This is a genomic window from Paenibacillus sp. 11B, assembly GCF_030487755.1.
GTDB lineage: Bacteria > Bacillota > Bacilli > Paenibacillales > Paenibacillaceae > Paenibacillus > Paenibacillus vandeheii.
Genome location: NZ_JAUKNS010000004.1, coordinates 1,037,263 through 1,094,933 on the forward strand (window position 1 = coordinate 1,037,263; position 57,671 = coordinate 1,094,933).

The window sequence follows — 57,671 nt, forward strand, 5'->3', positions numbered from 1 at the left end:
ATACGTTATGCGCCTGATCATACGCCGCTTGCTTCAGGTCTGCATTTTCTGGATCATTCAGAGCACCTGCTGCCAGGGCCGTTGCGAGTACACGTCCACCCATGACATCTAGCGGAGAGTGCATTCCGGCTACAATCCGGTTGTTACCCATCTCCGATGCACGGGTTACCAACTCCTGGAACCGTTCAGGTGTAGCATAAGCTAATGCAAGTGCAGCAAGGTAGGACGCATTGGTGTGTCCGCTCGGGAAGCCGCCGTCAGAGGCTGCATCTTTCTCATCTTTGATTGCCGGTCTCAGCGTTGGCACGACAACCTCATTCGTATTCAGCCAGCGGAAAGGACGCATATAATTGAAGAAATTTTTTGATGGATTCGAAGATGCGGCGTTACCCCGCAAGGCTCCAACCAGATCTACCATTTTGCCCAGCTCGGAATTCGAATCTCCGGCTTTGTTCGTGTTATTGCCATCATCGTACTTCGTTGTCGTAGCGTCTTCCGGAATGCTTGTAATCGTCGTATAAGTGCCTGATTTTTCACGATACACATCAGCCAGCGAACCCAGTCCCTCGGTCGCACCGTAGGTTTGATTCGTACGGTCTGTATAGTAGGCAGCATCCTCTTCCGCTTGGGTACGTGTTGCTGCGATATCGGCTACATATTGAATGTTGTAGTCCAGTACCTTCTCGTTAAGCTTCGTACCATTGTTCCAAGAATCACCCGGTGTCCATAGGTCCAGAAACTTGGACAGTGTACCGATGGCCGAGTTGGTTTCTATTGTTGTGTTGGAGGAACTGTTGCTCTTATACGTATCTACAAAGTACCCCCAGGTCGGCTCGGCCGGCAACGGGATTGTGGTATCATCCGACGCTGCAAGCGCAATGCTTGATGCGAATGAATTGGAGATAAGTGCTACACCCACAGCAGCGGCTAACATTCTCTTTTTGTTTTTGTTGGCTTTCGTTTTCAATTCTTTTCGACTCCCATCGTTTTGTAGTTGGTCTCGAATCGGTCTCAATGTAGCATCAGGCCCCTTCAACCAGCAATAAAACAATTTCGCCATTGTATCAATTTAGGATCAATATCGCCTTTTTTCGACATTTAACATTCTCTTAATAAAAATCATGAACTGATGGTCAATCGTGTAGTGTATAATCGTCGCCGGGAGGTATGCATCATGAAAAAATGGAGCTCCGCATGGGCCGGGCTGGCGGCATCTTATGTATCCATCGTGCTCGTCATTGTCCTGCTCGTATGCTCTTTCTTCTATATCTATTTTTCGCGCAGTTACAATGAAGAATTGCAGAACAAGAATCAGCTGATTCTGGAAAATACAGTCCGTACAATTGAAAATACCGTGCTGAAAAGAGTACAGCAGATCTATCTGGATCTATCGCTCGACAAGTCTGCAGACATTCGCCTGTTCGCTGAGCCATCTTATCGGAATGGTCTGGACCACGTCATCGATCTTCAGGAATTGCTTAAGTCCAGGGTAGCCGGCAATAGTGATCTTATTCAGGCGATACACCTCTATTATCCAGGGCAGAACATTATGTTATCGTCTCTATACGGTCTGAAGTATAATGCCAATCAAGGGGAAAGTGCGACACATTATGGCGATTGGCTTAACGGCATGCGAAGCAATAAACAAAACAGCCTGTGGACGCCTACACGACAGGTGCCACAGGATATTTTCTCCAGCCTTGCAAGCGGCAGCGGCAATGCGCTGTTCACGTATGCACACAGCTATCCCTTTCAGTCCACAGGCGAGACTGGAGATGTCATTGTTGCAATTGACGTAAATGAAAGTGCCATAAGCAGCATCATAGAGAATATGATGCCCTCCCAATACAAGAGTACGTTTGTTGTGAACGCAGCAGGCAGCGCCATCAGCGATGCCAAAATAGACATTCACGAAACGCAGGGAGACTTCCAGTCCAGCATTACGATGGCACTAAAGTCCGGAAGCACTGTGGGAAGCTTTGACGATACGATTGGTGATACGTCCTATGTTGTGTCTTATCAGACACTCCCATCTACGGGCTGGACCATCTACAGCGCAATGCCGGCCAGCTTCTACTATGAGCAATCGATTATGGTCCAGAAGCTAATTCTCGGTATCTGCCTCTTCGCCATCCTAATCGGACTTGTGCTATCTGCTTTGCTGACCAAGGCCAACTATAGCCCGATTAAACGCCTCGTCAGCCGAATTAAGGATTTATCCGACCCTGAGCCGAAGCATATTACGAATGAATATCGGCTGATCGACCGAGCCTTCATGCAATTAAGTGATAAAGTGAATAATCTCGAAGAGACACTTCTGGCGAACAGCCCGGCTATTAAGCACAATGCTGTGCTGAATTTATTACGGGGTGGATATACCCGGGAGCAATGGATGGAGGAACTGGCTTCTCTGGGCATTTCACAGGAATACAAAGAGTACTGCTGTCTGCTTCTAAATACAGGAGAAGCCTCCGCAGGCCTCAGCTCTGAAAGCCTGTCAGTCATGGTATCCCGAATGATACACGGGCTGGAAACCCTGCCCCTGCCTGACAGCCAGCTCATTGCAGAAGAATTACCGGACAAAAAACTGGTGGTTATCCTGTGCAGCCATATCGCATCTGACCCGCTGCTGGACCAATTCTCCAATTTGCTGCTATCCAAAGCAAGGGAGCAATTCCAGCAGGATATCCAGCTATCGCTGGGCTCCTGGGTGCGGGAACTGGCAGACGTGCATCTAAGCTACAACGAAGCGCAGACACGAATGAAATATGCTTACTTCTTACCGGAACTAGCCATACTGAAGGACCATACCCTGCTCCTGCGGGAGCATAACCTGGATGAGATACCACAGGCCATGCTCGCAAAGTTTAGGGACAAGCTGCACGCGAGGCAGCCGGAAGAGAGCGCCGCAGCGATCGATCAGATCATTACCACGATGCGGGAGGGAGCGTACCCCGCTGACTATTGCCATTTTATGCTGGCGAATACGGTATTCATTTACTCGGATGTAGTGAAAAACGTTCGTTATAAGCATCCTCTTCAATTGGGCCATCCTGATCTGTACCATGAATACATCAGTATCCGCAATATCCACGCGTACCGCGACTGGCTGGTGGAGTCTGTTACCGTGTTCATCAGAGAGACGGAGAAGCGGAACAGCGAACGAGCAGTCTCCACAATTGAACTGGCGAAGCAATATATCGAGGATCATCTTCCGGAAGACTTATCGCTGGATATGGTAGCTGCACAGGTGTTCATCAGCCCCAAATATATGAGTAAGCTCTTCAAGGAAGAGCTCGGCGTCACCTATACCGATTATGTCACCTCCCGACGCATGGAACGGGCCAAAGAACTGATTGAGAACAACAACATGACCATTGAACGGATCGCAATCTCCGTCGGTTACGGAACCACTGCCTATTTCATTAAACGGTTCAAGGAAATGTACGGTTGTACGCCAGGCCATTACTTGCGCAATATCGCTTCTGCCGGGCTGACGGAAGCCGGATCTTAAGGTGAGGAAGGAATACAGGATGAAAAAAAAGGGATGGCTACGCGTTACTTCACTTCTCGCCATGCTGATTCCAGTCATCGTGGCCAGCACTCTGAGCGGTTGTGATCTTCAATCCGTTCAGCAGACCTCAACGGAAACACAACAGACCGAGTCGGGCTCCAGTACTCCACGTTACCGAATTTCATGGACCCTGCATCAGAATCTTTCGGTACCCGAAAATGCTGAAATGCTAAAGTACGTGGAGGATAAGTTCAACGTCGATCTGGATGTGTGGAACCTAGAGAACAACAAATATGAAGCACTGCTCGACATGAAGCTGGCCCAAGGCGAAATTCCCGATCTGTTCCGCATCCGTCAGCCGCAGGACCTGCTGAAATACCAGCAGCAAGGACTGCTGGCCGAGATTCCACTGGATACGCTTAACACGTATGCTCCAAACCTGATGCGAGCCATTCGAGAGAATGCACCCGCTTATCAAAACTCTGGGATAATCGACGGCATATCCTATGGCATCCCTGTCATTAATCCAACCAATATCTATCGGAGTCCAGTCGTTTTTCGGCAGGATTGGCTGGCGAAACTGGGCCTGTCGGTACCACAAACGTTAGCCGATTTCGAAAAAGTAATCTATGCCTTTACCAACGATGACCCCGACGGTAATGGTATTAAGGATACCTACGGTTTGTCCAGCGAAGGGATGAACGTTGTGTTTGGCGCCTTCGGTCAGATTGTCTTCGCAGATCAGCTCTATTTCAGTGATAAGAACGGGAAGAAGGTCATCGGCGCGCTGCAGCCGGAAATGAAGGAAGCTCTTCACTATTTGCGCAAATGGTATCAGGACGGCGTGATTGATCCCGAGTTCATCACCGGAGAGAATAAGGGTGGCTACAAGCACTTGTCCCACGCCTTTATTAACGGCAGGATTGGCATGACTTCCATGGGCAATTACTACCACTGGATTCAGGAGGCTGATTATCTGGAGTGGAGCTACGATGAATATGGACATGCCGTGGAGACTCCAGTTCAATCCACCTTTAACGTAAAGGAACTGGTAGCCAAGAATCCTAATGCTCGTGTTGTATTGAGCAGGCCTTTCACCGGACCATATGGTCAACGCGGCTCCAGAGCCTACGATATGTTAATGAGCTTCACCGCCATCGGTGCCGATGCCGTCAAGGAGCCGGGCAAGCTGGAAACCATACTGCAGATCCTAGATTACGTTAGCGCGAACCCTGACCCGGATGAAGCAGCCACAATGACCTTCGGCATACAGGGTAAGCATTGGACGAGAGCCAAAACTCATTCGCAGGACATCATCATCCTGCCTCCGTATGACACCATGTTTAGCTATCAGAATCTAATTGGCGCTAATCTCGGTATGACCATTCCGCTAAAACAGACCGCACAGCGCGAACAATGGGCCTCGACTCTTGGGCTGGACAAGGACGGTATCTACAACGAGCTTGAGGTGGCGACACCCTCCCTGATCAAGAGCGGCCCGGAATTGATCAAGCTGAAGAACAAGGCTTACATCGCCTTTATCACTGGGGAGAGGCCGTTGAGTGAATTTGATGATTTCGTCCAGGAATTTATGGAATCAGGCGGAGCAGAAGTGTTGAAAGAAGCGAATGAGTGAAGGGCACATGCTTGATTCATTCGCTAGACAGTTTAATTCCAGCATTCGCCACTCATAAACCCAAACAAGAGCAGCTCTCCGCTGCTCTTTTCTGTCTACGCATCCGTATTCACATGTGATCGACTCAAGCTAAATATTCCGCCATAATCTGCTCGATATCGAATGGGGTAATCCCTTGCTCCACCGAATAAATCGTATCCGCCTGTTCTATCGTGTCCACCAATTCACCTCGGGCCTTGGCATGAAGCGTGAACAAGTCGTACAGGTCCGGTTTACGCATCGTGGTCAGAGCTTTGCCCATCAGGACCATCCCTTTTTGATTGCCCTCAACATTATTGTAGTAATCCGGGTGTCTGGTGAGCGCCAGATCGGTCCAGATTACCGTACGCTCCACCAGATCCATAATGACGGGAATCGCAATCTGCGTATCCGCAGTAATATCGATTTTGTTAGCCACTGTGGACGGCTCGAAAATCTCCCCGGAACCCGGCTTCTTCCGCATCATCCAGCCCACAAAACACTCCGGCAAATCGCAATACGGATGACTCGTAAAGGAAAGCAGACTCGCCACCACATAACGTCCGCCATAAGCAACGATCGACGGAATGTGCAGGTCAATGAACTCACTTGCACCATGAGGCGCTGTCACGATATCCCCGCTGTGAACGGCCTTGTAGTTGGATGAACGCAGATTCGTATAGGAGATATGCTCCACATAGTTCCAGTTCTCATCGTACATCACCGCAGACAGATCGATATCCACGCGCCCCGTTGCTTGACCATTCACGGTCCCTTCCTTCCACCAGTTGAAGCAACGAATTGTATCTCCTTCCGCCATCGGCACCCGGCTTCCCCGTACAATCGTATGAAGAGCCTTGCTCGCCGATCTTTGGGAAAAGGGCACCAGATAATTATGGAGCTGCGGATCGACATACGTCTTCCCAAGCGAAGGAAGGGCTGCAAAGCGCTGCACCAGCGCCTGTTCACACGCCTGCACAACGTCGAGACAAGTGCCCTCGTCTATCTTCGGAAGCTGATTCGGAACAGCAAAAGCTTTCGCTACATTACCTTTGGGGAAAAATACACGCAGATCCTGCGGCTCATTACGCTGGGCAAAATGCTGTTTTACCTGCAGCAATACCGGGGTTGATACGTGCTCCAGAATTTCACTGAACGCCAGCAATACATATTCCTTATCCGTGGTAGAGCGCAACAGGTGATCCAGTCTTCTCGCAAACTCACCCGGGCGCTGCTTCAACAGCTCAATCAGACTCCACACATTCTGGTACTGGAAGGCAAGCTCCACACTCCCGTTAAAGGTCGTAAACGGCTTGTTATTCCGCAAAATATCAAAAGCTTCATCACATTGCGGGTACCGCAGCTTATATTCCGAAGGATGCAGAATTTCGCCCAGACGAATCCAGCGATCCTTGTAACGGAGCATATCTTCCGTAATCGAACCGCTTTGTTCCAGGAGACCAAGCAGCAGTCGTCTCTCACGCCGCTTGAATTTACGGAAAGGCGAAGCTACAGCCAGGCTGACATCACCATCCGACCAGGCCACAGCGAGACGAAGGACATCCGTTGCCGTTCTAAAATATGGACCGATCCGGTCGATATTGGCCTTTTCGTGCTTCAATAATGAAGCTACCACGAACCCCACATTTTCCTTGAAAGGAATCTCGGCTGGCAACAGCGGATCCACTTCATCCGGTTCCGCATGTTCCAGCACCGTATCGATATCTGCTTTGTCTGTCCCCGAGATGGAGCCCTTCGCTTCGATCAGTTGGCGGATGAGCGTCTGAAAGTCTGCCTTGTTGCCGAGGCCAATGACTTTCAGGTTTACTTTGTCCAGCAAAGGCACTCTTTCCACGGGTTCACGATTCGGATATACCAGGGTCAGATAATGAAGGATGGCGTTCAGGTAGAGCTCCACCTCATCTTCCTCCATCACCTGCGTTGGAAATCCAGGATACATCGGTTTGTAGTCCACATGCGCGCCGACCATAATTCTCAGATCAGCCACAACCTGGGCAACCAATGCTTCAAACTGTTCCTTGGATAACGTTCGCACGGCTTGCATCAACTCATTCGAGAATGTGTAGCCAAGCGTTTCTATATTTTTAAGGGCAGTCGCCAAATAAATCTTCGGCAGCTGTTTCTCCCCTTGTTCTTGCTCGATCATGAGTTTGTTCGCTCTGCGCAAATAGATGGTATTGTTCATGATAAAAGAGTCCAGGAAAGCCATATCCCTACAATTGGTGGTCTGCTGTAGAAGGAAGGAATATGATAGCCTGGACGCCTCCTCTCTGAATTGAGATCTTCAGGAAAGCGGCGACCCTAAGTTCGCCAATGAAGTTAGAAGGAAGGATCGCCATAGCCTGAAGGCCAAAGGTCCGAAGTTCGTGACCCGAACCTTTGATGAACCCATCATCTCAGATTCCACGATCTCCCAACAGGGCGAAAGTATTACGACTGGTTAAATTAAAAGAAATGCTCTGACTTGCGTGGAGTAGTTCTGAACAGAAGAGCAGCATACAACTGAAGGTCATTTTAAAAAAGAGCTAAGCGCGGTTTTTAGCCGGCTTAGCTCTTTATCACACCCACTATAGAAGAGGAAACATACAGCTCGTTACATCCGAACGACTGATTTCTCAGCCGTCAGCCCAAGCACTCGAGCGGTTGAAGCATGAACCTGGTTCAGAAGATCGAGGTTCTCTACAAGTGATTTACCATAGGAAGGAACCATTTCCTTAATCTTTGGCTCCCACGCATCCATATGCTGCGGGAAACACTTCTGGAGGATCTCCAGCATCACGTGAACAGCAGTCGATGCACCCGGTGAAGCACCAAGCAATGCTGCAATCGAGCCATCCGCCGCAGTGACTACCTCCGTGCCGAACTGAAGCGTTCCTTTGCCGCCTTGAGCCGTATCCTTAATCACCTGCACACGCTGGCCCGCCAGCACCATATCCCAATCATCGCTCTTGGCGTCAGGAACAAAGTCACGCAATTCGGCCATACGTTGTTCCTTGGATAACATGAGCTGTTGGATCAGGTATTTCGTTAATGAAATTTCTTTGACGCCTGCCGCGAGCATCGTGAGCAAGTTGTGCAGCTTCACGGACGTAATCAAGTCGGCATTGGAGCCCGTCTTTAAGAATTTTGGCGAGAATCCGGCAAACGGTCCAAATAATAGCGATTTTTGATTCTCGATAAATCGGGTGTCCAGATGCGGAACAGACATCGGTGGAGCACCCACCGAAGCTTTTCCATATACTTTGGCATGGTGCTGCTCCACGACTTTCGGGTTTTTGCACACCATGAAGATGCCGCTCACCGGGAAGCCGCCAATATGTTTGCCTTCTGGAATGCCGGATTTTTGCAGCAAGTGCAAGCTTCCGCCACCCGCACCGATAAAGACGAATTGCGCGGTGTGCCGTTCGACGGTTCCGCTCTTCAGATTTTTCACGGCTAATTCCCAAGATCCATTGCTTGTGCGTTTCATATTCTTCACGCTATGTTGGTAGTGGATATCCACGTTTTGTTTCTTCAAGTGTTCCATTAGCATACGCGTTAAAGCACCAAAGTTAACATCCGTACCGGAGTCAATTTTGGTGGCTGCAATCGGTTCATTGCCCGTGCGGTTTTTCATCATCAGCGGAATCCATTCCGCCAGTTTTTTCTTATTATCCGAGAATTCCATACCCACGAACAACGGATGTTTTGCTAACGCTTCAAAGCGTCTTTTTAGAAACAGGACATTCTGCTCTCCATGTACATAACTCAAATGAGGAAGCGGCATAATGAAGTCCCGCGGATTACGAATCAGATTGCTTTTGACGAGATAGGACCAAAATTGCCTTGAGATTTGAAAATGCTCATTCACCGTAATGGCTTTGCTAATATCTACGGATCCGTCTGGTCGTTCAACGGTATAGTTAAGTTCGCACAATGCAGAATGCCCGGTTCCGGCATTATTCCATTCGTTGGAGCTTTCCTCCCCCGCACTGGCGAGCTTCTCAAAAACCTTAATATTCCAGTCTGGTGCCAATTGTTTAAGCAAAGTTCCCAAAGTTGCACTCATAATTCCGGCACCAATCAAGATAACATCTGTACTCGTTTGTCCCTGGCTCATGTCTACCGTCCTTATATCCTATATTTGCCAAAAGGATGTAAGCGTTATCGATTTGGCATTGCAGCAAGCCCCATTCTTGAACAGGCCCGCCCCTTCTCTGAATGAATATAACCTTGATCTAGTGTATCAATAATATGGGTCAATTTAAATATGCAATTTGAAGATATTTGCTATTCCATCAGTATACGCTAGTTTATGTCAGATAGATAACCCGGTTATAGGGCTGAAAGATTAATTTGTTCAATAAAAAGTATCCTTCGGCATTGCATTTATCGAATTGGTACAACTCATATCTAAGGATCGGACTATTATCATAATTTTGGTCAGTTCATAGACCTGAAATATTTTTATTTCTTCTGTATAAATTAACAATCTTCCCAACGAAATTATATGTATCTTTATAATATAGTTCTTGTTCAGTTTTGGATGCCAACATGCTGCATCTTAAATATATTTTCTTAAAGGAACCCTTTAGCCCGAACGCTTTTAAAAGAGTGTTCTGACTAAGGGTATTGAATACCTCATTACGTAAGGGAACTTAATCATTGTACAGTTCTCCTTGCATAACAAACTCTAAAAATTCTGTTGTTATTTCTGCAAACGCATCTTCATCAGGTAAATAAATAAACTTACTCAAACGCTTAATATCATCTTCAAATAATTCAATCAATTTAATAATAGCTGTAGAATCCTGAGTTTTAGCTGCAACAATTAGTTCAACGAATTCATCCTCTGGGATAATTGTTTGAGCATCCTTTTCTTCCATTTGTTCACCGCCTGTTGACTCATATTTAAATGCTGTGCAACTTCTGCTTCAGTATGACCTTCAATGTAAACTTTGTGTAGGATAGTCTTGCCTTGGGGAGGTAACGATTGCAATAGTTGCTCTACCATAATTTTATTCTCCAAGTTTGTTATGAAACTCCCCCCAAGGAATTCAATATCATTAATAGAGCACTCACGTTGTTTTACTTTTTTAGCACGATATTGCACTCTCCAACCAATACGATAAACTTCTGTCTTATAGCGTTCGTATGTTGTTTGTGGTTGTGATTGTTTCATTCCTCATCCCCTTTTATTATTTTAATTTGTTCTACTTAATATATAGGGAAGTATGAAATTGAAATTACAACCAAAAACAGAACATTTGTTCTTATTTTATTATAGCATTTTTCATCATATTTAGAAAGCTATAGAATCCAATAACTAGAAGTTTATCTAGACTTCTAAACTGTAAAGCAAATAAATATACAATTTTAAATTGACAGGTGTATCCTTATCTCCCTGTAACCTAAATAATTTAATAATAAAAAATCACTGGTTGTATAAAATGTTTTTTGATTTCCCTTATATGTGAGAGGCAATCCTGAACAGGATGTCTTATCATAACAAAAGGTGGTTAATTATATGAGTTTAAGCGGAAAAAGTTTTATTATTGATCCAGGACATGGTGGCAAGTATGACGGTGTAACTTCTGGAAGTCGTAAAGAAAAAACAGTAACTCTAAATTTTAGTAATATCCTTAAGAACAAGCTTGAAGCAGAAGGTGCAAAGGTCTATATGACTCGAACTACCGATAAAGACTTTGGTGGAACTAATGCTGATGATGATATTAATAAACGCGTTAATTATATCAATCAAAATATGCCCGCTGTATCGGCATTGATAAGTATCCACGTTAACACTTACAAAGGAAGAATTGGTCCATTCTATCAAGAAGGTACAGTAGCGTCCAAAGCATTCGCCCAGGCCATTGCTAAGGAATATGGTACAGTGGCGCACGAAGGGAACTTTGCAATTCTACGAGATACAACACGCGCGAGCCAGAAAACATTGATTGAGATTGGACAAATCATTGAAGGTTGGTTGGATAATACCAAGGATCTCTCAAGTACTGCTGATTTTGTAGTTAAAGGAATCAAAAATCACTTTTAAGTATTAAGTACAAAAAAGCGAAGCTCCGGCTTCGCTTTTTCTATATTTTAAAACTTTAACTTATAATATAATGATTTAGATGGGTTTAATGTTATAGACTAAGAATAATCAAAAAAAATTATGAGGGAGAACGTTGATGATTATAATAAGTGTGGTATTGCTGGTCGTAGGCATTATTTTTATTATTCGTGGACGAGCTCTGGAAATTAGTAGTCAAAACAGAAAAACAATGCTCTGGATTGGGTCTGCTCTTATTGTAATGACCATATTTCTAGTCATTATGGGGATTTTACAAATTACAGACATATCAACCAACGAGCAAGGGCATTGAGTAAGCTTGACATTGAGGAAATTTTGTTTGCAATGCCTGTATAAAAATCTCTTATTTTTATAGCTTAATTTCAGTTTTTTTATCTAATCTTTCCACTTGTTAACAAGCGACAACAATCGATTAACTCTGAAAAGAGTTCAATCGGTCGTTGTCGCTTTTATTTATAGAAATCTTGATTTAAAATACTAGCACTTAATTTTAGTTCATCTATTATCATTCCTTATCAACTCTCTATATAGCGATGTCGCTAATATCTTGTACTGAAATATTTAGATGTCTCTAATACTTATGAGGATGCTGCACCACTTACAACCATTTCGCCTTGTCTTATGGTAAAACTCCCGCCTTGCTCAAAGAATTTTATTTTCGGTCGTAAAGATCGATGTATTGAATTGCTTCATCTAATCCTTGATCTATTAATTCAGCAACTTCTAAATAACCGCAGCAAATTACCTTCACATAAGAATTTCCTAGCGTGTCCAGTTTTGAACAGGCTCGATATAATTTTTATTAAACCTATTTAGAGTTACGTATACAAGGTAACGACTAAAAATACAGCCCTGGTAACTGCGTTATCGTTTGAAAGTATGTTCCTTGATTTCAATCAGTCGTATTCAATATACACGCTGCAACCGTTCGTTTTGGCTAGTTCTAAAAATGTTGATATCTGATGTGCTACTTCTGGGAGAGTAGGAACAATATTCTTAACATTCTCTATTTGCTCACCAGTTACTTTACTCACATTGAAGGAATTAAATAAATGAATAGCTGAATCAAGGTCCTGTATTTCCCATGGACTTTCCTCATACCAACCTTCATGGGCATAGTATCCTTGTAGAATACCATTGTCTGTAGACTCATACTGGCACATAAGATCTAATAATGTCTCAAAATATCCATTCCACATTTTCAGAATATTCCTTTCGATAGGGTTCTCAAAAAGAATTAATATCTCGGGTTGCCCTTCAAATCCAACATAAAAGGAATCATTAACTAGTTCTTCTTTCATCGTATTACTCCTTCCAATGTCCTTGATCTAAAATCCTGACTTGTTCCGGCGTAGCAGTACCTGCTTTTCGTGCAGCTATTGCATCATACCACTTATACCCCTCAACCCACTCGCTTTCTCCAATCTTGTAAAAAGACTGTGGCCTGTTGCCCCCATTACCCGGAATTGTTCTTTGAATTACCCACGTGTTCCCTTGGTCAATAGGGGCACCAGATGTTCTAGTGTGCCATCTAACTTCATACTTATATGTCTCGTCACTCCATTTATAGGTTATCTGTTCATAGCCATCATTCATTGATTTAGCTTTCATATTCGCACTTTCAGGAATCTCAATTGGAGCAGTTTGAGCATATCGTTTTGATATAGCTAATTGTTCATCTACATTCATATCAGAGAATTTTTTATTAGCTTCTATCTTTCCATTAGAACCTATGCCCTGGTCCTTACCTGTCTTCTCTTTAGCAGCCTCCATATTCTTCTTAATTTTCGTCACGGCTGGACTAGATGATGGTAAGCGAAATGGCCCCTTGCCGCCCGGCATGCTCCCGCGAACCATCTGGATCGCCATAAACACTTGGGCAAATTTTAGAGAGGTAACCATGGTTTGAGCATAAGAATCAGAGACAGATTCACCTGTATAGGGATGTATTCCATTCTGAAATGCCTTGATCTGTAGTGTAAATATATCTTCCCCAGGCGGTTCAACCTTCACAGCTTGCATGCGATTAAAGTCCAGATTTCCCTGATCCTTCTCATAAGCCTGAAGGGCAGCCTGATCCGTAACACCTTTCTCGTTCACAGGCATCCATCTTCCAAACATAGAGTTATATGCCATCCGATAGCCCTTATCACCCGAGCTTGAATCACCTGCTGATTTGGTCATCATAGCCGCGGCACCGACTGCTCCAGTTGCACCACCCAGACTTACCAACTGAGCATCTGCATCCTGGAAGCGCGTAGCGATGTCCTTCAATTCCTTGGATGTGTTCACCATACTCTCCAGCGCTTTATCCAGTATAGGGCGCGATTGCTCAAACTCATAGTAAAACCGCTCCTGCGTCGCACCCATCCACATCATCTGAATGAACATGATCTGTCTCGTCAGATCACCACGTATATGCTCCAACTGTTGTTTGGCCTGATCCACCTGATTCGATACGTGATGTAGTTGCTCAGGGGTTACTTTGATTGTACTCATACGTTTCTCCGCTCATTTAAAATAGGATTAACCAATGTTAGCAGAAGTTTGTATGACAGACCATCCGGCTAACATCCTGATTTGACCATTTCTAAAACATAAGCTGTACCACTCATCGGTGCTATGGTCCTATATGCATTTACCCATTTCAAAGCACTTATCACCAGCAAATCCCCCTTACCCTATCTCCTCCAAAAAAGCCCGATACCGCCCAATCTGCTCCACTGTCGCATCTTCCCGCAACGATTCTAGTAGTGCTGCGCATTTTTTGAAATACGGATTCATCTCAAGCTCATCCGCTAACCTGAGCGCCTGCAAAATGAACTCCACCGCTTTCTTTTGCCTCCCCATCCCTTGTTCGTATAAAGCCCGGTGAAAACAGTAATGGTACATATGATCGTTGTTTGAAGAATCTATTTCTCTGCCACTACCTTGAACCTGACTCGCAATCATATGTAAAACTCGATCAATCTGCCATCGATACCGGACCGCCGCCCCACAATCGTTCTCAGACCTGCTATACATTCATCTGGGTGCCCTAGCAGAAAATTCACATACTCCTCCAGCAGCTCTGCATGCCCCGCATTAATCTCCAGCGCATACCGATTCACCTGTGCTCGATGCCTAAACTCCTGAACTACCTGCATTCCCGCCTCATCCAGCTCTTCCATCCATCCTAGTTCTGCATACTGGTCGATACACGCCCGCGCCTGATCCACCTGTCCCATCTTCTGGTGAGCCATACCCCGCATCAAATGACTGAACCCGTAATAGTAGACCAAGGGACGCTCAATGTGTATATCTGGTGCATGCACTCCCTTTGACTGATACTCCTGCCGCTCTTCATGGATAGACTGCACACATTGATATAACATGTCCGCCCTCTCCATCACCTTTTTCCAATTTTCAAAAGCCACAGCCATGTCCAACATTTCAACAATGATGTCTGGTTTGAGTGATTTTAGGATAGATGCTCGCAAAATGTTTCCTCCTCTAATTTGGGATAGGATAAGAAGTATGCTAATTCCGTAATATCACAGCTTAATTAATTATTTTCCTTTTAGAAACTCCAAAGAAGTAGTACAATAAAATAAATATAGTACTTAATCGCAGCTTTTTCAATATATTTTACCGCCTTTATATCTCTGCTATTTACAACGATACTCTCCTAACCTTTAGGAGAGGTGGTTAATATGTCAACATTACGGAATTCAGTTGGAGAACGGATTAGAGAAATTCGAAAGGCGAAGGGTTGGACACAACAACAACTTGCAGAGCACTCGGGACTCGATGATGCATATATAGGTTCTGTGGAGCGTGGGGAAAGAAATTTTTCTATTGATACCTTGGAAAAAATTGTTACAGCTCTAAAAGTCTCAACTTCTGATGTATTCATTGCTATAGATGAGGATGAAGAAATCTCACTACGACGTAATGCAATTGATGAATACTCTGTAGTCATTAACGAGCTTAAGAAGAACCAAATTGAAATTATGAAAAAAATCATAAACGAGTTGAAGAATGCTTTTTGAAGCTAAGCTTTAGCTTATGGCTGTTCTCTTTCTAAGTAGATAAATGACCTAAATTAATCAGCCAGCTTTGCTGAAGAGGGTTATACACATCAGAGCCGATAATGCCTATAATAATGTATATTTAGATTTTCAGACTAAAATAAGCCCTTTCCAGGCTTTCAGGAAAGAGCTTAAAAATTCATGTAGATAAAATCGTTTCAATACAACCATCACAAACTTGATACGATTTTGGTTTTTTACTTACTAATTTAACATATCCCTCTTGAACTAAATAATCCATGACTTTGTTGATCATATGTCTGGACATATTAGACAGTTCCATTAAATTTTGCACAGACAAGATCATTTTATCCGCTACAAATACATTAATGCTAACGATTAAATATAATATGTTTCGTTCATCTTTATATTCTTCCCATCGATCGCTATTCATATATTCCTTAATTCTCTCCAGTTTCATTAGGTTTATTTCGAGATCTTCAATAATCCCACTCTGTCCACTGGAGAGTAATTCAAGCATATGGATTAAGAAAAACGTCATATCTCCTTGATTCAAAGGAAAAGCTATTTCCTCTAATGCCTTATAATACTTGGGTTTATCCCTATTTACGGCATAAGAAAATGTTATAGCTGTATACTTATCCAAATAATGGGATAGATAACTTCCCACTATTAAGCGGCCTGTTCGTCCATTACCATCATAAAATGGATGAATGTACTCATAATAATAATGAGCAACCATGTACCGATATAGTGGGGGATGTGATTCATCTTTTAGATAATTAACGAGTGCTCCCAAGGCTTCAACAATATTTTTCTCAGAACTTACACCAATATGTGTTGTAACAAAGCCATCATTTATTTCGACATGACCTTTACGGAACAAATCACCATCAGGAATGTCCTCGAGTTTAATTTCATCTGCCACTAGATCGTCATATAATGTCCTAAAATCGTGAACATGTTCAAAAGGCTTGATTTGATCCATATAGCGATATGTTTTCATGAGTCCCTGAAATCTCTTGTTTTTAGGCTCCGACTTTCCCACTTCATTTAAAGCGTCTTGTAATTCCTTCTTTGTGCTACGTATTCCTTCAATTTCGTTGTTACTCTGAGCCTCATTAATAATAAGCTTATCAAAATAAGGTTTTACTATAAAATCAGGCAGCTTACTAATAAGCAGAGAAATTTGGGAGCTATTTAATAAGACCTGATTATTCAGAGTCATTAATTGATGAGTATTTACATAAAACAGCTCGAAAGATTCTGGTAGTTGCTGTCCTTTTCTAAACCCTCTGATCATTAATCCTGTTAGGTAACTACCGTAGCTTTCTTTTCTTTTGTTTAATTCAATATGATACGACTCATGATCCAATTTATAATATAGCTTAGATAACTTCTCATACTTCATAAAATCACCTTTCTATTTTTAAAAATTGGACGTTTTTTAAATTATATAACCATTATATCCACAATTCAATTAAATATTCTCACAGAACAACCCGCTCAAACTCCCCAAACTCAATCCGATTACGGCCATTCTGCTTCGCCTGATACAACGCCTTGTCTACCGCAGCGAACAGCTGAATCAAATACCCCTCCGGATTGTCCGGTACATGCTCACATTCAAAATCCTCAATAGACAAAATCCCTATGCTAATCGTAATAGACACCTGTTCGATCTCATGATCCACCACAATGAGGTTCGACTCCACCGCTAATCTCACGCGTTCCGCTATTTGTTGGGCTAACTGGCGTTCGGTATGCGGAAGGTAGATCATAAATTCCTCCCCGCCATATCGCGTTAGAATATCGGTACTCCGAATGGATTCTTTGACGGCCTGAGCGGTGCGTTGCAGCACTTCATCCCCGATGACATGTCCGTAGCGATCATTGATCGCTTTGAAGTAATCAATATCCAGGAGTATGAGTGAAAACGGTGTTTTGTATTGAATGTTGGTGATGACCTCGTGATTCAGGTGTTGGGTCAGGTAACGGCGGTTGTAGCAGTTGGTTAGACTGTCCGTTAGAGCGAGTTCCTCCAGCTTGCGATTGGCCTCGGACAACTCCAGACGAATGCGATCCAGGGCATGATTGCGCTCCTGAAGCGTCTCATTCTGTCGATTCATTTCTTTGACATAGAAGCGCTCTTGAGAGACATCCTGGAACGTAACGATATGACCAATAGGTTTACGAGAAGAATCCACAATCGGAGACGATTGGAGAATATAATGACGCATAATGTCGCGCTGCGTGATAATTTCAATTTGAGACAGGATATTGTCCTTTTGTTTATACTGATCCAGAAACGTCTGACTGCTGCCCTCTACACGAACAGAATTCAGAAATGCTTCCATATCAAAAGAATCCCCCACATGCAGATCCATGAAGGATCGGGAGGCTTTGTTCAATTCAATAATCATCTCATTCTCATCCAATACAAGGATGCCGTAAGGAATGGTATTGATCACATCCTCATGGGCGATGGAAACGAGATCGAACACATTGTATCTTTTAATCACATAAACGAAGAAAAGGTCAGACAGGAAAATCCCCAGCGACGTCAGTCCGGGAATAATGAAGGGTAAATACGCTCTTAGAACTACATTAAGCAGAGCGTCGATGGTTGCAAAAACAGCCAGCACGAATATGCCCCATAGCGTAACTTTCACCTGGTTTTTAATCATGGTGGACGTTCGTGAAGAATAAAGTGCCCGGAACAAAATAAAGAGGGAAGTCACAAAGTAGCTCACGAGTACAGCCATGACAACCCAGAACCAGGGTCCATAGGCCCGCTCAACATAACCGCCTTCCAGCGGAGTTACAAACCAGCTCCACGGGTTCAGGACCACGCCTACAGCGCCAATAACCGCGGGAATAAATAGCAGGAAGGATCTTATTTTGCCTAATCGCTCCGCCTCACCAGTAATAAAGATGGTAAGCAGCAGCCAACCGCCCCCGAGCAAGGAAACCGCGACAAAAGATAACGTAACATAGAACAACTGCAAGCCGGGATCATCCGTCAACGTACTCGCAAACTGACAGAATGGCCACAGCATCATCAACCCATGAAACAAAAAGTAAACCTTATGTAAGTTCGTAATTCTAACTGTAGCAAAAACATATACGTATACACCAAACAATAGGACGAATAGAAAGAGATCATACCATACTAATGGGCTCACGAATCTTCTCCTTTTTGCATGCGACAACGAGGATAGTATTGAACTGGGGTATTTCATAACGCTGCTTACGCTAATGTGAACCTTCGATAAACCTATAAAAGATATTCCTACAATGTGCTATTGGTTAAATTAACCACATCTTATCATACCGCTACTGGACTGAGTAGCCCATACAATGGCAATCCAGCCAACCTCTGATTGAATTTTTCGCAATTTTTGCGTTTTCGTGAAAGAATTTGAACGTTTGGATGCAAACCGGGAGGGAAGAAGACCTTGTTAGCTGTCGTAGGAGGTACGGAAATGCGTATATAGAGCCCTCCGTCACCGGACGGCCCACTCCTCATTCGTACATCGCTTCCAAAGGTAAATTGTCCGAGAACAAATCCGGATTATCTTCCAGCATGTCCGTGATTACTTCTGTCAACATCGCCGCATCGCATACTCTGACGACTGCATCACCAAGCTGCCCCTTACGCATTGCTCCTTTACGCTCAAGAACGTCATCCACTTTCCAAAAGTGCTCCGACCACGACAATCCGCAATGTCTACGTGAAGGTACCGAAATCTCGGTTCCATCGGGTAAAACTGTGCTTAACATCTCAGGCTCATCCGTTAACCTGCCCGGGATGTCCACCCATTCTTCGATGCCATGGATAAACGTGTTCCTCCTCAGATCAACGCCGACCAAAAGGATGGTGGCCTTCCGATCAAGCAGCTTACCCCAGGCAGAGCCTCTGGCACATGGTGTATCAAAAAGATGATCGTCCTTCGTAAATGCTTCGGCATCCCGTCCCAGAGCAGCTACCGAATGTGTAGGGTGCCAAGAACGTACTACGTCAGGCCGTTTGCGAAACAGCTCAGGCAGAATACCGACGCAGCAGGGTGAAGATTCCACGTGGAACATCGGATTGTCCGCATTGATCGTGGACCATGTGTGCGTTGGCAGCACCAGCAGTCCTTCCTTCATATACTCGGTCAATGCATCCAACACCGTATCCGCGCCGCCTTCGACTTCGCCCATGCTTTTCATGGAAGAGTGAATGAGCAGCGTTCCTTGGTCGTCGATACCGAGCTTGCGCAGTTGGTGGAGTAAACTTTCTTGGGTATGCATCATTAATGGATAACCTCCTTTGGGCTATTATAGCAAAATAGAACGTAGACGACGGTACTAACATTATCCTTTGTCTTGGAGAGAGCACAAGATCCGTTTCTGACCAAATACCATGCGTCTCAGAGCAAGATAAAGGGCCGGGGAATCCCCCGGCCATAAGGAAAGAATTTGTATGAGTTCATGAATAACAAAACTTATTTAATCACAACGTACTCCAGGTTCACCAATTTAGCATAAGTAACAATCTGGTCTGTTGTCAGGTTCAAGGAAACTACGGTATGGTGACCGCCGCCATTCTCGATCCAATCTCTGACCCCATCCTGGAAGTTGGGCTTCACATTCCACAGTACACGGGCTACTGGCAGATTAGGCGCTGGAACCGTCGGTTCAAATGCGGATACTTCGTTGATTAACAGTTTGTAATGCGTACCGAAGTCTGCCATGGATACCACGACACCTTCTCCTGCTTTGCCGTCGAATACGAGACGTGCAGGATCTTCACGATCGCCAATACCCAGTGGGGACACGATGATTTTCGGTTTATTGCTGGCGAGTGTCGGGTCAACTTCAAGCATATGGGATTGAAGGATCGCCTCTTGACCAGCCGCCATTTCGTACGTGTAATCCTCCATGAAGCCCGTGTTTTCGTTATGGGCCATAACTTTAAGCAGGCGGTCGAGTGCAGCCGTTTTCCAATCGCCTTCACCTGCGAAACCATACCCTTGGGCCATCAGGCGTTGTACAGCCAGACCCGGAAGCTGCTTCATACCATGCAGATCTTCGAAGTTGGTGGTGAAGGCACTGTATCCACCTTCGTCCAGGAAACGTTTAATCGCAATTTCATAACTTGCTTGTACACGTACGCTAGCTTCCCAAGCTTCTTTGCTGTTTGTGCCATAATCGAATTCATACAGCTCCGCATACTGAGCGATCAGATCATCGATTTCTTGCTCTGTTACGACATTCACGTATTGCACAAGGTCGCCGATACCGAAATAATCAACTGTCCATCCGAATTGGATCTGTGCTTCCACTTTATCTCCTTCGGTCACGCCCACGTTGCGCATGTTGTCGCCAAAACGAGCAACCTTGATGTTGAAGCTTTCGTTATAGGCAACCGCTACGTCCATCCAATCCGCAACCTGCTGCTGCACTTCTGGGCGCTCCCAGTAGCCAACAACGATTTTGTTTTGTTTTCTCAGGCGTGCATTGATGAAACCATATTCGCGGTCACCGTGAGCCGCTTGATTCAGGTTCATAAAGTCCATGTCGATCGTCGCCCAAGGAATGCTTTCATTAAATTGTGTCGCCAGATGAAGCAACGGTTTTTGCAGCAATTTCGTACCCCGAATCCACATTTTTGCAGGTGAGAACGTATGCATCCAGGTGATCACACCCGCCACTTCGTCACGATAGTTCACTTCTTTCATGATGCTCGTGATTTTATCTGCGCTTACCGCCAAATCCTGCAATACGAGCGGGTATGGCAGCACGCCACTTGCATTGAGAGCATCCGTGATTTTCTGTGCGTTGGCTTTAACCTCGCCCAGTGCTTCTTCCCCGTACAGATGCTGTGAACCTACGACGAACCAAAACTGTTTAGCTGCTGTTGTTGACATGTAATCATCCTCATTTCATTTTTATAGTCGAACATATGGGTTTACACTTACTGCTCCGATTGCAGTACCATCTTCCGATCGCTGGTTATCCCCGGATTTTTTGAACCCTTTTTTAAAGGGAAAATCCTGTGATAAACGCGAGCGCTCCGCTTCTTCAGATTGGTTCTGCACTCTCCGTTACCGTGTAAAAATCAGGCACTACATAAGGTCAGTACTAATTACTTCTGCCCGTAGTACGCGTCTTTTCCGTGTTTACGCAAATAGTGTTTATCCAAAATGCCTTGTGGCAGTTCTTTGGCAAAGTTATTCAATTGCCGCGCATACAGGTTCATTTTGCACACTTCCTCCAGCACGACGCTGTTCACCACCGCCGACTTGGCGTCTTTGCCCCATGTGAACGGTGCATGACCATGAAGCAGAACAGCCGGGATCGCCATCACATCCAGTCCGCGCTGTTCAAACGTCTCGATAATGACATGGCCTGTCTCCGCTTCGTAGCCGCGATCGATCTCTCCCTGGTTCAAGAAACGGGCACAAGGTACGGCACCATAGAAGGTATCAGCATGCGTCGTTCCCATCACAGGTACGTCCAATCCGGCTTGCGCCCAGATGGTCGCCCAAGTGGAATGGGTGTGCACGATACCGCCGATTTCCGGGTAATGTTTGTACAGTACCGCGTGAGTGGCGGTATCAGAAGAAGGTCTCATTTCGCCCTCTACCACATTACCGTCCAGATCGACCACAACCATGTCGCTTGGTTTCATCTTGTCATAGCTGACACCGCTCGGTTTGATGACAAACAGACCGCTATCCCGATCCATCGCGCTGACATTACCCCATGTGAACTTCACCAGTCCGTGCTTAGGAAGCTCCAGATTCGCCTCATAGACCTCTTCTTTCAGTTGTTCTAACATGTGTTAGCCCCTCCCGTTCTCTACCAGATGATCTACCGCCGCCTGCTCAATCGCGAGGCCCTTCCGGTAACGTTCGATAAAAGCTTCAAATCCTTTGACATCCGATGCATCCGGTGCAACTTCCTCACCCTCAACATCATGGAAGACCTTCTGCTCAAGGAACACATCCAGGCTCTCCTGCTGATCCTTGTTGATCATGTACGAGGCCAGAAGCGCCATTCCCCATGCACCGCCTTCACCCGCTGTAGACATCACTGACACCGGCACGTTCATCGCTGCAGCTACGATCCGCTGTCCGACAACAGGGGTCTTGAACAGACCTCCATGAGCCAAAATGCTGTCAATTGCCACATGCTCGTTCTTCGTCAAAATATCCATGCCAAGCTTGAGTGCACCGAAAGCAGTGAATAAATGCGTGCGCATGAAATTCGCCAAATTAAAGTTGCTTTCCGGTGAGCGGACGAACAATGGACGGCCTTTGTCGAGACCCGTAATGTTTTCACCTGAGTAATATCCGTAGCTCAGCAAGCCGCCACCATCCGGGTCGGCTTCCAACGCCTTATTAAACATCACGCTGAACAATTTGCCGGTATCCACTTCGTATCCCATCGCCTCGGAAAATTCACGGAACAAGCCCAGCCAGGCGTTGATGTCGCTGGAGCAGTTATTGGCGTGAACCATGCCCACAGGGCTACCGTCCGGCGTCGTAACCATATCGATCTCGGGATACACTTTGGATAATTCCTTTTCCAATACGATCATCGCGAACACGGACGTGCCGACGGAGATGTTGCCCGTACGCTTTCTCACGCTATTCGTTGCCACCATGCCCGTTCCCGCATCACCTTCCGGCGGACAGAGCGGAATGCCTGACTGCAAATCATTCGAAGGGTCCAGTAGCTTGGCTCCCGCTTCGGTTAACTCACCAGCGTTCTCACCTGCGAGACACACCTTGGGAAGAAGTTCCTCGACTTTCCACGAATAGCCTTTGTCTGCGATCCGTTCATCGAACTGCTTGATCATAGATGGGTGATAATTATGCGTAGACTCATCGATTGGAAAAATGCCCGAAGCGTCGCCAATACCGATGGCTTTATTACCCGTCAGCAGCAAGTGTATGTAGCCAGCCAAGGTTGTCAGGTGGTCGATGCGAGGCACATGAGCCTCTTCGTTCAAGATCGCTTGGTATAAATGGGCGATGCTCCAGCGTTCCGGGATATTGAACTGAAGAAGATCCGTAAGCTCTCTCGCAGCCTTCCCCGTAGTCGCGTTACGCCACGTCCGGAACGGTACCAGCAGTTCTCCCGCACTATCCAATGCGATATATCCATGCATCATGGCGGAAAATCCGATGGAACCTACCGTTTGCAACGTGATTCCGTATTTCCGTTCCACGTCTTGCTTCATTTCACGATACGCGGTCTGAAGACCTGTGATAATATCCTCCTGGTTGTACGTCCAATATCCGTCTTTCAGGAGGTTTTCCCATTCAAAACTGCCTGACGCGATGGTCTCGAAACGTTCGTCGATCAGCACCGCCTTGATCCGTGTCGATCCAAATTCGATGCCTAGTGAAGTTGTTCCCTTGGTAATCGCTTCTTTCATATCCACATGACTCATGATCACGTAGTCCCCTCTCTGACCACAGTAGGTAAAAGTAAAAATAGTTTTGGCTTAGGATGATTGAAATGAATTCATATTCCGGTTTATTGAAAAGAATGCGCTTTCCTTTTCTGACAGCCTTAGTATATTTTTTGTACGTACATTTGTCAATAATTTATAATAGTTATACTTATATTAATTGAAATATACCGTCTAAATGATCTAATTTCTGTACTCAACAGGCTTTGTTGTAAGGTACATATCTCTGCTTTGTAATAGGAGTTGTACGTTTCAATTCAAAAAAACTGCTGTTGCATTTCCATTCCATTTGAATCATGATAAAATATGTACGTACAACTATGGATATGACGATGTTTTTTTATAGATAAGTAACGATGAAAGAAGTGGACTGTGTGAAGCCAAAGTATCAGGTCATCATTGATGATATTAAGAGCAATATCCTGTCGGGGACCTATAGTGTGGGCGAACAAATCCCTACCGAGTCCGCATTGCAGGACAGCTACAACGTGAGTCGCCAGACGGTGCGGAAGGCCATTTTGGAGCTGTCGAACGAGGGATTTTTGAGAAGCGAGAAAGGTTCCGGCACCTATGTGAGCAATCTGTATCGATCCAGAACCGGCGGGAACACGATGAAAAAAACAATCGGCGTCATCACGACGTATATCTCCGATTACATCTTCCCCTCCATCATCCGCGGCATTGAAGGCCGATTGAATGAAGATAATTACTCGTTGCTGTTAGCCAGCACGAATAACGACGTTGCCCAAGAGAAAAAAGCGCTCGAAATGATGCTGGCTTACGGTGTCGATGGGCTGATTGTTGAACCGACCAAAAGCAATCTGTACAATCCCAACATTGCTTATTATCTTTCCTTTAAAGAGCAGGACGTTCCGTTCACGATGATCAATGCCTTTTATGAAGAGCTGGAGGTGCCTTTCTTCTGTCTGGATGACGTGCAGTCCAGTTATCTTGCTACCCGGGAGCTGATCGCCAAAGGACATAGCCAGATCGGCATTATCGCGAAAATGGATGACTTGCAAGGAAAGTATCGGATGAAGGGATACATCAAAGCGCTGGGTGAAGCCAAGCTGCGTTTTCATCCCGAGCAGGTACTCTCGTTCGATACGGCATCGAAGCCGGATCTCTCCACCAATCTGGAAGTGTTCCTGGAGGAAAACAGAGATGCGCTGACATCCCTTGTCTGTTACAACGACGAAGTGGGGCTGGAGGTCGTACATGCATGTAGGAAGCTGGGGATTTCGATCCCGGACGAGTTATCCATTATTGGTCAGGACAATTCGTACATCGCCAAGAACGCCAACATCAAACTTACGACGTTAACCCACCCCCAAGAGCAAATGGGCCGTGATGCAGCGGATTGGGTCATCAAGAAACTGCAAGGCAAAAAGGATTTGCCTACCAACACCTATTACCAGCCCGTACTGGTTGAGGGTGAGACGGTGAAAGAAATTGAGTTGGAATAGTATATGGACCGAGATTTGGTTGATGTAGGTTGGTGTGTTTGCGGCATACAAAGGGACATCCCTGCCTGCATCACCCATCATTTGACCGTCATCGCGATGTTCATGCTGAAATATGAAAAGGCTGCCGTAATGGCAGCCTAAGATGTCTTGCAGATGCCTTGCTTTAGTCATTCTTTTTAGCTAGAAAGGGAACTACGTATACCCTCAAGGCGTGACTCTCCCATGGAGAATCCTCCATTATTTTGTGATGCCATTCCAGAACGTCAGCTCGTCAATCGGCAGTCGAGTGGTCGGATGTCCCGGCTGTGAGGCTTTGCCGATGGAAATGAGAATGGTTGGAACATAACGTTCGGGAATATCGAACGCTTCAATGAATTTATTTTTATCGTATCCAGCCATTGGAACAGTATCATAACCTCGCGCTTTGGCGGCAAGCATGAACTGCATTGATAATAAACCACAGTCAAATATGACGCCATCTTTGATATATTGAGCATCCATGCTTCCCAGCATACCCTTCATATTGGTAACCAATGATTCCTTAATTTCTTTAGTCATATAACCTGCTTCTACAGAAGCATCATAAACGGAGTCAACCTGTTTGATGTATTCCAAGTCCCCCAACACCGCAATAACGGCCGAGGAGTCTACCACCTGCTGTTGGTTGTTCGCGATGGGAAGTAATTGTTCTTTCAGAGCCTGATCATTAAAGACAATGAATTTCCATGGCTGCATATTCGCGCCAGATGGAGCAAGGGCTGCTTCAGTCAGGATATCTTTCAATTCCTGCTCTGACATCTTGAATGCAGGATCGTAATTCCGTACAGAACGTCTTTCCTTCACCACTTCCATAAAGCTTTGCTCTTGTTTTACGCTCTCCATCCCGTTTTGCCTCCCATATATTATACTGTGTATTTTTTAACACAGTTAAAGATAAAAAAATATACCACTAACTGTGCTAATATAAGCACAGTATATATGTGGGATAGGGATGTTGTCAATTCTCCATTATCGGACTCATCCTGTTAGCCATGTCGGCTATGGTGTATTTTCGCAGGATTTCCAAAACGCTATCATTGATTTCTTCCGTAATATCGTTGAACATATCATGCATCTGCATACCAAAGGCGTGTTCACCCGTGGAATCCAGCATTCCTTCGCACAGCGATGCCTCGGTCTGAAGCGACATATATATATCTGCCAGTGTCACCAATTCCGGCGGCTGCTTCATGCGATAACCTCCATCGCGTCCTTCACGAACCTCCAGAATATTCTCTTGAGCGAGTTTGGCTAATATTCGACGTATCAATGTGGCTTCTGAGCATAAATGATCGGCGATATTGTTACTTGGATAGCGGTTAGGACTATCCGACATGAATACAAGGGCCTGCAATGCCAAGCCAAATGCCTTGCTATTGGAGGGACAGGTATGTTTGGCCTTTTTCATCGTACCGGGCTCCCTTCTTCGTTGCGTCCTGTGTGCATTATAGCAAACCCCAAACAGTCGTTCAACACGGCATGGAGGTTTGCAAACTGTAGCTTGCTACTATATAAACCAGAAGGTACACGCCGATGAAATATAAGAAGAGGAACCTTCCAAAACAATATATCTTCGAACCCTTGGATAGTAAGCTAGTAATACAGCTATTCTGTTCAAAGAAACTTCAAAACATCATATAATAACCACTTAACAAACCATCGTAATTGGTATATTATACAATTGTAGCAAAAATTTATTATATTCAGAGGAGGTTTTAACCTTGAAAAAGACGCTGTCTATGGTTGTCGTCGTAAATCTGCTTTTCAGTTTTGCCTTTGGCTTTCAAGCGTTTGCTGACGATGACATGGCCGAATCGGGAGTTCACCCTGATGCCCATGTCGCAGAACAGGTACTGCAGCCAAGTGAAGAAATCATATTCGAACTTACCAAGGCTGCTTCTGAGCTCGATTCATCCAAACTAAAGAAGCATCGGGTAAAGGCATCTGTCAATTTGGAATCGGCTACCGCGTCTTCAGAATTACAAAAGGGACTCATTTCGGCTCCGCAATCGGTTATCGCTACAGCCACAGCAGAGACTAATACATACACGGGCTACATCCAACAAGAAGGTACCTCCAGCTTTTTATACCCTATCTATGTACAACCGGGAAGCATACTACAGGTACAAATGGATAATCCTGCATCAGCGCAGCTAGATTATGATCTATATCTCTACGAATTTGACATGGTCACTGGTGATTTGAACCCAACTCCAATTGATTATTCCATCTATGGCACGTATCTCAATAACTACGGAAATGGATCCAGAACCTTGTCTGAAAATGTCGGCACGAAAAATAGCACGGCCAGTTCCAAAGCCTATTTAATTGAAGCCTACGGCGCAGTTGGAGGCAGCATCAATGAACCATTCACTCTAACTGTCTCAACTAGCTCAACCTATGATTCGTACGAGACGGATGAGAATGCACTTCATGCTTATCCTTTCACGGTAGCAACTGGTGGCTCTACTCTTTCAAGCCGTTCCATTAATTCGGAGATCGATCAGGATTGGTATAAGATCACGGTTCCCGAAAGCAGAAATTACGATGCCATGCATATCGATCTGGATCAAGCCTCTGTAGGCAATGGCTATAAAGCGGAATTGTATAGTGCATTAAGCAATAATCGGATGGCACTGGTTCCCTCCACCAATGGCAATGTGTCGCTAGGGACGGGCACATATTATTTGCGGGTGTATACAACAAGCAATTATTCGGATAACAACTATTCATTACACCTCCAGCCCGTATTAAGAGCCGATAAAGTCGTGATCACAGGTTATAACTCCAATGGTGGTCCGAATGACTACCCCACATATACTTATGGACGCTACTACCGTATAACAGGAACCAGTTTTACGGTGACTGGCGTTGCCGCGACATCAGATAACTATGCGGTAGCCAATGCAGAAGTAGAAGTCATTTGGGAGAATGATTATTGGACCGAAGGCAGCAACAACAGATATCGGAGTGCAAAGGTTATGACAAACAGCAGCGGTCAATTCACTGCTACCTTATCCCTGCCTCCTTCAACCGGGAGCATAAGTCAATACTTGCCGGGAGCCATAAGCTTCACGCATTATTATGATATTTGTGGTGTGCTGGCGAAGGTAACGAGTCGTCCGAGTGCAAATGATACGGATATTGTGTATCACTTTGCCTACAGCATATACGGAGGTTAATCAGAGCGAGAAAAAGCAATGGGCGATTCCAACATGCCTGTTGCTTTTTTTGTCCAATCATATTAAAAATATGGAATAATATTCCGATAGTATGAAGAGAAGTGAATTTTTGGAATACATCAAACGAATAGGGGTGTTTTTATTATGAAGGTTCAAAGTACGACTCCGTTTGACCTCAATGCCTACATTCAATCGAAACAACGCGCGGATAAGCCGTCCTTAGTCACAGGCACGATACCCGAACTGTCACATAACAACGACACAGTGGAAATCAGTCCGGCTTCCAGACAGTTAGCAGCATCCGATATTGTGAATCATTCCGCTACATATTTTGGAACCGTTCAAATCAATGATTCCTTAAATCGCTTACTCACGGATCAACCCTCAGAGGTGAAGGAAGCTGTCTATGGCATCATTCAATCCAATCTCATTACTAACGTTACCGGAGAAGAGGAAAGATCTGCATTACTAGAATTGGGTCTCACTCAAGCAAAGTATATCGCGGACAACTATATGAAAGGGGATAAAGCGACGGAATTTATGAATACGATTCGTCAAATCGCCGCCATCTCCACAACCAGAACCGTAGATCCTGAGACGAAAGAAATCCATTACGAGACACCGCCTCAGAGACCTGTTGGGGCTCCAGATGATTATATCGATCTAACCTATATGATGAAGAAATTCGAACCGAAAACGCTGGACAAGCTCCAGGACGCAATTGTGAACGGAAAAGACTGGAACAGCATTCTGCAGAGCTTCGCCAAAAATGCATCGACTAATCAGGACTGGTTGAAGGAATACCAAGAGGACGTAGCCAAATCAACCGGAAATATCGCTCAGGAGAACAGATTCGTAAACGCCTCTACTACCAGCTTGTCTGAGTTTGTCGAGGATATTAAGAACATGATTGCCCATGCTGGATTAGAAAATAGCGATTTTCTGACAGACAATATAGAAGCATTTATGCGAACTTTGGCAATCCCGAAATCCAATGGGTAATAGATAAGATTTACCAAAACTCCTGATCAGCATGCCACTGAGAGTCAAAACAAAAAATACTATATATGCCTAAATTGACTCTCAGTGAAGTCATGCTCTACATCGCTTTTCTCCTATTTGAATTTAATGTCAGCTACTTGACCACTTTCAACAAAACCTATATTTTGATAAACCTTATTCGCATCAGGATTCTTCAAATCTGCATAAAGCATCGGATCTAACCCCTCTGATTTAAGGATAGAACATAATTCTGCCACAACTGCACTAGCGTATCCTTTCTTACGAAAGGCATACGGCGTATATACTGCATTAATTCTTGCATGTCTTGGAGAACGATGTGCAATATTAGCCATGGATACAGGGTGTCCATCTACTAGCCAGAGATACAAATTACCTGTCTCTATGATCGACTCCGCTGCTTGAATTTGACTAGATGGCTCAACCTTAACTCCATAAGCTCCTTCCGAGAAACCAGCTAAAAATTCCGCAACCGTCTCCAAATGATGTCTAGTAGCTAGGTGCAAATTACCTTCTACATGAACTGGCTTCCTTGCCTCTGAACAAACGTAGGATTCCATCATCATATAAGGAACGTATTGGAGCCCATTAGACTCTGAATATACGTCAGCAAAGTGATCAACAGTCGTTCGGTCACCTGATATACCAGGAAGCTCCGTTCCCTTGATAACTTCTAAAAGTTCTTGCAGGAGCTTGTTCTTTTCCTCAGCTGCAAGTTCCTTGGAAATCCATAACCAAGCGTTGTGCCCTTCTGACTGGGCAAAGATCATTGTTTCATTAGAAGCCTTTAGGCAGGTTGAACGCTCTGACTCGCAAATACGATGAATAAGATTGTACTGGACTTCGTCAGCCATAAACATATTCTGACGCAGTACTCGATCTTTTACACCAAACTTTTGCCACATACCCATTCCTCCTCGATCATTATAAAAACACAAAAAACTCCATCCCATTAGGGACGGAGTCTATTCCGCGTTACCACCCTGATTGGTGTATGATTGAATACACCCTCTTTGTCATCGTCCAACAACGATGCTTCTATATAACGGTAGAATACCGGGCCCGTCTACTATTATTTCGAAGGCCTGCTCTGAGGTGATTTTGGATTCGGATACCTACTGCCTCGCACCAACCGCCAGTTCTCTGAATGGTTTTTCCGCATCTACTTGTCCTCTTCGTAGCATTTAATTACAAAGTAATTAGATACACTATATTGGTAAAGGGATATTATGTCAATTATTTCAAGTCCTAATACCGCAATTCTCCATCATATTAGCTTGGTTATGAAGAAGCATATCCTTACATGGGGGCTATCCTTGCAAACCCCAATGCGGATCTGAAATGACTTCACTCCCCATCCGTCGCCAGGAAGCGAATCGTAACGGTTGTTCCCACACCTTTCATACTCTCATAATTAATTTCCCCGTCATATTTTTCTACAATATTAAAACAGATCATTAATCCTAGTCCCGTTCCATTACTTTTTAATGAATAAAACGGCGTCCCGAGTGACTTCACCTCATCCTCTGACATTCCGTTCCCTTCATCAATGATCCTGATCTCGATATAATGATGATTTCTTTTGGCAATCACAGTCACAGGTTTTCCCATATTTGAAGCTTCCAAAGCATTTTTAATTAAATTCATCAGCAACTGCTTAAACTCAATGGGATTAATAAAAATGAAGCAATTCTCCTCTGCCTCGATATTCATCTGATTATCAGATAACATCGCATAGGAACGGACCAGACCTGTTACGCTCTGTAGAGCATCTTTCACATCCACTTTTTCCGGCTTCTGATCTTTATTAGGCTTGGAGAGGGTTAGAAATTGGGAGGTAATCTGTTCAACGGTATTTAGCTCATCAATCATTAATTTGAACTTGTTTTTGATTGGATCATCAAATGCAGGATCTTCTCTGTATAGCTGCAAAAAACCTCGAACAACGGTGACTGGATTTCTAATCTCATGCGCTACAGCTGCCGTCAAATGGGCTATCATCTTTAGACGCTCCGATTGTTGTAATTGCTCATGGTAGAGCTGCTGCTTTTTCATACGACTAAAGGATAGATGGAAGATGAGAAATAATAATACCTGGCTCGCTATAATATTAATGAGGTTCCCTAGGATATCATGATGTAAATATGAATATACATTCCCTTGATCAATCAGAATGATATAACCAAACGTAATCAATATTAAAAATCCATTCACAATGATGGAGAAATAAAACAATTTTAAATCAAAAAACAGAATGGCAAGTGAAGGAATAAGACAAATGAGGATATAGGTAGTCCATGTCTCTGGATATAAGAAAAACAGGGTATAGAAATAAGCAAAGCCAAATAAAATGATGACCTTTCTGAAAAAATAGGTTTCATGCTTGGGGTAGACCAACAAACAAACCGCTAGAATGGCCACACATGAAAAATGGATCACATACCCCAAGGTAATCCCGTTTAATTCTGTCGTCGATAGTATTAATCCGGCTAGCATAAGAGCAATGAGCGTTAACATGGAAATATAATAGGTTTTTCGGTTGACCTGACTATACAATTCTTTCATCCACTCACCACTTTAAATTAATGTCGACACCTTCGGTGTTTATGTACCCTTTTCATTGCTATATTTAAAGGCATCCAAGTGGATGCCCTTACCTATAATAGCATTGTATCTCATTTAAGTAGCTATACAATATGAAAATCTGATAATAAAAAATTCCCTTTACCCGTGAGACTGATTACATCCAAAAATAAATGATCTTACCTTATTGACTTAAACCATGGTTTAAGTCGTATGCTATACCTGTCGACAGAGTTAACATCCATTTGGAGGTCTCCACCATGAAGTATTTTTCCATTAGTGAAGCTTCAGCCAAATTGAATATTCCAGATTCAACATTACGTTTTTATGAGAAAAAGGGACTTCTGCCCATGATTGAGCGTGATGATGCTGGCAGACGATTATTTTCAGAAGATCAGATGGCTTTATTGGAAACCCTTGTTCGCTTAAAAAACACGCATATGCCCATTAGTCAAATTAAGCAATATATGGACTGGATCATAGAAGGAAATTGTACCCTTGAGGCCAGGCTTGAAATGATGCAAAATCACAAGCAAGCGGTGCTGGATGAAATTTCATTGATGCAGGAATCCCTAAAGGGAATTGATTTTAAAATTAATCGTTATACCCATCAGATACAGGAAAGAAACGAAGAAAAAGAAACCTAAGAGGAGCAACTATAATGAAACTTTCAGGAAATACAGTACTCATTACCGGCGGAAGTGCTGGCATTGGATTAGCATTTGCAGAGCGCTTCTTAAAAGCCGGGAATACAGTCATTGTTACTGGACGACGCGAAGCTGCCCTTCAACATGCAAAAGAAACACACCCGGGCCTTATTACGTATGTGAATGATCTGAGTATTGAATCTGAGCGTGTGGCATTGTTTGATTGGGTAACCGTGAACTATCCGGAAGTAAATGTATTGGTCAATAATGCCGGAATTCAACAGCGTTTTAATGTGCTCAAGTCAGATGTGAAGAACGATTGGAGTTATTTCAATAAAGAAATTACAACGAATATTGAGGCACCTTTGCATCTATCCATGCTGTTCGCTCCTTATCTTGCAGCCAAAGAAGAGGCCACGATCATTAATGTCACTTCTGGTTTAGCTTTTACGCCGTTTGCGATTGCTCCGATATACTCAGCTACCAAAGCGGCCCTTCACTCCTTTACAATCAGCCTGAGACACCAGCTTTCGGATACGTCTGTAGAGGTCATTGAAGTTGCTCCTCCGGCAGTAAGTACAGATCTGGGTGGAGCAGGGCTGCATACGCATGGAGAACCATTGGATGCTTTCGCAGACGGAATTTTCAAGGGATTAGAAGAGGGGCACAAGGAAATTGGATACGGTACCTCTGTTGCTCGCTTACGCATGTCTCGGGATGAAATCGACAAGTATGCAGAGCAGATGTATAACACAACGAAAAATCTAATTGATTAACTCATCTGCGAGCCACGTGTGGCTATTCAATAGGTCCACCAAACACGCTCATATGCTTCAAATAAAACAGGCAGATGCAGGCTAACCGCCGCATCTGCCTCTTCTTCATTCTATCCCTAGCCAGAGCAGTCCATTATAATGTTGATTTCATAAATCTCAAGTCAACGTAAGAATGATCTGTTCCCCGGAACGGGTAATTTTGTAGATCCCTTCCTGCATGTCAATGCCATAGTGCTTTTTCAGCAACCACTTTGCGTTACGATCCGTCTCCACGACGACCAGATAATCGTAACCACTCAGAAGATTGTCCATATTATCCTCATAGAACAATACGATTCCGTCCACATGCGGAGCATACAAGAAATACTTCCCGACATACTGCATGTAATAATTCGTGACCTGTTGGTCCCTGTCCGAGGCGTAGAACAGATATCTGTTGTTATCCTCCTGCCCCCCTTTATACCAGCGATCACCGGTTACTGCATGGATCTTATAAGGGAGGGTCGTATCGTAGGTTTTGGCAATCGAGACGATCCCATTGTATTCCGATAAAAGGATGGTCGCCGCAATCGCTATACAACCGATAATTCCTTTTTGATAATGACCCTTGGTCTTGACCGTCTTGAAGGCTTGATAATCAGGCACTTCACCAATCCGATAGTGGAAAGAACGCTCCAGGTCAATCGCAGCGCACAGCACCAGTCCACCCGCGAACAGTACCACGATACTCGATGCATAACGTTCAAAACCTGCCAGTCTTATGGCCTCATCCAGCGGCATGGAGAAGAGATACAACGCCAGAATCCCTGCATAATACAGCAACAATACGACATCCAGCGCAATCAGTGCTTTCCACAAATTCCATTTCTTCTTGAGCACCACATAGGCAAATACCGAAGCCGCAATCGCTACAAGCTGGAAGATAATAATACCGATGACCGGCCGTGTCGTAATATCCGTACTCGATTTTATGAACAGCCACAGAATCTCATGCATCTGCTCTGCCGTTTTGCCGGATTGAATCCCGGAAGCAGCAACATCGAACTTGTTATCTACCCCTTGGAATACGGTCGCCATTCGCCAGCTCCAGCCGAAGTAAGGAATCAGCCCCCCGCAGATCGTTCCCACCACAGCGAGTACATTTTTCCAACCGGACTTTTGTCCTTGAGTCAGCCATGTGTACACCAGGAAGATCAGGCCGACGGCCGCAAAAATAATACCGGTGCTTTTGATGATTGTCAGCAAACCCGCAAGCGGAAGAACGACAATACATGCTCGCTTGATATTATGACGATACTGGTAGACCACCGCCAGGATGGCCAGCGCATAGATGGGGAGCAAGAAATCGACGAGCAGGTTGGTGATCCGAATCGTAAGGTTGAAGAAGGACAATGTAGATAACCCGAGTCCGAGAAACGCGTACAGCAGAAAACGTTTCTTCTCGGAAACGATGCCGAACATGGCGTAAAAACAGGAAAAGATCAGCAGACCTTGTGCCAGAAGCATCACGGACTGGGAATGTCCCATAAAGCGACAGACATAATAAATAAATGACGAGGTTCCTAGCGGATAATTTTTAAAATCAATCAGGTTCGAATCCGGTGTCGGAAAAGCATCGGTGCTGAGCATCTGCTTCAAAACAATCGCCCAATGGGAAAAATTATCATAGTGCGTCAATTGGTTTTGGAAGAGTACCAGCAAGAAAATAAAAGTCCCTGCCAAAAATGAAAATTGGAATAAGGAAAAAGAAATGCGAAAGGATGCCCCTCGGCGCATTCCGAGAAACACCATTCTTCCATACAATAGTAATCCGACGATAAGCAGGACAAGGCTGCCAATGAAGAGCTGCCCTGCCAAACCGCTAAGAAAAACAAGACATGCTATTGAGGAAAACACAAATACAGGGATGAACTCCCAACGTATGGATAGTGCCTTTCGAACAAACTGCATGTAACCAATAAAGGAGAATATCAATAAAACTCCCATCACAAGTTGAAACACAAACAGCATTTTTATCTCTCCTAACCCTCTCTGGTGAAGCTCTCAGCATGTGGATGGGTCAAATCACTCAGCAATTGATCAATCAAGCCACGCTCCACGATATCATCAATATTCTCCACCGAGAGAAGCACTTCGCGACGATTGGCTGTTGTTTTCCCGGTATGCTGCAAAATGACTTCAATATTACTCTTCGTGTGAAAAGTAACAATCGCCCCTGCCGCAATATCACCATGGAGACCCGTGGCGGAGAAGAAACGATAATTGAAGCTGCGCAGTGTACAGCCCGCGTGATTGGTGAAATGGACTGGAAGCTGCAAGGAAAGTCGCGGCATTTTCCGCTGATCCGATCTCGGCTGAACAATACGTTTTTTCACATTACGCAGCATATCGTCGTAAGCGGTATCCCACAGATTCATCTGCTCTGGCAATGAATGCTTACGGTCATAGATGATTTGCATATATTGGCGGTTATCCGTCTCGTCGATTGGCTGAACCGTTGCAGAATAGCGCCAGCCCTCTCCGTCCTGCTTTACATAGACAATGACTGCATTAAGATTCGCCTCATATCGCTCGGATTTTACGACCAAAGAGATCGTCTTCTTTTCAGGTAAATAGATGGGATACGGGACATAGAAGGCAATACCTTGTTCGGATACATCTACCGTCTTGGCCTGATAACGCAGATTCGTGTCCTGATCATGGATCATGACATCCTCTTGTGCCCGAATCCGCTCAGTCTCCCGATACGCACGACGGCCGATCATGAAGAACAGTGCATAACACAGTGCAATCATATTATGAATGAGCCAGAAAATAATGATACTGCTGAAGAACAGCGCGATGCCGTACTTGCCATTAACATACCGAATTACAGCCGCAATCGACAGCAGGAGCAGGAAGATATGCGGAAGTGCATATAACAGAGCAGACATCCATTTCCGACCGCTCGCTCTGCTTTTGTTCGTAACCTTGAATTTTTTCTCGCGAATACCCAGGGTTTCGAGGAGAACCGGCCAGATCAGATAAGGCATAAATATGGTATCTATGACCTGACTCCAGCGCTGATTCCGAATATTGCTGGACAGATAACGCATCGATACGCTGTAGAAGAAATAGGACGGAAGCCAGAATATTAAGATCTGCCAGAAGGTTGTATTTACAATTTTGAAATCGAATAAGGCAAACAAAATTGGCGCCAAAATGAAAATCAACCGGTTAAAGAAAGACCACCAGTATAAGAAACTGCTTAAATAGGTCACCCTCGTCCAGAAAGGAAGCTTCTCGGATAGGGGAGCACGCGTATTCTGAAGGCTCTGAATAATACCCCTGGCCCAGCGAATTCGCTGCTTAATCATGCTCGGAACTGTTGTTGTTGTCTGTCCGGCAGCTTGAACCTCTTGAGTCGCATAGGTAATATAGCCTTCCTGCTGTAAACGAATACTTGTCTCAAAGTCCTCGGTGATCGTATTCAGTGGAAAACCGCCGATGTCTTCCATACCTTGCCGGGAAATAATCGTGTTGCTTCCTGTATAGGCTACCGCATTGGAGGCATTACGCAGGATGTTAACTTCTCTGGAGAAGAAATCCTGTTCATTCGGAATTCCTTGCTCTGCATAGAGGTTGAACTGGAATAGATCCGGATTGTAGAAGCTCTGAGGGGTCTGTACCAGCCCCAGCTTGAACTTCTTATCCATTTCATCCTCACGGCGAAGCCGCCATTGCCCGTTCTCTTCTATAAATGTGGAGAGCAGGAAATACGGGACGGTTTTCATTAGAAAGGTGTGTTGCGGAATCATATCTGCATCAAAGGTTGCAATGAGTGGGGAAGAGGTTTTGCTCAGGGCATTATTCAGGTTACCTGATTTGGCATCCTTGTTGCCGGGGAACCCCAGATATCCAACGCCAAACTGCTTTGCAAGCTCCTCCACCTCAGGTCTTCCGCCATCGTCACATATATAGATATGGACCTTTTGCTTGTCCGGATAATCCATGAACGTACAGGCATTTACCGTTTTATACAACAGATCGACCGGCTCGTTATGCGTGGCAATGAACACATCCACATCCGGATAATATTCCGGAGGAACGATGGGAAAGTCGAGCTGCGTACGTTCCTTTTGCATCTTTTGAAAAAACAATTCAAAGGTGGTTAGTACGGTTACCGTCTCAGCCACAATGAGCAGAATGCCGAAGATAACGTTCAGTACACCTTCTCCCCATGGCAATGTAAAGAACATCCGCCATAACAAATAAATCGACATCAGGATCATGGTGATGACAAAGAAAATATGTTGCCTTTTTTCGTTTTGCACTACAGCTGCTTCCTCCTTGCTGCAAATACCCATCTTCGCTGCAATTGAAAACTGAGCAGGAACAGCAAGGCATCACAGACAAATTTCGCAATTTTCTCATCTACGAAGAAAATCGTATGGAACAAATATACCCCTGTACTGGAAAGCACAATCACCACTCCGCACAACGTCAAATAGCGCCATAGGCTGCCCTGACTATCTTCTTTGCGGAATACAAAGTGCCTGTTCAGTACATAGTTGACGACAATGGAAATAACTCTAGCAATCACGGTTGCGAGCAAAATTCTTAGATAATCCTGCTGACCCAAGATGGGCCGCAAAAAGTCGATCAAAAACCATGCAATTCCCAAATCGACAACAGAACTCACAACTGACGAGGAAATAAACCGCAGGAAGTTGGAGAACAAGACACCCATTACCCGAGCACTGTCTTGAATCGCTTTGAAGTGGGTTCCAGCATTTCCATTTTCATAAATAACTTGAATCGGCACCGTATGAATCGGAATACCGGATTGAATACACGAGATGAGTATCTGCAGCTCGTATTCGAACCGGGTGCCACGAACATCTTGCATAAAGGCAAGAAGCCCGGGGCCAAAGGCACGAAGCCCGGTCTGGGTATCTGATAGTTTTTTCCCGTAAAGCATAGCAAAAATAAAGGACGTCATCCGATTGCCCAGCAAAGACTTCGGCGGTATTCCTCCCTCGCTGAAGTTCCTTACTCCGAGAAACAACGCATCAGGATCGCGCCGGGCTTCTTTGGCGAGCCTATATACATCCTCTGCAGCGTGCTGTCCATCTGAATCAGCAGTGACAATGAAGGAAGAGGACGCATCGAACTGCTGCCCGATATATTGAAATCCCGTCTTGAGTGCGGCTCCCTTTCCCCGATTTTCCGTATGCCGCAGCAGGACACACCCGCTCTCACGCAGCTCATCGAAAATCGACTGATATGCCTCGCCAGATCCGTCGTCCACAATAACAATATGGGTCAAACCATATTTTCGCAATTGTCGTACATAGGACAGAAGTCTCTCATCTGGCTCAAGCGATGGAATGAGGATAATCGTTTCGCCGTCCTTTTGTTTATCCATAATCATCCTATTAAGCCTCAATTCGACATATTTTCACAAATTCTTTTTGAATATTGTGAGTATAACATCGAAATGGTAGACAGTAAACGAGCAACTTGTATATATTTTGGTAAAAAAGTTGTATTCGCATTTGTGCTAATTATAGGTGAATAATACTAGAAATAGGACTGAGGTATACACAACGAAAAAACTCGCCATAGTTATGACGAGTAAGTGTTCAAGAAGCCTATAGAATTGTTAATCTATTCTAATAGCCTCAATATAAAGCTCAATGCTTACTTCATTTCCGACGACAATTCCACCCGCTTCCAGAGGCGAGTTGAAGCTCAAGCCAAATTGATTGCGTTCGATACTGGCTGTTGAATGAAATCCCACACGTTCTCGGCCACGAGGGTCTTTGTTAAGTCCTTCAAAAACGGTATGAAAAATGACGGGTTTTGTTACTCCATGCAGAGTTAGATTGCCCGCAAGTTTATATTGCCGTTCGCCAGTATGGGCGCAGCTGATGCTCTGAAATGTAATGACTGGATACTTGGCCGTATGAAAGAAGTCTTCGCTCCTCAGATGTTCATCTCGTTGCCGCTGGCGAGTTGTGATACTATTTGTGTCGATAGAAGCCTGAACACCTAGGGTTGTTACATCGTTAGGGTCGAAACTTAAGATCGCTTCGAATTGCTCAAAGACTCCTTTGATTTGATTAATCATTAAATGCGTCACCGAAAACTCAACGGAGCTGTGATCCGGATCTACTTCCCATTTAACATTGCTCATGAAAATTCCACCTCAATAATAGATTTTGAAGAAAAGGTTTCCCTATCTCCAATGCACTGCGCTCTTCGCATGCTCCTAATATACAAAAACGCTACTGACAACGTAATGTCAGTAGCGTTTTGGGTTTCGCTAGACGTAGAATTAGCCCCTTCCATCCCAGCGATGGCAAGGGGTTTTTGCTGTTTCTCGGCAAAGCTTGGAGCAATCGGAAGGCGTCGCGGGGAATCCCCCTCCGCCACTTGGGGTTCGAGTATCTTTTCAGTAGACCTCTGCCAATGAGGAATGCTAAGGAGGGTAAGCAGAAGCATGGGCAGCAAAAACATATCGAGAGGCTACCGCTATTCTCCGCCACGGATACGAACGGCTCAATGACTATGCCACTCTTGCCAGGACGTCCTGTCGGACGTTCGGCTCCGCTGATGCCGTGGCGTGGCTGCACTGTGGGCGCAGACAGGCTCGGTGACGTTCACGCGTACTGCTCCGTATGGGGCCGGCTATAAATAGTTTTATAGGTAGATATTGATTAATCGATTACTTTGATTCAAAAATAAATAACCTCGAACGGTTATTTACTTTCGTTGAACTCAAATAGCTCGGGAAGATCCAAAAAGTACGAAATGTTGCACATCATGCCCATCGCGATAAAAATCGTTGCGTTTCTTTCTGCATCGGGCATGCCTGCTGCTTTAAACTCTTTCAGGACATAAGTTCTGATGCGGGATAACCCCTCTTTGGTTGCCACCTGAATTGCTTCTTCGGTGATGCCAATACCGATCACCAGCAAAGCAATCTCATGGGGATATTGGGCCGACAATTCTTCATAAGCTTTGAGCATGTCGTTGTCCAACTGATCCGGACTCGACTCGACATTTTTAAACGTTTGGAGTATCCGGTCGAACGCCCGATTCAAAACGGTGATGAACAGTTCCTCCTTCGTCGGAAAGAAACGAAACACATAAGGCTGAGAGATCCCGGCCTTCTCTGCGATATGGGCAGTCGTGGTGTTATAGTATCCCCGTTGGGCAAATAACTCCAAGCCTGCCTCAAGGATTTCCTGCTTGCGATCCTGTCCTTTTGACCTAATCATAGCAAACCTCTTTCGTTAGTAATTGATCAATCACATTATATCCGTCATTTATCCCCGACGCAAGGGGAAGCCCTATACCCAGAATCGGTACGATGTCTTCTCCCTTGGAATCTGGAATCTGGAAAAACTGCGTCTAATAATCTTCAATCAAATCCTCGGGTCGCTGAATTAATGCTCTTTTTTCTTTCCCATTAAAATAGAAATCACTGTAAATACAGTCGCAAGTATGACGATTAAACCACCAACCCAGCCGATCGATGACAAGGTTAACCGCTCTACAACGACTCCGCCCAAGCCTGCACCTAGGGCAACACCAAGGTGGAAGGCGGATGAGTTCAAGCTCAATATAATTTCGGCTGATTTAGGAGCCATAGTTACCAGATAGAACTGTTGTGCAGGAGCAGTTGTCCAAGCTCCAAGCATCCAGAGTGCAAGAATAAACATGGCACCTCCAAAGGTAACTGCAGCCAACGGGAGGAAGAACAAGGCAATAGCATGAATCAACAGACTGACAATCAGTGTTCGAGCAATCCCCCATTTATCAGCGCCGTAGCCTCCAACACGCGCCCCAACAACAGCCATTAAACCCATGCCAAGCAAGACGAGACTAATTGTATTGCTATTGAGGCCAGCGTTTTCGCGTAGTAACGGCGCAATGTACGTGGAAACAACAGAGTAGCCGGTAATAAAGAATAAGGAAGCTAATATACCGCTGATTACTTTGAAATCTTTGAGAATAGCCAATTGCTTGGATAAAGGAATCGTTTCTTGCCCAGACATTTTAGGTAGCGCTTTTACAATCGCAATAATAGGAATGATCGTGATAATTCCAAGAATTGCGAAGATCCAGCGCCACCCCATATATTCACCGATTAAGGTTCCTATAGGAAGGCCGACAACGAGCGCAAGACTCGTACCCATCAAGATCGTGCCAATCGCACTTCCTCTTTTCTCTGGAGGAGCAATTTGTGCTGCAATTCCCAGAGCCACTACTGCGAATACCCCAGCGCTCACACCCAAAATAACACGGGATATCATCAATATCGTAAAGTTAGGACTCAGAACAGCGATGATATTACCGATAATGAACGTAAGAAGTGCTATGAACAGCAGCTTTTTTCGATCTGTTTTTGAAGTGATCGCAATCAGAATTGGCGTTCCTACCGCGTAGGCTATAGAATACATGGACACCAATTGTCCAGCCAAGCCAATAGAGACATTTATATCCGTGGCAACCATGTCTAGAATACCTGTAATAATTGATTCGGCCGTACCGACCACGGTTGCACCTAATGCAAGCAAATATATAATCCATTTGTAGTTTTTCATGAAAAAATTGGTCCCCTAATCTATTGTTTTATTATTTGAAATAATACATTTTCTTCTTTTGGATCACTTCTAACCTATGGGAATCCATGCCTAAAACATTCGACGGCAAAAATAAAAATCACCCCCTTCTTGTATATTTATCGAACGATCGATCAAAGAACTCCAAAAAAATATATTGAACGATCGATCAATTTAGAGTAAAAAAAGAGCTGATTATACTTTGATAGCATCCCAGCTCATTTGAATCATTTTATCAATATTTGTTGGACTGAACTCATACGCCCCATTTAGATACTCTTTTCCCATTTCGACAAAAGGTAAACAGGAGTATGTAACCAATAGATTCGTTTCCAAATCCTTAAACAAACCTTCCTCAATTCCCCTTTCAAACAAAGGGTACATCGGCTTAAACACACCGCCATTTTGATCCTTACACTTTTTACGTATAAAGGGTGAGCCAATAAACTGTTCCATTAACAAAAAGCTGTCCTTATTATTCAAGATGTAATTTGAATAATTTCGCAGAATTTTCTCAAACCCCACTTTAACGGGTGTACTCTCTGTTACACCATGAAACATGAGCTGGTGCATTTGATCCTTGAGCAAAAAATACAACTTGATCAGCATATCCTCTTTGCTTTCAAAATAAAAATAAATGATCGAGGAAGAGATCTTCGCTCTTTTAGCAATTTTTGAGATGGATATTTCAGAAAGGCCATTTTCATTGAGAAGTTCAATCGTAGCCTGATAAATAAGGTCCACTTTGCTTTCGGATTTAGTTTTCATACCCAAAATATAATCGAACGATCGATCAAAGTCAATAAACTATCCGCATTCTGTTTTCTTCTCAGCCTAAAAACTTATGATCTGGATTTATTATATAACCTGTCTGCCGTCCTTAATGGATGGACTCCAGTTCCGCTAGAGATAATTTGCCATCTTCCATCCGGTATACCTTGTCGCAGTAGGTAAGCAGCCGCTCATCGTGTGTGACCATAATCGCCGCCTTGTGGCGTGTTCTCACCTCATGAGCAATCAAGGAGACAACTTCATGAGCGCGTTTGGTATCAAGCTTGCTGTAGGTTCATCCGCCAATATGACATTAGGATCGTTAATTAACGCGCGGGCAATGGCGGTACGCTGCTTCTCGCCCCCGGACAGCTCCTCCGGGTAGCTCTTCTGCTTAGCGCCTAGACCAAGCTCATCAAGCAACTTTATAGCCATTGCTTTGTCTGCTGCACGAACCTTACCCGACATCCGCTTCACGACAAGCAACTGATCAAGAACGTTCAGGTATGGAACCAAATTCGAGGCCTGCATGATGAAACCAATCTCATGCAATCGGATATCGGATAGTTCTTTGCCTGACAGCTTCGATATGTCCTTTCCATTTATTATAACCTCTCCCTCGGAAGCTTTAAGCAGTGCACCCGCGACGGATAGGAAAGTACTTTTTCCAGAACCGGACGGACCTACCACTGCGATGAACTCACCTGGCTCCACTTTTATGGACAATCGGTCTAATGCCGCAATACGATTCAATCCTTCATCGTAATGTTTTGAAGCTGATGTTATTTGCAACCCTTCAGTCATTACTCAACCCTCCCAAGTGCCTTAACCGGATCAATTTTCGAAATCGTGCGAACGGATACCAACGAACTAAGCAATGAGATTACCAGCAATACAGTGGAATACGTGAACACCAGCTTCGTATCCAGTATGAACGGCATGCTTTTGGGCATGATTGCCGCTGTCCCATATGTCAATAAGACGCCAACTATAATGCTTGAGAGCGACAAGACGAACACCTGTGAGACGACGGCTTTACCTAAGAATTTATTCTTGGCCCCGATCGCTTTCATAATCCCGAACTGGTTGGACTTCTGCATCGTGAATACATAGAAGAATACGCCAATGATAAAGGCAGAGATCGCAAGCAGAAACGCAAGCATCATCATGATTGTGCCATTCTCTTCTTTGTATCCAGGCATTCCCTGTACCGCTGCGGCACGGGTAACTGTATCGGTACCCGAAAGCTGTTCATTTATAGTACTCCGATCAATGTCTTTACCCTGAAGCATTATCGCATTGACGGGGTTTTTGACTCCCTTGTCCGAGCCTGGTGCAGCAAACGCAAGCTTACGCCACTCTTCAATAGGTGTAAATACAGCTGCTACGTGGTTATACGTCTGATTCTTGACAAAGCCGACAATCGTCAACGATTCCGTCGAACCATCTAATTGGAAGGTGTCCCCTAGTTTAAATCCTTCGTCTTTCATCGTCTCATTGACGATGACCTTTGTCATCTGATCGGATGTCAGCCCCTTGCCTTCAATAATTGCCGGCTCAAGAAAGCTCCCCGGGTTAATTCCAATAATCGCTATATCTAATTTATCCTCATTCAACTTGCTACTCCCTTTGATTGCCGATGCCATGATGGTTCCCATAGGTGAAACGGCACTTACATTCGGCATCTCTACTAATTTAGCTGACAAATCATCAGACAATAAAGACTTACTCATTGAAGCCTTCGACCCTTGTTCGAAAACCACATAATCAGCCTTCATCGTCTTAAACGTCGAAGCCGCAAGCGTAGATAACCCATTTCCCAAACCTGACAATATAAACACCAGCCAAGAAATAAGCACAAAAATGATAGCAATCATCAAAAACCTTGTCTTGCCGTGTCTCAATTCCTTCAATGCCAAAAACATATGCTACTTCTCCCCTCGACAAAAATAAATGACACGCGTGTCAAATTAAACACCTCTATTCCGGCTCGTTTTCATTATAGGTTTATGTGACACGCGTGTCAAATATATTTGTGCTCCTTATCGTCTTCCTGCCCCTCCTAGCCACATTTGATACAATAGTTTACTCCACTGAGGTGTAGGAATATTCATCATATTAGGAGTTTCAATCAGGTTAAAAAATACACCTATAATAGCGGGAAGTGGAATGCTTGTATTCAAGTGCCCCTCTTCCTGAGCACGAACAAACAATCGCTCCAGTTGATTTTTTAAAGTCACATGCGCTTGCTCAACAAATTCAAGATCATTGGTCGCAGCCTCAGAATTGGCTTTATTTATTTTATGAGCATATCCAAGCAATTGATGGAAATTAGCTTCCTCCAGATATACATCTAGCAGATGTTGAAGAGCATTCATGCAATCCGTTTCATCAATAGCCGACGCCTTCTGTAATACATTTTCCATGGATCGTTTCATACATGCAGCAACTATCTCTTCTTTGTTGGCATAATATTGGTAAATCGTACTTCTTGCTCCAACCAGACTCTTCGATAACAATTTAAGTTGAAACCCCTCATAACCATACTCGAGAAGCACTCTCTTGGTTTGGTCAAGCAACTCTGATTTGGTAAAAGCCTGCTTTCTTCCCATGTTAATCACCGTCCCTAAATGCTAGCATTAGTCTACATTGTAACAAAAATTTTGCCTTATTTGTGATATCGTTCATTCCGATTCCCCTTTCTACTCCACCAACCTCACAAAGTTAAATCAGATTACATCTCTAACATCTTTCATATCTGCTGCTATGCTCCTTCATAACGTCCATCATCCCTTCCGTTCGTATCTTAGCGCGGAATAGAAACCGGCGATATTCACAACAGTCATCCTCTTGACATGACAGTGTAATATGAAAGGCAAGACAAAACCCCCTTCTTGTGGAAAGGGGGAAATTATCGTTATATAAACCAATGGATGTTATTTCAAGTCAGTGCTCAGCAATTTTCCCCCACGATCTCAGGAGGTTTCAGTCCAGGACTACTCCTTGTTCGCTATTTGCTCCTGAGCGAGACGGACCAATTCCCTAACCATGGAACCGCCAATTTTGCCGCCGACATGGCCTGCTGATTCCGTTGTCAATTGACCATTGTTTCCTGGGTACAGAGGTATACCAAGCTCCTTCGCCACTTCGTATTTTACATCGTCTGGTTGATTCGGATCTACGGTATATCCTTCGCGCTTCATTACATCTGCTTTGAAAGCTTGCATTCCCTGTTCGACCCCTGGCACCGCATATTTTCTCCTTCTTCTTGCCATCATACAGCACTCCCCTCGATGTTATTTCCTAACATGCCCGGAAGCACAAAATTTTATCCCTATTCCTCTTCGGTGCGAGTTCACGATCACAGAGGAGAGAATCCTGATGGCTATCCGCCGTAAGGAATTAGACAATCTGTCTGGCGCAATCAATCACTGATGTCCGACCTTGGATGGGTGATGTCAGAAGCGTTCACCGAATACGAGCATCACATTCAACAAGAGCTAATCGAGAACAAATAATTAAATAAGGAGTTCTTCCCATCAAATTCCGCCCTATTTATGAGTTGAATCATCATCACCTCTTAATCTCCCGATCAAAGAACTTTTGATTATTTTACTAAAGACGAAGAAGCTGTTTATGCTCTCAATTTAGCCAGGTTCTCCCCATGAAATCCCTTCATAATTAACCAGACTGCCAAACTCATCTCGTAAACGCCCATGGATTGATATCCAATGAAATTGCCGAAGTTTATAAGAATTATATTACATTGTTCCAAGGATGTTTTTATAAAGGAGCCTTTGCAGCCGTTTGCCATATTTTCGCCCCAGTGCCTTCAGATGAAACTCAACCAATTGCTGGACCAACGCTTCCTAGCCCCTCCTAAAGAATAACATTTGATTTTGGGTAGAAAGCAAAGTAATATAGACATATCGCAAATTATCAATATCCTTTTGTTCGATTAATCTATACTCATTCCAAGCAAAATAGATTTTAATATGATCAGAAAGGGGCGGGCACCGTTGAATCGGGAATCAAATATGATAAATGACGAACAGGCAGTTGAAATTTTCAAGGCTCTGTCAAATCAAATAAGAGTAAATATTCTGCAAATGTTGAAAGAACCTGATAATAACTTTTCCCCGCAGGCCCATGTCATCAAAGAAAAAGGCTTTGATGGCGGGGTTTGTGTTAGTGATATTCAAAGCAAAGTAGTACTATCGCAGTCCACTACCTCCCAGTATTTATCTATCCTATTGCAAAGCGGGCTGGTGGAAATGAAACGAATCGGACAATGGACTTATTATCGACGCAATGAGGAAACCATTAAACAGTTTGAAAAGTATATAGGCTTAAAAATATGATCTTTTAAGGAGGACCACGGGTGGGTTTTCAAAATCATCGTGCCTATAACAGCATGTACCAGAAAGACAAAATGACACTCGGATTTGTCCTCCCAACTGCCAGGATGTCTAAAAATCCGCTGATGGAGAATCAGTTGGAGCTTGCCCGTAAAATGGAGAAATATGGTTTTGCTTCATTATGGCTCCGTGATATTACGATGCAGAATTTGAATATTGATGATAACGGCCAAATGTACGATTTATGGATTTATTTGACGTATCTTGCTGCCCATACGAAGCACATTGCGTTGGTGACTGGAAGTGTAGTTCTCCCTTTGCGCCACCCTGTCAGGGTAGCGAAGGAAGCTGCATCAATCGATCAATTGTTTCCAGGTCGGTTGATTATGGGAGTGGCATCCGGGGACAGGGAAAAAGACTTTACAGCTTTAGGGATATCTAAGCAAGAGAGCGGTCCGTTATTTAAAGAAAATTTCGAAATTCTCGACCGGCTGTTAAAAGAGGATCAGCCGACAATTCACAGCCACGCCGGGCTGATCGATGGTACAGATATGAGGTTAATCCCAAAGCCTGTATCTTCGATTCCGACCATGGTGACTGGATTTAGCAATCAGTCTATCGATTGGATATCCAGGAATGGGGACGGGTGGCTTCAATACCCAAGAAGCATTACTCAACAGGCGCAGCTTATTCAGGATTATCGTGCTTTAACGGAAGTTCATGCTCCAGGAGATTTCAAACCCTTCTCTCAAAGCTTGTTCATCGATTTATCTGAAAATCCAGATGAAATGCCTGTCCCCATACCCTTAGGCTATTCCGTGGGAAGAAACCGTTTAGTTGATCTGCTTCATCAATTTCAAGCGATTGGCGTCAATCATTTGGCGTTTGTTCTGTATTTTTCCAGGCGTCCTCCAGAGGAAGTAATCCAGGAACTTGGAGAATTTGTTGTACCTTACTTCCCAACCCATAAAGGTACCGGCCCGTTTTAAAAAATTGAATGGTTTAAAGGAGGAAGAATGATGACAAAGAAAATAGAACTTTCCGTACTAGATCCCTCCCCAATTGTCGAGGGAGGATCAGCCGAACTTTCCCTTCAAAACACGCTTGATCTAGCAAAGAAAACAGAGCAGTGGGGATATAAACGGTTTTGGCTTGCTGAACATCATAATTGGGCAGGAATGGCGAGTTCCGCATCCCCGATCGTAATTGGACGAGTTGCCTCTGTCACGGAAAAAATGCGTATTGGATCAGGCGCAATGCTTCTTTCCCATTATTCTCCTCTTTCCGTGGCTGAGCAATTTGGAACATTAGAAACCTTCTTCCCTGGCCGGATCGACCTTGGATTGGGGCGGGCACCTGGCACCGACCAATATACAGCAAATGTATTGCGGCAGCGGGTTGCCGGTGAACCTGAATTTGATGCCCGGCTTGAGGAGCTTATCGCCTATCTTTATGGTACAGGAACAGCCACTAAGAATGGTTCATTCAGCTTTCACGCCATTCCCGGCGAAAAAACAAATGTGCCCATTTGGCTGTTAGGTTCAGCGTTTTACAGTGCACAATTGGCTGGAATACTGGGGTTGCCGTTCTCTTTCGCTGGGCATTTTGCTCCAGGCAACATGATGGAGGCCATAAAACTGTACCGGGATTCTTTTCGTCCGTCTCAATTTTTGGAGGAGCCTTATGTACTGTTAGCCGTTCAAGTGGTGGCTGCTGATGAGAAACAGGAGGCACAAAGGCTTGCCACTTCGATGTATCAAAAATTTCTTTTGTTAACCCGCGGACAGCCTTCGCCCATTTTGCCTCCTGTTAATAATATGGACGAGCTTTGGAACGATAATGAACGCAGGGCGGTTGAAGAACAGCTGTTCACTTCCATCATCGGGGACCCTGCAGGTGTGAAGCAGCAGCTCCATGAGTTATTAGAAAAGACTGACGCAGATGAAATCATGGCTCATACAGAGATTTTTGATCATAAGGCACGGCTGCGCTCTTATGAAATTTTGGCTCAGGCTGCAATAAATTAACCGGGTGTTTGAAACGACGAACTTACTAAAGAAAGAAGATGAGCATATGCCTGAAAAGGATACCAAACAAATTACGGATATTCCATTCTCGGTCCTGGATCTCTCTCCAATTGCAGATGGAAGTACGCCGGCTGATTCTTTTCGCAATACTTTGGAGCTGGCCCAGCTCGCTGAAAAGCTGGGGTATAACCGATATTGGCTCGCTGAGCATCACAATATGCCATTTATCGCCAGCTCTGCAACATCGGTAGTCATTTCCCATGTTGCAGCAGGGACATCAAAAATCCGGGTAGGTTCAGGCGGCATTATGCTGCCGAATCATGCGCCTCTTGTTATTGCTGAGCAATTTGGCACTCTCGAATCCTTATATCCAGGACGTATTGATCTTGGCTTGGGCCGTGCACCAGGCACCGATCAGCTTACCGCACGTGCATTGAGACGTGACTTGAGAAGTTCAGGAGAAGATTTCCCTGAGCAGCTGGCTGAGCTCCGGAATTACTTTGACCCTTCCCTGGCACAAGGACATCGTCATGTTAAAGCAATTCCGGGTGAAGGATTGAACATACCTGTTTGGCTGTTGGGTTCAAGCGGATACAGTGCCCAGCTGGCAGGAGAGCTTGGACTGCCGTTTGCCTTTGCAAGCCATTTCTCGCCGCATAACACACTGCCGGCCATCCAGCTGTACCGCAGTTCGTTTAAGCCATCTAAAGTACTGGACAAGCCGCATGCAATGGTAGGGCTGAACATCATTGCGGCCGACACAGATCAAGAAGCTGAGCGGCTCGCTACAACCTTGCAGCAGCAGTTCTTGAATTTGATGCGCGGGAAGGAAGTGCCCTTGCAGCCGCCAGTGGATAATATTAATGATTTAGCCAGAGACTATGAACTAGCTGCCCTTGAGAATCAGTTAGGAACTTCGATTGTCGGCAGTCCTCAAACCGTAAAAGAAAAGCTGGAAAAGTTTCTGGATGAAAGTCAAGCCGATGAAATCATGGCAATCGCCCAGGTCTACGATCATAAGGCCCGCCTCCATTCCTATGAAATATTGGCAGAAATTACTCGGCTAAAGTAGGTCGACACCGGCCGATCCTTATGGCAAGCTTTCCATCTATATCTATAATTTTTTTGTATAGAATATAAAAATGCCTAGCAAAACCCTATTACAAACTTGATGTAAACAAAAGGAGAAAAAAAGATGAATCCGAAATATGAAGCTGCTTTTAAACCATTTACCTTCCGTTCTGGAGTTGAAATAAAGAACCATATTACAATGGCACCCATGACCAATACGGCGGCACATGAAAATGGTGAAGTATCAGACGAAGAAGTTGCGTATTATCAAGAACGTGCCGGTGGTGTAGGAGCGGTAATCACCGCATGCACATACGTCACCAGGAATGGAAAAGGATTCCCGGGTGAATTTGGTGCAGATTCCGATTCCCTAATTCCTAGTTTAAGACGTGTGGCGACAGCTATACAGGAAAAAGGTTCAAAGGCGATTCTACAAATTTTTCACGGTGGCAGAATGTGCCCGCCTGAAGAATTGCTCGATCGTCAACCAATTGCTCCGAGTGCGGTAGCAGCGGACCGGGACGATGCCGTGGTACCTCGGGAAATGACAGCAGACGAAATCGAAGAAATTATTAAAGCATTTGGTGAAGCAACCAGAAGAGCAATCGAAGCTGGCTACGATGGAGTTGAAATCCATGGTGCCAATACGTATTTGCTCCAGCAATTCTTTTCTCCACACTCAAATCGTAGAACTGACAAGTGGGGTGGAACGCTGGAAAAACGTATGTCCTTCCCGCTTGCTGTAGTTGACGTTGTTAAAAAAGCAGTTTCAGACCATGCAACAAAACCTTTTATCATCGGCTATCGGTTATCGCCTGAAGAAAGAGAGAATCCTGGCATCACCATGGAAGATACGCTGCAATTAGTGGACAAGTTAGCGGACCAGGACCTGGATTATCTCCACATTTCTGTCGGCGCCTTTTGGAACGGATCAATCCGTGATGATAACGATCAGACATCCCGAGTTGTTATGATCCATGAGCGTGTCGGCGATCGTGTTCCTGTAATGGGAGTTGGGATGCTGCGGACACCCGATGAAGTGATGAAAGCTTTTGAAACAGGAGTCCCTTTAATCGCTTTAGGAAGGGAATTGATAATGGAACCTCAGTGGATACAAAAAGTACAAGTCGGTGAAGAAGACAAAATCCGTACAACATTATCTAAAAAAGATCAAAAAGAACTAGCTATTTCTGATAAAATGTGGGAGTACTATACTAGCTTCCCTGGATGGCTTCCTATTGTATAAGGAGTTCACTTATCTCATACCATCTCTGCTTCCTTGAATTGTTCAACAAAAAATGGGAATCGTGATGATAATTGTCCTTGCTCAGCAAGTATAAGAATATAACCTACACAAAATAAGAAGGCACATTTTAAAGGGAAACCATCTTAGTGGTTTCCCTTCTTCATAGAAAGGATTGGATCTAAAGTGCTCAAATTTTTAAGTGGTGCCTCACAATGGGTATAATAGTAAGGAAAGGATGTGGTTTATCATGGCTACAATGAAGGCGGTAGGACTAACCCGATACCTTCCAATTGAAAATCCAGAAAGCTTGGTAGATTTAGTGGTGGAGAAACCAAGAGCGACGGGCCGTGACATTTTGGTCAAAGTTATGGCCATATCGGTCAATCCCGTTGACACTAAGGTACGTGCGCCTAAAGACAGAGTTGAAGAAGTTCCAAAAATTTTAGGTTGGGATGTTGCAGGAATTGTTGAAGAGGCGGGACCGAACTGCTCGTTGTTCCGTCCGGGGGATGAAGTTTTTTATGCGGGCAGCATTGCACGACAAGGCGGAAACAGCGAATACCATCTGGTTGATGAACGTATTGTAGGGCGCAAGCCAGCTTCCTTGAATTTCGCGGAAGCGGCAGCTCTTCCTTTAACCTCTATCACAGCTTGGGAAGCATTATTTACCCGAATGTCGATTTCTCAAGATCCGGGCGCCAACGAAAAAAAATCCCTGCTGATCATCGGGGCCGCTGGGGGTGTAGGGTCCATTGCCATCCAGCTTGCAAAACAAGCTGGGCTCATTGTAATCGGGACTGCTTCCCGCCCGGAAACCGTCGATTGGGTTAAATCAATGGGTGCCGACTATACCATTAATCACCATGACCCGCTCCTTCCGCAGCTTGAAGCAATCGGGTTTTCAAGCGTTCCGTATATTTTCTGCCTGAACGCTTTGGAAAAACACTGGGCCGGCATAAGTGAAGCCGTTTCTCCCCAAGGAGTCGTTTGCGCAATTGATGATCCTACCTCTCCGCTCAACCTCAAATTGCTTAAGCAAAAAAGCGCCACCTTCGTGTGGGAGTTTATGTTTACGCGCTCGCTTTATGAAACGGATGATATGATCGAGCAACACTTACTGCTCAATCGGATAGCTGATGCTGTGGATCATCAAAAATTGAAGACAACGCTCTCCGAAGTACTTGGACCGATCTCAGCAGAGCATCTTCGCCAAGCCCACAAGCTATTGGAGAGCAATAGGACGATTGGCAAGGTTGTTCTAGAGAATTTTGTTTAAACACCTGTTCTTGGAAAACACACTTTAGAATTCACTTAAAAAAAACAGGGGATGCGTTTATTCGAACCCAGCGAAGAAGGACCTGAGAGCCTTCTTCGTCATTGGGGAAAGAGCGGATTGCCAAATGCGATCCTGCGGAAGTTCGAATCACACAGATGTTGTGCAAAATGATATAGAAGTATTCGCCTCTCCCTATTATTTGCTTTTTTCCTTTAACCAACTTTCAAATTCGGAGGCCACAATGCGTTCCCCCGTAATGCCCTCCGCTTCCGGTGAAGCCAAAAAGACAATAGGCTCCGCCATAACCTCCGGCTGCATCAGCTGGAATCCCGCCTCGATCTCCCTGCGCAGATCATCCGGAATCATCCCCGTCGCCGTTGCTCCGCCCGGAAGCAACATGTTGACCGAAATTCCAGATTCCTTCAGATCCTCCGCCATGATCGCCGACAGCGATTCTGTTGCTGCGCGCGACGGACCGTATGGAACAAAACCCTTTCTTTTCATGGTCTCATGATTCATGGAAATATTGATGATTCGTCCTTTTCCTTGTTCGATCATGAGTGGGGCAAATCCTCGCGCTACCAGAAAATAACCGGTGAGATTGGTTTCGATAAGATCGCGGAAGCCTCCCGGCGTCACCTTGTAAAAGGGCTGCGGCTCCGTCAGAAAACGCGGGTTAACCGTTCGCATCCCGATGCCGGCATTGTTGACAAGGACATCAATTTTACCCCATTCCGCTTTCACCCATTTCACCGCATCTTCTACCGATCCCTCTGACCTCACATCCAGTGGAAGCTCAAAAACAGTCGTATATCCCTTTTCTTCAAGTTTTTTTACGGCTTCAGTTAATTTTGACCCTGGACGGGATGCCACTGCTACTTTTGCCCCTTCATCAAGAAGGGCTTCTGCCATGGCATAACCTAAGCCGTCGGAGGCACCGGTAATGACAACATGTACATTTTCTAATGCTTTTACCATTCTTCACCTCATTCAATTTGTTAGAGTGCTCTCCACTTGATTATAAACCATTATGTGAGGAGATCGGCTAAACACATGGGGCTGTCCCTCAGGGTACAATACCCTGTGGAACAGCCCCTCTTCTTCATGCCATCATTTAAGGCTTCAGGACGAATTTAATGCATTCGTCCGCATGGTTGTAAAAGGTGTTGTACGCGTTATGCGCCTGATCGAGCGGCACTTTATGCGTGACGATCTCCGTCGGATCGAACTCGCCTGCCATAATTTTTTGATACAGCATCGGCATGTAATGGATCACGGGCGCCTGTCCCATGGTCAGCTTCACGTTTCGTTCCCAAATGTTTCCGAACATGAACTGGTTGTATTTAGAACCGTATACCCCCGTAATCTGAATCGTGCCGAATTTCCGCACCGCATTCATCGCGATGTTGATCGCGCTGAGCGTTCCGCCAACCAGCTTGGCCTTCTGCTCTTCCTCCTCCAATGGGGTCTTCTTGCCGTCCATTCCGACGCAATCGATGACGACATCCGCACCCCCGCGTGTTATTTCTTTTATATGCAGCCCCATGTCTTGGTAATCTTCAAAGTTGAAGATTTCGACGTTATTCATTTTTTTGGCATGGTTCAGCCGGTACGGGATATTGTCGATCGCGATGACCCGTTTGGCCCCTTTCATCCAGGCGAATTTTTGCGCCATCAAACCGACGGGGCCGCAGCCGAGCACCACCACCGTATCCCCCTGCTTTACGCCGCCGTTGTCCACGCTCCAATAGGCTGTCGGCAGCACGTCGGACAGGAACAGGAGCTTCTCATCCTCCAATTCGCATGACTCCGGAATAACGAACGGCATGAAATTGCCGTACGGCACGTAAAGCAATTCGGCTTGTCCGCCCGGATAATTCCCGTAACGTTCGGTAAACCCAAAATAACCTCCCGTATCCACTTGGGGATTGGGGTTTGAGTTGTCGCATTGGCTCTCCATATCATGCTGGCAGTAATGACAGCTGCCGCACGAGACATTGAACGGGAGCACGACCCGGTCCCCTTTTTTGACCCTTGTCACCTCAGGGCCCACATCTTCGACGATGCCCATCGGTTCGTGTCCGACCACGTATCCGGTTTGGGCTTGAATCGCCCCCTGGTATATATGGAGATCGGAACCGCATATGGCGGTCGAGGTGATCCTGACGATAATCCCGTCTTTTCTCTGAATCGTCGGATCAGCGACCTGCTTCACTTGCATGTCCTTCATGCCATTGAAAGTTACAGCCTTCATAATCACCCTCCTGTTATGACATGCTTTGAATTTGCATGCATGCTTCTATTATGGAATTGGAGAGTGAGGTTCATACATTCAACGAAATTCTCAACATACCAGAGCTACAAGTGAACCAGATTCTGTTTGTGAAGAATTTCATATCGAAGCCGTTCCGGTCGCTTATCGGCAAAATCGCAAAGGAACAAATGGGATGCGAACCGTACGCCATCTCCCTGCCCTTTGAAAGGAAATCCTATGCCCGAGATAAGCGAACAAGTCCAAACAAAAGCTTGGGCACTGATTTTAAGGTTGAGCCGCTTTTAGAGTCTTATTTTTACGCAATAGGAGTACCATTAGGTATTTCAGTATCCGGCTTTAATAGAATAACATCTCCCTTTCCCGGGACTCCTCCCAAAACTAATACCTCCGATTTGAATCCCGCAATGCGCCGAGGAGGAAAATTGACGATTCCTATAATTTGTTTGCCTACAATTTCATCAACCTTGTAACGCTTAGTTATTTGTGCACTTGAGGATTTCATCCCGATCTCCGGTCCAAAATCAATCTTAAGCTTTATCGCAGGGACTTTTGCTTCTTCAAAAAACTCCGCTTCCTTAATCGTTCCAACACGGATATCTAGTGCTGCAAAATCATCGATCGTTGCCAATGTTTTACCTCCTCCTCTAAAGTCTTTAACCGCTCCCGAAAATACCTCTCACGCTTTCCCGACAGAACATAATGAGTTCCGCTCGGTGTTGCATTTTACTGCGCTGGGCGAAACGGCTTCAGGAGTCGAATCCCTTCCTCAATGGATCCCTCCATCAATTCTAAGAGCTGGGGTACCAGTTCCTGCATCCGGGGGGCGTTCAGGTGCCGATCGAGAGCATCCTGGTTTTCCCAGCGTTCGTAGATGATGAATGTGCCAGGCTGGCCTTCTACCTCGTGAGCCTCGTAGTCAATGTTGCCCAGGTCGTTGCGCGACGGGGTGACAGCAGCCGTCATGAATGCCTTCATCTCGGCTTCTCTCCCTGCCTTAGCTCTCGCCTCCCAGAGTACAGTAACGTAACGTTTCTTTGTATCGTTCATGCTAATTCCTCCTAATTTATAAATACTTCGTATTTTTTTACTTTACCGTTTTCTCAAATGGGGGAATTCCCCGTTTATGCTTGAAATTCCAGTGTATCAATGGCTTAGTTTAATGCTGTTATAATCGTCCAAAAGAACGATTAAAGCCTTGGCCCGCAAGAACATCTTGACGAACCACATCTAAACGACGTGTTTGGTATTCACCCAAAGCTTTTGTTATCGAATTCGGATATCGTTTAATGGAGTCCATAATGGCAACCGTATCGTCAAGTGAGTCATTAAAGCCTGCGCCAGTCATTGGCGACATGGTATGAGCTGCGTCGCCGATCATGGCTATTCTTCCTTTTGACAATATATTAGGGATGTATTCATTAACAGGTGCCCCGATTAAACTGCGATCCTTAATCGCGATTTGCAGAATGGCATCCTCTTCTTTGCTCCAATTGGCTTGGCTGGTTTGTGATAGTTCTTCCAGTAGCGAATCCGGAATAGCTTCACCGTATAAGGAATGCTGGGCAATCCCGTCCTTTAACACGCCTAATTCAGACATCAATTGATTATGCGAATGATCAAACCAGCAAAAGCCTATCCATCGCTGGCCAGGATTGGTCCGCCCCTCTATCCCTGGCATCACCGCAGTTGTCAATGTACCGGCAGCACTATTGTTGAAATAAGCGTTCGAAAGTTGCCGTTTTTTCCAGTCTTTCTTTGGCAGCAGTTCTTCGTCCACCTTCCCTACCCAAACCAGATAGCCAGCATAATCTGCAAATGGTCTGTCAGGGTTTAAATAACGACGGACAATACTGCGATATCCATCTGCGCCAATCAAAAAGTCACCTTTAAACGTCTGCTCCTCTTCACTGGTAGCCCAAGCAGATGATTCATTTTGCCCAACACTAACAATTCGTGTATGGTGCTGAAGAGTAATACCAGGTTCTTTAGCGACCGCATTGCGCAAACGTTCTTGAATGGCTGACCAGGCTTCAACATTGTTGTTACCATTGGATGCCAAGTGTCTTAATTCTCGTTCAATTTCACTATTACGATAAGGCTTTGTTTGTAAACGAATAAAAGCACCATTTCTTAATGATGAATCTGCACGTTCAAGAATGGTAACTGTATAACCAGAACGAGATAACGCAAGCCCCATCATTAGACCACCTAAAGATCCACCTACAATAATGGCATGTTCAAATTTGTTTTGTGGCATATTTCATTCCTCCATTTTAGCTTTCTGTCCAAGAGGATTCGTGAAACTGCCCGTTACTGCAGTTTCATCTGGCTGCGGAGCATCCGGTCGAGGAGTTTGTCTGGGAGAATACGGACCAGTCGGGTCAGCAGTGCCGAATCGCGACCGACCGTATAGCGGGTGCGTGGCTTTCTTTCGTGGATTGCGCGTGAAACCACTGCTGCCACTTTCTCAGGGCGGATACCGTCCTTTGCCCACGTTTCAGCCTGAGCCTTCACGGCGTCAAAAAGACGATCATGGCGACGGTGCTGATCCGGCGTCAT

At 44.8% G+C, this 57,671-nt stretch carries 50 protein-coding genes, 1 pseudogene and 1 other annotated feature (2 of these 52 only partly in view); of the genes and pseudogenes, 15 read left to right on the plus strand and 36 right to left on the minus strand.

Translation table 11 applies throughout. The features are described 5' to 3' along the window. On the minus strand, nt 1-934 hold the 5' portion of the coding sequence (locus Q0V21_RS21560; RefSeq protein ID WP_301880647.1) for an S-layer homology domain-containing protein. It extends 1,658 nt beyond the left edge of the window; 934 of the gene's 2,592 nt are visible here — the first part of the coding sequence; the start codon lies at nt 932-934; its stop codon lies off the left edge, out of view. Between the two features lie 240 nt (nt 935-1,174). On the opposite strand from Q0V21_RS21560, the gene Q0V21_RS21565 reads away from it, so the two are divergent. Further along, on the plus strand, nt 1,175-3,514 hold the full coding sequence (locus Q0V21_RS21565) for an AraC family transcriptional regulator (protein ID WP_301880566.1): 2,340 nt from the start codon (nt 1,175-1,177) through the stop codon (nt 3,512-3,514). Nucleotides 3,515-3,533: 19 nt separating this feature from the next. Beyond that, nucleotides 3,534-5,150, plus strand: a complete 1,617-nt coding sequence (locus Q0V21_RS21570) for a type 2 periplasmic-binding domain-containing protein (RefSeq protein WP_301246255.1) — start codon at nt 3,534-3,536, stop codon at nt 5,148-5,150. A gap of 124 nt (nt 5,151-5,274) precedes the next feature. Here the strand turns inward: Q0V21_RS21570 and Q0V21_RS21575 are convergent, their stop codons facing one another. The 4 genes from Q0V21_RS21575 to Q0V21_RS21590 all read right to left on the minus strand — a co-directional run bounded on the left by Q0V21_RS21575 (nt 5,275) and on the right by Q0V21_RS21590 (nt 10,350). Then, nucleotides 5,275-7,374 carry a TerD family protein gene (locus Q0V21_RS21575; protein ID WP_301880567.1) on the minus strand — a complete coding sequence of 700 codons (2,100 nt, stop codon included), beginning with the start codon at nt 7,372-7,374 and terminating at the stop codon, nt 5,275-5,277. 408 nt (nt 7,375-7,782) lie between these two features. Then, nucleotides 7,783-9,288: a malate:quinone oxidoreductase gene (locus tag Q0V21_RS21580; RefSeq protein WP_079348323.1), complete on the minus strand. Its 1,506-nt coding sequence runs from the start codon at nt 9,286-9,288 to the stop codon at nt 7,783-7,785. A 538-nt stretch (nt 9,289-9,826) separates the two neighbouring features. Beyond that, the gene (locus Q0V21_RS21585; protein WP_024629609.1) at nt 9,827-10,054 is read right to left on the minus strand and encodes a helix-turn-helix domain-containing protein; all 228 of its coding nucleotides are present in this window, start codon (nt 10,052-10,054) and stop codon (nt 9,827-9,829) included. Then, nucleotides 10,000-10,350, minus strand: a complete 351-nt coding sequence (locus tag Q0V21_RS21590) for an RNA polymerase sigma factor (RefSeq protein WP_301880568.1) — start codon at nt 10,348-10,350, stop codon at nt 10,000-10,002. Before Q0V21_RS21590 ends, Q0V21_RS21585 begins: the two co-directional genes overlap by 55 nt. A gap of 345 nt (nt 10,351-10,695) precedes the next feature. On the opposite strand from Q0V21_RS21590, the gene Q0V21_RS21595 reads away from it, so the two are divergent. Then, complete coding sequence (locus Q0V21_RS21595) at nt 10,696-11,223, plus strand: N-acetylmuramoyl-L-alanine amidase family protein (protein ID WP_024629607.1); 528 nt, start codon at nt 10,696-10,698, stop codon at nt 11,221-11,223. Nucleotides 11,224-12,158: 935 nt separating this feature from the next. Here the strand turns inward: Q0V21_RS21595 and Q0V21_RS21600 are convergent. The 4 genes from Q0V21_RS21600 to Q0V21_RS21615 all read right to left on the minus strand — a co-directional run bounded on the left by Q0V21_RS21600 (nt 12,159) and on the right by Q0V21_RS21615 (nt 14,741). After that, complete coding sequence (locus tag Q0V21_RS21600) at nt 12,159-12,563, minus strand: hypothetical protein (protein ID WP_079348329.1); 405 nt, start codon at nt 12,561-12,563, stop codon at nt 12,159-12,161. A gap of 4 nt (nt 12,564-12,567) precedes the next feature. After that, nucleotides 12,568-13,761: a WXG100 family type VII secretion target gene (locus Q0V21_RS21605; protein WP_301880569.1), complete on the minus strand. Its 1,194-nt coding sequence runs from the start codon at nt 13,759-13,761 to the stop codon at nt 12,568-12,570. Between the two features lie 177 nt (nt 13,762-13,938). Beyond that, on the minus strand, nt 13,939-14,091 hold the full coding sequence (locus tag Q0V21_RS21610) for a hypothetical protein (protein ID WP_301880570.1): 153 nt from the start codon (nt 14,089-14,091) through the stop codon (nt 13,939-13,941). A gap of 119 nt (nt 14,092-14,210) precedes the next feature. Further along, entirely contained in the window at nt 14,211-14,741 is a 531-nt protein-coding gene (locus tag Q0V21_RS21615) for a hypothetical protein (RefSeq protein WP_301880571.1), read from the minus strand. 213 nt (nt 14,742-14,954) lie between these two features. Between Q0V21_RS21615 and Q0V21_RS21620 the strand changes: the two genes are divergently transcribed. Beyond that, nucleotides 14,955-15,293, plus strand: a complete 339-nt coding sequence (locus Q0V21_RS21620; RefSeq protein WP_079348333.1) for a helix-turn-helix domain-containing protein — start codon at nt 14,955-14,957, stop codon at nt 15,291-15,293. Between the two features lie 178 nt (nt 15,294-15,471). Here Q0V21_RS21620 and Q0V21_RS21625 read toward each other — a convergent pair whose 3' ends face one another. From Q0V21_RS21625 to Q0V21_RS21650, 6 genes are all read right to left on the minus strand, one after another. Then, nucleotides 15,472-16,704 carry a Fic family protein gene (locus Q0V21_RS21625; RefSeq protein WP_079348334.1) on the minus strand — a complete coding sequence of 411 codons (1,233 nt, stop codon included), beginning with the start codon at nt 16,702-16,704 and terminating at the stop codon, nt 15,472-15,474. A 79-nt stretch (nt 16,705-16,783) separates the two neighbouring features. Then, nucleotides 16,784-18,478, minus strand: a complete 1,695-nt coding sequence (locus Q0V21_RS21630; RefSeq protein WP_079348335.1) for a histidine kinase N-terminal 7TM domain-containing diguanylate cyclase — start codon at nt 18,476-18,478, stop codon at nt 16,784-16,786. 340 nt (nt 18,479-18,818) lie between these two features. Beyond that, complete coding sequence (locus Q0V21_RS21635; protein WP_079348512.1) at nt 18,819-19,589, minus strand: AAC(3) family N-acetyltransferase; 771 nt, start codon at nt 19,587-19,589, stop codon at nt 18,819-18,821. 194 nt (nt 19,590-19,783) lie between these two features. After that, nucleotides 19,784-21,208: an L-arabinose isomerase gene (gene araA / locus Q0V21_RS21640; protein ID WP_301880572.1), complete on the minus strand. Its 1,425-nt coding sequence runs from the start codon at nt 21,206-21,208 to the stop codon at nt 19,784-19,786. 218 nt (nt 21,209-21,426) lie between these two features. After that, entirely contained in the window at nt 21,427-22,122 is a 696-nt protein-coding gene (locus Q0V21_RS21645; protein ID WP_024629599.1) for an L-ribulose-5-phosphate 4-epimerase, read from the minus strand. Between the two features lie 3 nt (nt 22,123-22,125). Further along, nucleotides 22,126-23,742: a xylulokinase gene (locus Q0V21_RS21650; RefSeq protein WP_079348337.1), complete on the minus strand. Its 1,617-nt coding sequence runs from the start codon at nt 23,740-23,742 to the stop codon at nt 22,126-22,128. Between the two features lie 395 nt (nt 23,743-24,137). Between Q0V21_RS21650 and Q0V21_RS21655 the strand changes: the two genes are divergently transcribed. Then, the gene (locus Q0V21_RS21655) at nt 24,138-25,229 is read left to right on the plus strand and encodes a GntR family transcriptional regulator (RefSeq protein WP_079348514.1); all 1,092 of its coding nucleotides are present in this window, start codon (nt 24,138-24,140) and stop codon (nt 25,227-25,229) included. Between the two features lie 237 nt (nt 25,230-25,466). Here Q0V21_RS21655 and Q0V21_RS21660 read toward each other — a convergent pair whose 3' ends face one another. Both Q0V21_RS21660 and Q0V21_RS21665 read right to left on the minus strand, forming a co-directional pair. Then, nucleotides 25,467-26,111: a nitroreductase family protein gene (locus Q0V21_RS21660; RefSeq protein ID WP_079348339.1), complete on the minus strand. Its 645-nt coding sequence runs from the start codon at nt 26,109-26,111 to the stop codon at nt 25,467-25,469. 115 nt (nt 26,112-26,226) lie between these two features. Further along, the gene (locus Q0V21_RS21665; protein WP_079348341.1) at nt 26,227-26,676 is read right to left on the minus strand and encodes an RrF2 family transcriptional regulator; all 450 of its coding nucleotides are present in this window, start codon (nt 26,674-26,676) and stop codon (nt 26,227-26,229) included. Between the two features lie 313 nt (nt 26,677-26,989). Here Q0V21_RS21665 and Q0V21_RS21670 point away from each other — a divergent pair, with 313 nt between their 5' ends. Together Q0V21_RS21670 and Q0V21_RS21675 are read left to right on the plus strand one after the other, a co-directional pair. Beyond that, the gene (locus Q0V21_RS21670) at nt 26,990-28,450 is read left to right on the plus strand and encodes a hypothetical protein (RefSeq protein WP_301880573.1); all 1,461 of its coding nucleotides are present in this window, start codon (nt 26,990-26,992) and stop codon (nt 28,448-28,450) included. Between the two features lie 144 nt (nt 28,451-28,594). After that, nucleotides 28,595-29,452 (plus strand): hypothetical protein, encoded by an 858-nt coding sequence (locus Q0V21_RS21675; protein ID WP_301880574.1) that lies wholly within the window; start codon nt 28,595-28,597, stop codon nt 29,450-29,452. Between the two features lie 113 nt (nt 29,453-29,565). Here Q0V21_RS21675 and Q0V21_RS21680 read toward each other — a convergent pair whose 3' ends face one another. Continuing rightward, nucleotides 29,566-30,375: a GNAT family N-acetyltransferase gene (locus Q0V21_RS21680; RefSeq protein WP_301880575.1), complete on the minus strand. Its 810-nt coding sequence runs from the start codon at nt 30,373-30,375 to the stop codon at nt 29,566-29,568. A 46-nt stretch (nt 30,376-30,421) separates the two neighbouring features. Then, nucleotides 30,422-30,658 (minus strand) — a binding site (T-box leader). Nucleotides 30,659-30,817: 159 nt separating this feature from the next. Then, nucleotides 30,818-32,035: a sensor histidine kinase gene (locus Q0V21_RS21685; protein WP_301880576.1), complete on the minus strand. Its 1,218-nt coding sequence runs from the start codon at nt 32,033-32,035 to the stop codon at nt 30,818-30,820. Between the two features lie 278 nt (nt 32,036-32,313). Here Q0V21_RS21685 and Q0V21_RS21690 point away from each other — a divergent pair, with 278 nt between their 5' ends. Both Q0V21_RS21690 and Q0V21_RS21695 read left to right on the plus strand, forming a co-directional pair. Beyond that, on the plus strand, nt 32,314-32,700 hold the full coding sequence (locus Q0V21_RS21690) for a MerR family transcriptional regulator (protein WP_079348351.1): 387 nt from the start codon (nt 32,314-32,316) through the stop codon (nt 32,698-32,700). A 14-nt stretch (nt 32,701-32,714) separates the two neighbouring features. Next, the gene (locus Q0V21_RS21695; protein ID WP_079348353.1) at nt 32,715-33,476 is read left to right on the plus strand and encodes an SDR family oxidoreductase; all 762 of its coding nucleotides are present in this window, start codon (nt 32,715-32,717) and stop codon (nt 33,474-33,476) included. A 156-nt stretch (nt 33,477-33,632) separates the two neighbouring features. Here the strand turns inward: Q0V21_RS21695 and Q0V21_RS21700 are convergent, their stop codons facing one another. From Q0V21_RS21700 to Q0V21_RS21750, 11 genes and pseudogenes are all read right to left on the minus strand, one after another. Continuing rightward, on the minus strand, nt 33,633-35,486 hold the full coding sequence (locus Q0V21_RS21700; protein WP_301880577.1) for a hypothetical protein: 1,854 nt from the start codon (nt 35,484-35,486) through the stop codon (nt 33,633-33,635). A gap of 11 nt (nt 35,487-35,497) precedes the next feature. Next, entirely contained in the window at nt 35,498-37,789 is a 2,292-nt protein-coding gene (locus Q0V21_RS21705) for a glycosyltransferase family 2 protein (RefSeq protein WP_301880578.1), read from the minus strand. After that, a complete protein-coding gene (locus Q0V21_RS21710; protein WP_301880579.1) occupies nt 37,789-38,889 on the minus strand; it encodes a bifunctional glycosyltransferase family 2/GtrA family protein in 1,101 nt (366 codons plus the stop codon). The genes Q0V21_RS21705 and Q0V21_RS21710 overlap by 1 nt, the downstream gene beginning before the upstream one ends. A 231-nt stretch (nt 38,890-39,120) precedes the next feature. After that, the gene (locus Q0V21_RS21715; RefSeq protein WP_301880580.1) at nt 39,121-39,654 is read right to left on the minus strand and encodes a YceI family protein; all 534 of its coding nucleotides are present in this window, start codon (nt 39,652-39,654) and stop codon (nt 39,121-39,123) included. A gap of 565 nt (nt 39,655-40,219) precedes the next feature. Beyond that, nucleotides 40,220-40,741, minus strand: a complete 522-nt coding sequence (locus tag Q0V21_RS21720; protein WP_079348365.1) for a TetR/AcrR family transcriptional regulator — start codon at nt 40,739-40,741, stop codon at nt 40,220-40,222. Nucleotides 40,742-40,909: 168 nt separating this feature from the next. Beyond that, nucleotides 40,910-42,070, minus strand: a complete 1,161-nt coding sequence (locus Q0V21_RS21725) for an MFS transporter (RefSeq protein WP_301880581.1) — start codon at nt 42,068-42,070, stop codon at nt 40,910-40,912. Nucleotides 42,071-42,283: 213 nt separating this feature from the next. Beyond that, a complete protein-coding gene (locus Q0V21_RS21730; RefSeq protein WP_024629583.1) occupies nt 42,284-42,856 on the minus strand; it encodes a TetR/AcrR family transcriptional regulator in 573 nt (190 codons plus the stop codon). 112 nt (nt 42,857-42,968) lie between these two features. Beyond that, nucleotides 42,969-43,663: pseudogene (locus tag Q0V21_RS21735) on the minus strand (ABC transporter ATP-binding protein). After that, entirely contained in the window at nt 43,663-44,784 is a 1,122-nt protein-coding gene (locus Q0V21_RS21740; protein WP_301880582.1) for an ABC transporter permease, read from the minus strand. Before Q0V21_RS21740 ends, Q0V21_RS21735 begins: the two are co-directional and overlap by 1 nt. Nucleotides 44,785-44,901: 117 nt before the next feature. Beyond that, entirely contained in the window at nt 44,902-45,471 is a 570-nt protein-coding gene (locus tag Q0V21_RS21745; RefSeq protein ID WP_301880583.1) for a TetR/AcrR family transcriptional regulator, read from the minus strand. A gap of 384 nt (nt 45,472-45,855) precedes the next feature. Continuing rightward, a complete protein-coding gene (locus Q0V21_RS21750) occupies nt 45,856-46,137 on the minus strand; it encodes an alpha/beta-type small acid-soluble spore protein (protein WP_301880584.1) in 282 nt (93 codons plus the stop codon). 759 nt (nt 46,138-46,896) lie between these two features. Between Q0V21_RS21750 and Q0V21_RS21755 the strand changes: the two genes are divergently transcribed. From Q0V21_RS21755 to Q0V21_RS21780, 6 genes are all read left to right on the plus strand, one after another. Then, nucleotides 46,897-47,220, plus strand: coding sequence for an ArsR/SmtB family transcription factor (locus tag Q0V21_RS21755; protein WP_029880819.1), 324 nt, complete (start codon nt 46,897-46,899; stop codon nt 47,218-47,220). A 20-nt stretch (nt 47,221-47,240) separates the two neighbouring features. After that, nucleotides 47,241-48,206, plus strand: coding sequence for a TIGR03571 family LLM class oxidoreductase (locus tag Q0V21_RS21760; RefSeq protein WP_301880585.1), 966 nt, complete (start codon nt 47,241-47,243; stop codon nt 48,204-48,206). Between the two features lie 30 nt (nt 48,207-48,236). Continuing rightward, nucleotides 48,237-49,244, plus strand: a complete 1,008-nt coding sequence (locus tag Q0V21_RS21765; RefSeq protein ID WP_079348369.1) for an LLM class flavin-dependent oxidoreductase — start codon at nt 48,237-48,239, stop codon at nt 49,242-49,244. A 46-nt stretch (nt 49,245-49,290) separates the two neighbouring features. After that, the gene (locus Q0V21_RS21770; RefSeq protein WP_301880586.1) at nt 49,291-50,316 is read left to right on the plus strand and encodes an LLM class flavin-dependent oxidoreductase; all 1,026 of its coding nucleotides are present in this window, start codon (nt 49,291-49,293) and stop codon (nt 50,314-50,316) included. A gap of 123 nt (nt 50,317-50,439) precedes the next feature. Further along, the gene (locus tag Q0V21_RS21775; protein ID WP_301880587.1) at nt 50,440-51,561 is read left to right on the plus strand and encodes an NADH-dependent flavin oxidoreductase; all 1,122 of its coding nucleotides are present in this window, start codon (nt 50,440-50,442) and stop codon (nt 51,559-51,561) included. Nucleotides 51,562-51,808: 247 nt separating this feature from the next. Next, nucleotides 51,809-52,837: a zinc-binding alcohol dehydrogenase family protein gene (locus tag Q0V21_RS21780; RefSeq protein ID WP_301880588.1), complete on the plus strand. Its 1,029-nt coding sequence runs from the start codon at nt 51,809-51,811 to the stop codon at nt 52,835-52,837. A gap of 195 nt (nt 52,838-53,032) precedes the next feature. On the opposite strand, the gene Q0V21_RS21785 is transcribed toward Q0V21_RS21780, so the two are convergent. From Q0V21_RS21785 to Q0V21_RS21810, 6 genes are all read right to left on the minus strand, one after another. Then, on the minus strand, nt 53,033-53,815 hold the full coding sequence (locus Q0V21_RS21785; protein ID WP_301880589.1) for an SDR family NAD(P)-dependent oxidoreductase: 783 nt from the start codon (nt 53,813-53,815) through the stop codon (nt 53,033-53,035). A gap of 136 nt (nt 53,816-53,951) precedes the next feature. Next, the gene (locus Q0V21_RS21790; RefSeq protein ID WP_079348377.1) at nt 53,952-55,091 is read right to left on the minus strand and encodes a zinc-dependent alcohol dehydrogenase; all 1,140 of its coding nucleotides are present in this window, start codon (nt 55,089-55,091) and stop codon (nt 53,952-53,954) included. A gap of 316 nt (nt 55,092-55,407) precedes the next feature. Further along, on the minus strand, nt 55,408-55,740 hold the full coding sequence (csaA, locus tag Q0V21_RS21795; protein WP_301880590.1) for a chaperone CsaA: 333 nt from the start codon (nt 55,738-55,740) through the stop codon (nt 55,408-55,410). Nucleotides 55,741-55,835: 95 nt separating this feature from the next. Further along, complete coding sequence (locus Q0V21_RS21800) at nt 55,836-56,159, minus strand: putative quinol monooxygenase (RefSeq protein ID WP_301880591.1); 324 nt, start codon at nt 56,157-56,159, stop codon at nt 55,836-55,838. A 118-nt stretch (nt 56,160-56,277) separates the two neighbouring features. After that, entirely contained in the window at nt 56,278-57,369 is a 1,092-nt protein-coding gene (locus Q0V21_RS21805; protein WP_301880592.1) for an FAD-dependent monooxygenase, read from the minus strand. A gap of 53 nt (nt 57,370-57,422) precedes the next feature. Further along, nucleotides 57,423-57,671: the final stretch of an SDR family oxidoreductase gene (locus Q0V21_RS21810; protein WP_301880593.1), read on the minus strand. 603 nt of this gene lie beyond the right edge of the window; only the last 249 of its 852 coding nucleotides appear in the window; its start codon lies beyond the right edge, outside the window; its stop codon occupies nt 57,423-57,425.

Bases quoted from the DNA above. Each gene is read 5' to 3' on its own strand.
- Q0V21_RS21565 (WP_301880566.1), top strand. From the start codon at position 1,175: ATGAAAAAATGGAGCTCCGCATGGGCCGGGCTGGCGGCATCTTATGTA.
- Q0V21_RS21570 (WP_301246255.1), top strand. From the start codon at position 3,534: ATGAAAAAAAAGGGATGGCTACGCGTTACTTCACTTCTCGCCATGCTG.
- Q0V21_RS21575 (WP_301880567.1), bottom strand. From the start codon at position 7,374: ATGAACAATACCATCTATTTGCGCAGAGCGAACAAACTCATGATCGAG.
- Q0V21_RS21580 (WP_079348323.1), bottom strand. From the start codon at position 9,288: ATGAGCCAGGGACAAACGAGTACAGATGTTATCTTGATTGGTGCCGGA.
- Q0V21_RS21585 (WP_024629609.1), bottom strand. From the start codon at position 10,054: ATGGAAGAAAAGGATGCTCAAACAATTATCCCAGAGGATGAATTCGTT.
- Q0V21_RS21590 (WP_301880568.1), bottom strand. From the start codon at position 10,350: ATGAAACAATCACAACCACAAACAACATACGAACGCTATAAGACAGAA.
- Q0V21_RS21595 (WP_024629607.1), top strand. From the start codon at position 10,696: ATGAGTTTAAGCGGAAAAAGTTTTATTATTGATCCAGGACATGGTGGC.
- Q0V21_RS21600 (WP_079348329.1), bottom strand. From the start codon at position 12,563: ATGAAAGAAGAACTAGTTAATGATTCCTTTTATGTTGGATTTGAAGGG.
- Q0V21_RS21605 (WP_301880569.1), bottom strand. From the start codon at position 13,761: ATGAGTACAATCAAAGTAACCCCTGAGCAACTACATCACGTATCGAAT.
- Q0V21_RS21620 (WP_079348333.1), top strand. From the start codon at position 14,955: ATGTCAACATTACGGAATTCAGTTGGAGAACGGATTAGAGAAATTCGA.
- Q0V21_RS21625 (WP_079348334.1), bottom strand. From the start codon at position 16,704: ATGAAGTATGAGAAGTTATCTAAGCTATATTATAAATTGGATCATGAG.
- Q0V21_RS21635 (WP_079348512.1), bottom strand. From the start codon at position 19,589: ATGCATACCCAAGAAAGTTTACTCCACCAACTGCGCAAGCTCGGTATC.
- araA (WP_301880572.1), bottom strand. From the start codon at position 21,208: ATGTCAACAACAGCAGCTAAACAGTTTTGGTTCGTCGTAGGTTCACAG.
- Q0V21_RS21645 (WP_024629599.1), bottom strand. From the start codon at position 22,122: ATGTTAGAACAACTGAAAGAAGAGGTCTATGAGGCGAATCTGGAGCTT.
- Q0V21_RS21650 (WP_079348337.1), bottom strand. From the start codon at position 23,742: ATGAGTCATGTGGATATGAAAGAAGCGATTACCAAGGGAACAACTTCA.
- Q0V21_RS21660 (WP_079348339.1), bottom strand. From the start codon at position 26,111: ATGGAGAGCGTAAAACAAGAGCAAAGCTTTATGGAAGTGGTGAAGGAA.
- Q0V21_RS21665 (WP_079348341.1), bottom strand. From the start codon at position 26,676: ATGAAAAAGGCCAAACATACCTGTCCCTCCAATAGCAAGGCATTTGGC.
- Q0V21_RS21675 (WP_301880574.1), top strand. From the start codon at position 28,595: ATGAAGGTTCAAAGTACGACTCCGTTTGACCTCAATGCCTACATTCAA.
- Q0V21_RS21680 (WP_301880575.1), bottom strand. From the start codon at position 30,375: ATGTGGCAAAAGTTTGGTGTAAAAGATCGAGTACTGCGTCAGAATATG.
- Q0V21_RS21685 (WP_301880576.1), bottom strand. From the start codon at position 32,035: ATGAAAGAATTGTATAGTCAGGTCAACCGAAAAACCTATTATATTTCC.
- Q0V21_RS21690 (WP_079348351.1), top strand. From the start codon at position 32,314: ATGAAGTATTTTTCCATTAGTGAAGCTTCAGCCAAATTGAATATTCCA.
- Q0V21_RS21695 (WP_079348353.1), top strand. From the start codon at position 32,715: ATGAAACTTTCAGGAAATACAGTACTCATTACCGGCGGAAGTGCTGGC.
- Q0V21_RS21700 (WP_301880577.1), bottom strand. From the start codon at position 35,486: ATGCTGTTTGTGTTTCAACTTGTGATGGGAGTTTTATTGATATTCTCC.
- Q0V21_RS21710 (WP_301880579.1), bottom strand. From the start codon at position 38,889: ATGATTATGGATAAACAAAAGGACGGCGAAACGATTATCCTCATTCCA.
- Q0V21_RS21715 (WP_301880580.1), bottom strand. From the start codon at position 39,654: ATGAGCAATGTTAAATGGGAAGTAGATCCGGATCACAGCTCCGTTGAG.
- Q0V21_RS21720 (WP_079348365.1), bottom strand. From the start codon at position 40,741: ATGATTAGGTCAAAAGGACAGGATCGCAAGCAGGAAATCCTTGAGGCA.
- Q0V21_RS21725 (WP_301880581.1), bottom strand. From the start codon at position 42,070: ATGAAAAACTACAAATGGATTATATATTTGCTTGCATTAGGTGCAACC.
- Q0V21_RS21730 (WP_024629583.1), bottom strand. From the start codon at position 42,856: ATGAAAACTAAATCCGAAAGCAAAGTGGACCTTATTTATCAGGCTACG.
- Q0V21_RS21740 (WP_301880582.1), bottom strand. From the start codon at position 44,784: ATGTTTTTGGCATTGAAGGAATTGAGACACGGCAAGACAAGGTTTTTG.
- Q0V21_RS21745 (WP_301880583.1), bottom strand. From the start codon at position 45,471: ATGGGAAGAAAGCAGGCTTTTACCAAATCAGAGTTGCTTGACCAAACC.
- Q0V21_RS21750 (WP_301880584.1), bottom strand. From the start codon at position 46,137: ATGATGGCAAGAAGAAGGAGAAAATATGCGGTGCCAGGGGTCGAACAG.
- Q0V21_RS21755 (WP_029880819.1), top strand. From the start codon at position 46,897: ATGATAAATGACGAACAGGCAGTTGAAATTTTCAAGGCTCTGTCAAAT.
- Q0V21_RS21765 (WP_079348369.1), top strand. From the start codon at position 48,237: ATGACAAAGAAAATAGAACTTTCCGTACTAGATCCCTCCCCAATTGTC.
- Q0V21_RS21770 (WP_301880586.1), top strand. From the start codon at position 49,291: ATGCCTGAAAAGGATACCAAACAAATTACGGATATTCCATTCTCGGTC.
- Q0V21_RS21775 (WP_301880587.1), top strand. From the start codon at position 50,440: ATGAATCCGAAATATGAAGCTGCTTTTAAACCATTTACCTTCCGTTCT.
- Q0V21_RS21780 (WP_301880588.1), top strand. From the start codon at position 51,809: ATGGCTACAATGAAGGCGGTAGGACTAACCCGATACCTTCCAATTGAA.
- Q0V21_RS21785 (WP_301880589.1), bottom strand. From the start codon at position 53,815: ATGGTAAAAGCATTAGAAAATGTACATGTTGTCATTACCGGTGCCTCC.
- Q0V21_RS21790 (WP_079348377.1), bottom strand. From the start codon at position 55,091: ATGAAGGCTGTAACTTTCAATGGCATGAAGGACATGCAAGTGAAGCAG.
- Q0V21_RS21800 (WP_301880591.1), bottom strand. From the start codon at position 56,159: ATGAACGATACAAAGAAACGTTACGTTACTGTACTCTGGGAGGCGAGA.
- Q0V21_RS21805 (WP_301880592.1), bottom strand. From the start codon at position 57,369: ATGCCACAAAACAAATTTGAACATGCCATTATTGTAGGTGGATCTTTA.